The sequence below is a fragment of the Sphingopyxis sp. A083 genome, from assembly GCF_001468495.1.
GTDB lineage: Bacteria > Pseudomonadota > Alphaproteobacteria > Sphingomonadales > Sphingomonadaceae > Sphingopyxis > Sphingopyxis terrae.
Map to the genome: position 1 here is coordinate 54,634 of NZ_LNSK01000002.1, position 57,671 is coordinate 112,304.

The following is a 57,671-nucleotide window of genomic DNA, read 5'->3' on the forward strand; positions in this document are numbered from 1 at the left end:
ACGATCACCTCGGGACCGATGGTCCTGCGCCTCGAACTGCCCGAAACCTTGGCCGACAAGGTTCATGTCGGTAGCGCGGTGCTGGCAACGGGGCTTTCGGACGACAAGGGCGCGGCGCCGCCGCGCGCCAGCGTCGGCCGCGTCTATCCCGCGGTCAGCGGCGGGCAGATGTTGGCCGACGTTCCGATCCCCGGACTTGCCAGCACGATGGTCGGTCGCCGCGTCACGGCGCGCGTTGCGGTCGGCGAGCGGCAGGCGCTGGTCGTTCCGCGCCGCTTCGTCGAAACCAGCTATGGCATCGACTATGTGACAATCATCGTCGGCAAGGATGCGACGTCGCGAGTGCCCGTCCAGATCGCGCCGACCGACGATCCGGCGCGGGTCGAGATATTGTCGGGCGCGGGCAAGGGTGACACGCTGATCGCGGTGGCGCGCGGAGCGGCAGGCAAATGAGCCTGGGCCTGTCGGGGCGGCTGACGCGCGCGACGATCCGCAGTCCGCTGACGCCGCTGATGCTGCTCGCCGCCATAATGGTGGGGCTGCTCGCGATCATGACGATCCCGCGCGAGGAGGAGCCACAGATCAGCGTGCCGATGGTCGACCTGATGGTCGCGGCGCCCGGCCTGTCCGCAAGCGATGCGGTCGAGCTGATCGGCAAGCCGCTGGAGACCATCGTCAAGAGCGTCGACGGCGTCGAACATGTCTATACCCAGGCCGAAGACGATGGGGTGATGGTCACCGCGCGCTTCCTGGTCGGGTCCGACCCCGACGACGCCGCAATCCGCATCAACGAGCGGCTGTCGGCGAATATGGACAAGCTGCCGCAGGGCATCCAGCCGCCGCAGGTGACGGTGCGCGGGATCAGCGATGTGCCGATCGTCGTTCTGACACTGTCGCCCAAGGCCGGCGCGCGCGGCGACTGGAACGAGCAGGCGCTGCGGTCGCTCGCCGCCCGCTTGCGGACCGAGGTTGCGAAGGTCGACAATGTCGGCCTGACCTTCATCACCGGCGGGCAGGAGGAACAGCTTCGAGTCGTTCCCGATCCGGCAAAGCTCGCGGCGCATGGCGTCTCGCTCGGCGCGCTGATGGATGCGGTGGGGCAGGCAAACCGCAGCTTCCCGCTCGGGACGGTGCGCGAGGGCGGCGCGGCGACCGCCGTCGTTGCCGGACAGACGGTGCGCAGCGCCGAGCAATTGGCGACGATCACGGTGCGCGCCGCCAACGGCAATCCCGTCTATCTGCGCGATGTCGCGACGGTCACGCAGGGGCCGGGTGAGGATCAGGCGCGCGCATGGCGCTGGGCCAAGGGCGCGGGCGATCGCTGGTCGATGGCGCCCGCGGTCAGCCTGGCGATCGCGAAGCGTTCGGGGGCCAATGCCGTCAATGTTTCGGACGCTGTGGTCGCGCGGGTCGAGGCGCTGCGCGGCAGCCTGATCCCGCCGGGCGTCGAGGTCGCGGTGACGCGCAATTATGGCGAAAGCGCCAATGAAAAGGCGAACGAGCTGATCTTCCACCTCGGACTTGCCACGGTGTCGATCGTCATTCTGATCGGCTTCGCGATCGGCTGGCGCGAGGCGGGGGTGACGGCGGTGGTCATCCCGACCACGATCCTGCTCACCATGTTCGCGTCGAACATCATGGGCTTCACGATCAACCGCGTCAGCCTGTTCGCGCTGATCTTTTCGATCGGCATCCTGGTCGATGACGCGATCGTGATGATCGAGAATATCGCGCGCCACTGGGCGATGGCCGACGCGCGCAGCCGGATCGACGCGACGGTCGATGCGGTCGCCGAGGTCGGCAATCCGACGATCATCGCGACGCTGACCGTCGTCGCGGCGCTGCTTCCCATGCTGTTCGTATCGGGACTGATGGGCCCCTATATGGCGCCGATCCCGATCAACGCCTCGGCGGCGATGCTCTTTTCCTTCTTCGTCGCGGTGATCATCGCGCCGTGGCTGATGGTGCGCTTTGCGCGCGATACGCTGGCGCAGGGCGCGCACGACCATGCGGGCGGGGGCAAGCTCGGCGCGCTCTATGGCCGCGTCGCCATCCGCGTGATCCGCGATCGCAAGAGCGCGCGCAATTTCCTGATTGCCGTTGGCGCCGCGACGCTCGTCGCCTGCTCGATGTTCTATTTCAAGGCGGTGACGGTCAAGCTGCTGCCCTTCGACAACAAGTCGGAGGTGCAGCTTGTCCTCGACATGCCCGAGGGCACGTCGCTCGAGACGACGGGGCGCACGCTCGACGCCGCCGCGGCGGTGGTGCGGCAGATTCCCGAGGCGCGGTCGATGGAGGCCTATGCGGGCACCTCGGCGCCGTTCAATTTCAACGGCCTCGTGCGGCACTATTTCCTGCGCAATCGGCCCGAGATGGGCGATTTGATGGTGACGCTGGCGCCCAAGGGCGAGCGCGACCGGTCGAGCCACGCCATCGCGCTCGATCTGCGCCAGCGGCTGAAGAAAGCGCTGCCGCTGCCCGCCGGTGGGTCGATCAAGGTCGTCGAAACCCCGCCGGGGCCGCCGGTGCTCGCGACGCTGCTCGCCGAAATATACGGTCCCGACGAAGCGACGCGGCGCAAGACCGCCGAACAGGTCGAGGCGCTGTTCCGCACCGTCCCCTATGTGGTGGATGTCGACAACAGCTTCGGCGTCCCGCGCCCGCGGCTGCGGCTGATACCCGATCGGGCGCGGATGGACGCCTATGGCATTTCGGAGCGCCAGCTTTTCGACAGTATCGGCGCGCTGCTGGGCGGGCAGACCGTCGGCTATGCGCCGCGCGGCGACGGGCGCGATCCGCTGCCGATCCGCATCGCGCTCGATCAGTCGCAGCGCAGCTGGAGCGCCGACCTTGCCGCGACGCCGGTTGCGACGATGGGACCGGGCGGGCGGCTCGTCCAGCTCGGCGAGATCGTCGATGCGCGCGAGGAGGAGGGATCGCCCGCGCTGTTCCGCCGCAACGGCCGCGCCGCCGATATGGTCACCGCCGAACTGGCGGGGGAATATGAAGCCCCCATCTATGGCATCTTTGCGGTCGACGACGCGATCGAGGCGTTCGACTGGAAGGCGCACGGGATGGAAAAGCCGGTGGTCCGCTTCAATGGTCAGCCCGACGATGAACAGGTGCCGACCCTGTTGTGGGACGGCGAGTGGGAGATCACCTGGGTGACCTTCCGCGACATGGGCGCCGCCTTCATGGTTGCGCTCCTGGGCATCTATGTCCTGGTCGTCGGGCAGTTCCGCAATTTCAAGATTCCGCTCGTGATCCTGACGCCGATCCCGCTGACCCTCGTCGGTATCGTGCTGGGGCATATGCTGTTCGGCGCGCCCTTTACTGCGACGTCGATGATCGGCTTCATCGCGCTGGCCGGGATTATCGTGCGCAATTCGATCCTGCTGGTCGACTTCATCAACCATGCGAAGGGCGAGGGCAAACCGCTGCGCGATACGCTGCTCGAAGCGGGGATGATCCGCTTCAAGCCGATCGTGCTGACGGCGGCGGCGGCGATGATCGGGGCGGCGACGATCCTGACCGACCCGATCTTTCAGGGACTTGCGATTTCGCTGCTCTTCGGACTCGCCTCCTCGACACTGCTCACCGTGCTCGTTATTCCCGCGATTTACATCGTCCTGCGCGACGATGGCCGTGAAGGAACCCTCTCCCCATGACCAAGCCGACCGACCTTTCGATCCTGAAACGCGATGCGCGCGAGATGGCCGACTATTTGAAGCTGCTCGCGCATCCCGAGCGGCTGCTGATGCTGTGCCAGATGGACGAGCGCGAAGTGTCCGTCGGCGAACTCACCGAGCTCAGCGGGCTGTCGCAATCGGCGGTGTCGCAGCATCTGGCGCGCTTTCGCGACCAGGGTATCGTGTCGGCGCGCGGCGAGGCGCAGACGCGCTATTACAGCCTGTCCGACGCCAAGATGCAGCGCATCATCGCGGCGCTGTGCGAGGCATGTCACGGGGACGAAGCGGCTTAACACTTGACCCGGAGCCGCCGCCGCGCTTGGAGCGCCGACGTGTTCCGGATACGCAAAACCCGTCTGCTGATCGCCGCCGCGCGGCAGCGTCGGCGGCTGCGCGAGAGTGAGGCGGCGTTCATCCTGCTCGCCGCGCTGGCGGGGCTGGCGGCGGGGGTGCTGACGAACATCCAGCAATTTCTGGCGCATGGCATCCAGCAGCTTCTTTACGGCGTCACGATCAACCGGCTGAGCGCGCTCGGCGAGATCCATCATCCGTGGAAGCTGGTCGCGCTGCCCATCGGCGGCCTTCTGCTCGTCCTGCTCGCGCGCGGCCTGCGCAACCGCAAGCGCATGCCCGTCGACGTGGTCGAGGCGAACGCGCTGCATGGCGGACGCATTCCCTTTGCCGACAATCTGGTGATCGCGTCGCAGACGATCATCTCGAACGGTGCGGGCGCGTCGGTGGGGCTCGAGGCCGCCTATGCGCAGATGGGCGGCGGCTTCGCCTCGCAGCTCGGCCAGTGGTTCGCACTGCGCCGCAACGATCTGCGCACGCTGGTCGGCGCCGGGGCGGGCGGGGCGATCGGCGCGGCCTTCGGCGCCCCGCTGACCGGCGCCTTCTATGCGTTCGAGATCGTCATCGGCAATTATACCCCCGCCGCGATCGCCCCGGTGATGGTCGCGGCGCTGTCGGCCGTATTCGTCAGCCGCGCGCTCGGCGTCGATCCCTATCTGATCGCGACGACTGTCGACCGCGCTTTTTCGACCGCCGACTATCTTGCCTATGCGTTGCTCGGGCTGGTCGCCGCGCTGTTCGGCATCCTCATCATGCGGCTCGTCACCTTCGCCGAAATTCGCGTTCAGGGATGGCAAAGGATCGCAGGCTGGCGGCCACTCATCGGCGGCTTGCTGCTGATCCCCTTGGCGCTGGTGTCGCCGCAGACGCTGTCGGCGGGGCATGGCGCGCTGCACCTTGATCTGGTGCTCCGCCCGGCGCTGTCCTTCCTCGCCATCGTGCTGCTGCTCAAGATCGCGGCGTCGGTCGTGTCGCTCAGCTTCGGCTTTCGCGGCGGGCTGTTCTTTGCCTCGCTGTTCCTGGGGTCGCTGATCGGACAGATATTCGCGGGACTCGTCAACATGAGCCCCCTCGGCATCGCGCTCGATCCCAACGACGCGGCGCTGGTCGGCATGGCGGCGCTCAGCGTCTCGGTCGTCGGCGGGCCGATGACGCTCGCGGTGCTGATGCTCGAGACGACCCATGATTTCGCGCTGATGGGCGTGGTGCTGACCGCGACGCTGGTGTCGAGCGCGCTGACGCGCGAATGGTTCGGCTACAGCTTCTCGACCTGGCGCCTGCATTTGCGCGGTTCGAAGATCCGCAGTCCGCGCGACATCGGCCGGTTGCTGACGCTCACCGCCGGACGGATCATGCGCACCGACTGGACGGCCGTCCCCGCCGCCATGACCGTCGCCGATTTCCGCCTGCGCGTGCCGCTCGGTTCGACGGCCAAGGCGGTGCTGACCGATGGCGAGGGCCGCTATGGCGGAATCGTCGTCACAGCCGCGGCCTATCATCCCGACATTGCGGGTGATGCCCCGATCGCCAGCCTTGCGACGCTCACCGACGACACGCTGCACCCCGCAACCGGGGTCGAGGCGATGATCGCAGCCTTCGATGCCGCCTCGGCCGATGAACTGGCGGTGGTCGACGATGGCGGAAAGGTGATCGGCGTCGTCACCGAAAAACATGCACGGCGCCGCTATTTCGAAGCGCTCGAAGAGGCGCAGCGCGACCTGTTCGGCGAAAGCTGAAAAATTTGCGCCGGCGGATGGGGCCGCCGGCGCACCTCCCTAAGGGGGGAGGGAGAGGATAACGGAGTATCGTGCTTTGCCTTGCCGCTGTGGGCGTAATTGGCCGGCGGCGCGCCTGCGCTGCGCCGAAACGCGATTATCGCGCGACAAAGGTTGCGGGAGATAGGGCGGGAGGCCGGGGGCGCCGCGCCTGAGTTAGCGGGTGGCGCTCGCGGCCATCACCTGTCGTCCGTCGCTCGCGAAGGCACCAAGGACGATGGCATCATCGTCGCCGCGCAGCGCCAGATGCAATTCTTCGCCGCAGATCGCCGGAGACGTGCCGCGGAAATCGAAGCGGGTGAGGGCGTTGTCGCCGAAGTGCCGCGCCGCGAGGTCGAGAAGCAGCGTTGCGGTGAGCGGGCCGTGGACGACGAGGCCGCGGTATCCCTCTTCTTCGGTCGTATAAGGCAGGTCGTAGTGGATGCGGTGGCTGTTGAAAGTCAGCGCCGAGTAGCGGAACAGCAGCGCCTCCGACGGCACAAGCATCCGGTGCGCGTCCCAGCCCGCGGGATCGAAGCGGCCCTCGCCCGGCGGCGGGGCTGGTGGGGCGCCGGCGGGCGCGGGTTCGCGGAAAACGATGGTCTGGGTCTCGCGCACCGCGAGTTCGCCGTCGCCATGCGTTTCGTGCGCGACCTCGGCAAAGACGAGTGTGCCGGTGCCGCCCTGCTTTTCGGTGATCGCGGCGACGCGCGAGCTGCGCATTACCGTCTGGCCGGGGCGCAGGGGATTGAGGAATTCGACCTTGCTTGCGGCCCACATGCGGCGCGGGAGGGGGATGGGGGGCAGGAAGCTGTCGTCGCTGTCCTCGCGTACCGGATGGCCGTCGGCGCCGAGGATCGCGGTCGGCGCGTCGGGGAGGCAGAGGCACCAGTGATAGGCTTGCGGCACGCTGTCGTCGGCGGGCGCGGCGCGGTCGAGCGTCGCGAGCCAGCGTTTGACCGCGCCGGGCTCGACATGATCGTGGCGGATATCTTCGCGGCCGATCCAGGCGCTCCAATCCTTCATCAATTGCGTCCTCCGGTCAGCCCGCGCGCGATCACCTGCGCCTGAATCTCCGCCGCGCCCTCGAAGATGTTGAGGATGCGGGCATCGCAGAGCACCCGGCTGATCTCATATTCGAGCGCATAGCCGTTGCCGCCGTGGATTTGCAGCGCGGCGTCGGCGTTCGCCCAGGCGGCGCGCGCGCCGAGCAGCTTTGCCATACCGGCTTCGATGTCACAGCGTTTGCCGCTATCCTTGGCCCGCGCGGCGGCGTAGCTGAGTTCGCGCGCCATCACGAAGTCGACGAGGCTCATCGCCAGCTTGTCCGAAACACGCGGGAAATGGACGATCGCCTTGCCGAACTGCTTGCGGGTGCGCGCATAGTCGAGCCCGAGTTCGAGCGCGCGGCGCGCGACGCCGACCGCGCGCGCGGCGGTCTGGATGCGCGCGCCCTCGAAGGTGCGCATGAGCTGCTTGAAGCCTTGGCCTTCCTCGCCGCCGAGCAGCGCATCGGCAGGTGCGGTCATGGCGTCGAATTGCAGCGCATATTCGCGCATCCCGCGATAGCCGAGCACTTCGATCTCGCTGCCGGTCATGCCGGCGGCGGGGAAGGGATCGGCCTCGGTTCCGCGCGGCTTGGGGACAAGCAGCATCGAGAGGCCCGCATAGCCCTTGGCGTCGGGCAGGGTGCGCGCGAGCAACGTCATCAGGTCTGAGCGCGCGGCGTGGGTGATCCAGTTTTTGGCGCCGTCGATGACCCAATGGTCGCCCTCGCGGCGGGCCTTCGTTTGGAGTGCGCCGAGGTCGGAGCCGACGTCGGGCTCGGTGAACACCGCGGTCGGCAGGATTTCGCCGCTGGCGATCCGGGGCAGCCATTCGGCCTTTTGCGCATCGGTGCCGCCATGAACGATCAATTCGCCCGCGATCTCGGACCGGGTGCCGAGCGAACCGGTACCGATCCAGCCGCGCGATAGTTCCTCGGTGACGATGCACATGACGAGCTTGCCGAGGCCGAGGCCGCCAAATTCCTCGGGAATACAGACGCCAAAGGTGCCTAGCTCAGCCATCGCCTGAACCGTCGCATCGGGGATCAGCTCATTGGCAAGGTGCCAGCTATGCGCGTGCGGGATGATCGCGGCGTCGGTGAAGCGGCGATACTGGTCGCGGATCGCGTCGAGGTCGGCGTCGTGGAGCGTCTCGCTTGGCCATTGATTTTCGGCTAGCGCGGCGGCGACCTCAGCGCGGGTGGCGGCATGGTCGGCGTCGAGCAGGTTCGCGCAGGCGTCGGCGAGCACGCGCGCCGCAGCGCCGAGGCCAAGATCGGCGGGGCGGAAAATCTCGTTCTGTCCCATCGGCAGGCCGCCGGTGAGTTGGCCGATGCTTTCGGCGAAGGCGAGGGTGGCGATCTGCGCGTCGAGCGGGTTTGTACCGTTGCCGGCGTCGAGCCAGTCGAGCGTCGCTTCGAGCGCCGCGACCGTCGTTGCGACCCACGCGAAGCCATGCGCCGCGCGCTGCTCGCTGTCGATTGGGGTGGCCGCCAGCCGCTCGGCGAGCGCGGCTTTCGCGGCGCCGCTGTAGGCTTGAACTGCGATCAGCGCGTTGTTCAGATCGGAGCGCATCTTCAGAGCCTGACCCCTATGTCTTCGTCACCCCGGACTTGATCCGGGGTCCATGCCATCGGCGCTGCAATGGACCCCGGATCAAGTCCGGGGTGACGAGGAGGAGGAGCTTGGTTCACGCTGGCTGCCTGTTGTTCGTCAATCCCTGCCACATTCAAACCGCGCGCTCGAAGATCGCGGCGATACCTTGGCCGCCGCCGATGCACATGGTTTCAAGACCGTAGCGGCCATTCCTGCGGACGAGTTCACGCGTCAGATTGGCCAGAATGCGCCCGCCGGTCGCGCCGATCGGGTGGCCGAGCGAGATGCCCGAGCCGTTGACGTTGAGAATCTCATTCCGGCTGTCGTCCTCGCTCCAGCCCCAGCCCTTGAGCACGGCGAGCACCTGCGGCGCGAAGGCTTCGTTGAGTTCGACAAGGTCGATGTCGCCCCAGCCGAGGCCGTTACGCGCGAAGAGGCGTTCGACCGCGGGGACGGGGCCGATGCCCATGCGGCTGGGGTCGCAGCCCGCTGCGGCCGAGCTGTGATACCATGCGATGGGGGTCAGCCCGAGTTCGTCGAGCTTGTCCTCGGCGACGACGAGGCACGCGGCGGCGGCGTCATTCTGCTGGCTGGCGTTACCCGCGGTGACGACGCCGCCTTCGAGCGCCTTCAGTTTGCCGAGCGATTCCAGCGTCGCGTCGGCGCGGTAGCCCTCGTCGTGCGCGAAGACGACCGGATCGCCCTTTTTCTGCGGCACCGAGACGGGGACCAGTTCGTCGTCGAACAGACCGGTCGCCCAGGCTGCGGCGGCGCGCTGATGGCTGCGAACGGCATAGGCGTCGCACGCCTCGCGGCTGATGTCATAATCCTTGGCGAGATTTTCGGCGGTTTCGATCATCCCGGTGATGACGCCGAAGCGTTCGACGGGCTGCGACATCAGCCGCCCGCGCGTCAGCCGGTCGTGGAGGGTGAGGTTCCCCGCCCGCACGCCCTTGCGGATATCGGTCGAATAATGCTCGACGTTCGACATCGATTCGACGCCGCCCGCGACGACGACGTCGGACATGCCGGTCTGGACCATCATCGCGGCGTTGACGACCGCCTGCAGCCCCGAGCCGCAGCGGCGGTCGAGCTGATAGCCCGGCACGTCGAGCGGCAGGCCCGCGGCGAGCCACGACCAGTGGCCGATCGCTGGCGCCTCGCCATTGCCATAACCCTGCGAAAAGACGACGTCGTCGACCCGCGCGGGGTCGATCCCGGTGCGCTCCATGAGCGCCTTCAGGATGACCGCGCCGAGGGCGCCGGCGGTCATGGAGGACAGCGAGCCGCCGAACTTGCCGACGGCGGTGCGGATCGGGGCGACGATGGCGGCGCGGCGAAGGGTCATTTTCTAATCTCCAAACATAAATTGCGTGTGCCCCCGCGAAGGCGGGGGTCCATCACCTGCCCTCTCAGCCCTCAGCAACCGCTGGCCGGCATCGCAAGGATCGGATGATGGGCCCCCGCCTTCGCGGGGGCACAGGAAGGGGAAGTGGGGCAATTCAGCCGACACCGACGATACCGGCATCGATCAGACGGGCAATTTCGCCCGAGGAGAGCGAAAGGCGCGAGGTCAGCACTTCTTCGCTGTGCTGGCCGTTGAGCGGGGCAGGGCGCGGGGGTTGGCGTTCCGCCTGCGGGATGGTCGCGAAGGCGCCCGCGGCGGGGTAGGCGAAGCCGCTGGGGTTCTGCGCCGCGCCGAAGATCGGGTTGTTCGCGACGAGCGCCGGGTCCTGAACCGCATCGAGCATCGTGCGATAGGGCGAATGGACGATCCCGCCCGCGTCAAAGGCGGCGGCAAGGTCGGCATGGTCGCGACTTGCGATAGCTTTCTCGAACAAGGGGTAGAGCACGTCGCGGTGGTCGAAGCGGAGGCCGTCGTCCTTGGCGAAGGAGATGCGGCGTTCGCTTTCGATGCGCGCGATGGCGTCGCCGAGATTGAGCGCCGCAATCAGGTTCGCCCATTGGCGCGGCGTGACGACGACGATCATCGTCCGCTGGCCGTCGCGCGTCACGAAGTCGCGTCCGAAGAGGCCGTAGACCGCGTTGCCGAGCCGCGGGCGGTTCTCGCCCGAATAGATGACTTCGGCGATGCCGCCGAGGTTGGCGACCGTGCCAATCGCGACGTCCGACAGGGGGATGCGGACCTCGCCGCCTTCGCCGCTGACGCTGCGCCGCTGGATCGCCGCGAGCAATGCGAAGGCGGCATAGGCGCCGGTGAGCAGGTCCCAGGCGGGGAGCACATGGTTGACCGGCTCGGGCCCGGTGCCGGTCAGCATCGGATAGCCGACGCTGTTGTTCACCGTATAATCGAGCGCGGGCGAGCCGTCGGCCCAGCCCATCACGCGCACGGTGATGAGGTCCGGGCGGCCTTCGGCGAGCGTGTCGTGCGACACGAAGCCGCCCGCCGGAAAGTTGGTGATGAACTGGCCGGTCGCGCGGACCAGTTGCTGCAGCAACTCGCGCCCCTCTGGCCGGGACAGATCGAGCGCCACCGACTTTTTCGCGCGATTGAGATTCTCCCAATAGAGCGAGTTGTTCTCGGCCGTCACCGGCCAGCGGTGGAAATCGGGGCCGCCGCCGATCTGGTCGACGCGGATCACCTCGGCGCCGAACTGCGCGCAATAGAGCCCGGCCGTGGGCGAGGCGACGAAGGAGGACGCTTCGATCATCGAGAGGCCGGAGAGGAGGTTATACATGGCGTGTTCCGTCGCCCCCCACTCCCGTCATCCCGGCGAAGGCCGGGATCTCGCCGTAGCGTTTGAATGCACCGGCGAGATCCCGGCCTTCGCCGGGATGACGATGAGGTGTTTTGGGCAACACCACCCTCAATTCGCCGCCGCAAACTCGCGCAGCATATGCTTCGCGATCTGCAACTGCAGGATCTGCGTCGTGCCTTCGTAGATGCGATAGATGCGCGCATCGCGGAAGAAGCGCTCGGCGTCATATTCGGCGAGATAGCCCGCGCCGCCATAGACCTGAACGCAGGCGTCGACGACGCGGCCGCACATCTCGGAGGCGAAGACCTTGAACGCCGCGGCCTTGCGGAGAACATTCTCGCCCGCGTCGGCGCGGCGCGTGACGTCGTCCATCATGCATTCGGCGGCGTAGATGTCGATCTCGCTCTGTGCGAGCATCTGCTGGATAAGCTGGAAGTTCGCGATCGGCTCGCCGAACGCCTTGCGTTCGGTCGCATAGCGGACCGCACTGTCGAGTGCGCGGCGGGCGTAGGCGGTCGCCGCGGCGCCGACCGACATGCGGCCGTTGTCGAGGCTCATCATCGCATAGGCAAAGCCTTTGCCGAGTTCGCCGCCGAGCAACGCCTCGCCGCCGACGCGGACGTCCTCCATGATGACGTCGGCGATATGGCTGCCCGACTGGCCCATCTTCTTGTCCGATTTGCCGATGGTGATGCCGGGGGCGTCGAAGGGCACCACGAAGGCCGAAACATGCGCGTTCTTCGGCAGATTTTCCTTGCTCGTCCGCGCCATGATCAGGCCGACCTTGGCGAAGGGCGAGTTGGTGATGTAGCGTTTGGTGCCGTTCAAGACCCAGCCATTGTCGGTCTGCGTCGCGCTGGTTTGCAGCCCCGCCGAGTCCGAGCCCGATCCCGGCTCGGTCAGCCCGAAGCAGGCGATCTCGCCCGCCGCGACGCGCGGCAGCCATTCGGCCTTCTGCGCCTCGGTCCCGCCATTCTTCAATGCCGAGGCGAACATGCCGATGTTGATCGAGATGATCGATCGGAAGGCCGGCATCGCATAGCTGATCGTGTGGATCGTCTTGATATATTGGCTGACGTTCATCCCCGCGCCGCCATATTCTTCGGGGATCGTCAGGCCGAAGAGGCCCATGTCGCGCATCTCGGACAGGATATCGTCGGGGATCGCGTCGCTCTCGATGATCTCCTTCTCGGCGGGGAGAAGGCGATCGCGCACATAGCGCTGAAGCTGTTCGATGAACTGTTCGAAGACGTCCGCGTCCATGCCGGGGTTGCTCATGAAAGGCTCCTCAACGCATTTCCAATTTCCGTATCCCCGAGCGAAGTCGAGGGGGCCGTTCGAGCGAAGCGAGAGCCGGTGCCGTGATGGCCTCGGCTTCGCTCGGCAGAGCCCCTCGACTTCGCTCGGGGATACGGGTGGGTGGGAAGATTCATATTAGATCGGGTCGTAGGGGAAAACATGCGCCGACACTTCGTCGGCGCGCGCGAAGGCGGGGCGGAAGGCGGGGATCAGCTCGTCGGCGATTGCCTCGGCGGTCCAGCCTTCGAGCTTGGCCATCGAGCGCACGGGGCGCGGCTTCGAGAAAAGCAATATCTCGTTCTTGCGGACGCTGAAGATCTGGTTGGTCACATCCTTCGACAGGTCGGAGGCGAGATAGGCGACGAGCGGTGCGATCTTGTCGGGCGACATTTCCTGCAACCGCTTGACGCGCTCTTGCTCTGCCGGGGTCGTCGCCGGGATCGAACTGGTCATGCGGCTCCACGCGAAGGGCGCGATGCAGTTCGAGCGCACCCCGACGCGCGCCATGTCGAGCGCGATCGACTGCGACAGCGCGACGACGCCGAGCTTGGCGGCGGAATAATTGGCCTGTCCGATGTTACCGATAAGCCCGCTGGTCGAGGTGAAGTGGATAAAGCTGCCCGACTGCTGCTCGCGGAAGTATGGCGTCGCGGCCTTCGAGACGTTGAAGACGCCGGTGAGGTTGACCTCGATGACGCTCTTCCAATCCTCGTAGCTCATCTTGTGCCAGATGGTGTCGCGCAGGATGCCGGCGTTGTTCACGACGGCATCGATGCGGCCGAACTTTGCGACCGCATCCTCGATGATGCCGGCGGCGTCCTTGGGATCGGCGACATTGCCGAAATTGGCAGCAGCCTTGCCGCCCGCAGCGACGATGTCGTTCGCGGTGGTCTCCGCCGGGGCAGCGTCGCCGCCATCGCCCGCCTGCGCGACGCCGGGGTCGTTGACGATCACCGCTGCGCCTTGCGCGGCGCAGTGGAGCGCCAGTTCGCGCCCGATGCCGCGTCCCGCGCCGGTAATCGCGACCACTTTGCCGTCCAGACAACCGCTCATGCCACTCTCCCGTCGAATCAATCGATAGCGCGATAGAGCGGGCAATGCATCATTTCAACATTGGGAATTGTTCTTTCATATATATGAAAATATAGAAGAGCCATGACCGGCCCCGTGCGTTCCGTTTCTCTGGCTTTCGCGATTCTGCGCCTGCTCGCCGACGCGGGACCGCTGACGCTGTCCGACATCGGCCGTAGTCTCGGCCTCAGTCCGTCGAGCTGCCTCAACCTTCTCAAGACGCTGGCGAGTGAAGGCGCGATCGAGCGCGCCGAGCCGGGCAAGCGTTACCGGCTGACGGCGGCCTGGCAGATGGCTGAGGTGCTGCGCGACAATGGCGGCGCGGCAGCGCTCGCCGAACGCGCCCGCCCGCTGATGCTTCGCTTTGCGCAGCGTCGCGAGGCGGCGGTCGGCCTGTGGGCGGCGGTGTCGCGCGACCGGATGCAATTGCTTGCGCATGCCGAAAGCGATGCCGGAATGCGGCTGCGCCTCGCCGACGAACAGCGCCAGCCGCTCGGCGGGGGTGCGGCTGGCCGGGCGCTTGCGGCAGCGCAGGGCGTCGATGCCCGCGAACTTGCGCGGCGATTTGCGCCGGTGCGCTGGCAGGCGGCGCTCGATTTCGACACCTATGCCGCGCAGGTGCGCGAGGCGGCGGCGAAGGGCTTTGCCATCGACGAGGGCTTCGCGCATCGCGGCGTCGTGACGGTCGCGGCGGGGCTGGCCGAGCCGCGCCCCGGCTTTTGCCTGTCGGCGTCGATCGTCGCGGGATCGCGCAGCGCGGCGGAGATCGAAGCGCTGGGGGATGGCTTGCGCCAATTGGGCGATGCGCTCGGCGCGGGCGGGGTCGCCGACGCAGAGCGATAAGCTCTGGAATTGATGTGATAGCGGGACCATAGTGCGCGTCCAATCGCTCGGGATAGGATCATGGCCGAAGGCAAGCCCCGCTACACCCCCTACAAGCAGCCCGCGGGCGGATGGGGCGCCGCCGCGGCCACCGCAAAAGTGCTGCTCGAACAGAGCGTCGTTACCAAGGGATCGCGCGCGCTGCTGTCGATGAACCAACCGGGCGGTTTCAAATGTCCGAGCTGCGCCTTTCCCGATGCCAGTTGTACCAAGAAGCTGGAATTCTGCGAAAATGGCGCCAAGGCGCTCGCGCATGAGGCGACGAAATTCCGGGTGACGCGCGACTTCTTCGCGGCGTACAGCGTCACCGAGCTGATGGCGCAGTCGGACTATTGGCTCGAGATGCAGGGGCGGCTCACCGAGCCGATGCGCTATGACGCCGCGACCGACCATTATGTGCCGGTGAGCTGGGACGACGCCTTTGCGCTGATCGGCCGGCACCTGCGCGCGCTCGACGATCCCGACCAGGCCGAATTCTACACCTCCGGCCGCACTCCGAACGAGGCCGCTTTCCTCTATTCGATCTTCGTGCGCGAGTTCGGCACCAACAATTTTCCCGATTGTTCGAACATGTGCCATGAACCGACGAGCCGCGGCCTGCCGCCTGCGATCGGGGTGGGCAAAGGGACGGTGATCCTCGACGATTTCGACCATGCCGAGGCCATCTTCGTGATTGGCCAGAACCCTGGCACCAACGCGCCGCGCATGATGACCTGCCTCGTCGAAGCGCGGCGGCGCGGGGTTCCGATTGTCGCGGTCAATCCGATGCCCGAACGCGCGCTGATCCGCTTCACCGAGCCGCAGGACATCGCGCAGATGGCGACCTTCGGCTCGACGCCGATCGCCAGCGAATTCGTGCATGTGAAGATCGGCGGCGATCTTGCGCTGATCAAGGGCATGATGCGCACGATGTTCGAGCGCGAAGCGGCAGGCGAAACGGTCTTCGACCATGATTTCATCGCCGAACACACCGAAGGCTTCGAGGAACTGCGCGACGACATCATGGCGCAGGACTGGGCCGAGATGGTCGCGGTTTCGGGTATTTCGGAAGAGCAGATCCGCCGCTGCGCCGAGGTCTACATCCGCTCCAACGCCACGATCATCTGTTACGGCATGGGGCTGACCCAGCATCAACTGGGATCGCGGCTGCTGCAGCAAGTTGCGGCGCTGCTGCTGCTCAAGGGCAATTACGGCAAGCCCGGCGCCGGCATCTCCCCGATCCGCGGTCATTCGAACGTGCAGGGCGATCGCACCGTCGGCATCGACGAAAAGCCGACCGAGGCTTATCTCGATCGCGTGCGCGATGTCTTCGGCTTCGAGCCGCCGCGCGCGCACGGCCATCACACCGTCGAATCGGTCGAGGCGATGATGGCGGGGACGGCGAAGGTCTTTATCGGGCTGGGCGGCAATTTCGTGCGCGCGGTGCCCGATACCGACCGCGCCTATGATGCGATGCGCAAGCTGGACCTGACCGTCGGCATCGCGACCAAGCTTAACCGCGGGCATCTCGTGCATGGCAAGGATGCGCTCATCTTGCCGGTCATCGCGCGATCCGAACGCATCGAAACCGCGGCGGGCGAGCAATTCGTCACGATCGAGGATTCGATGTCGAACGTCACCGCCTCGCGCGGGGTGCTCGATCCGGCGAGCGCGCATCTGTTGCCGGAGGTCGAGATCGTCTGCCGCATGGCGATGTCGGCCTTGCCCGACAGCAAGGTCGATTGGGCGAGCTATATCGACGACTATGCCCGCATCCGCGACCGGATCGCCGACGTCTATCCCGCCATCTACGCCGATTTCGGGGAGCGTATCAAGGCGCCCAAAGGCTTTCATCTCGACATCGCGCCGCGGCGCCGCGCGTGGCTGACCCCGAACGGGAAAGCCAATTTCCTGCCGCTGCCCGGACTGCACGTCGATGCGCCGGTCGATGATCCCGGCATGCTGCGGCTCGCGACGGTGCGATCGCACGATCAGTTCAACACGACGATCTACAGCTATAATGATCGCTATCGCGGCGTGTACAACGACCGGATGGTGGTGTTCATGAATGCCGAGGACATGGCGGCGCACGGCTTGGCCGAAGGCGCGAAGATCACGCTGGAAACGATCAGCACTGACGGCATCGTGCGGCGGGTCGAGGGGCTGACCGCGATCGACTATCCGATGCCGGCAGGTTCCATCGCGGGCTATTATCCCGAACTCAACCCGCTGCTGCCGCTCGCCTATTATGACCCGATCAGCGGCTGCCCGGCGGCAAAGTCGATCCCCGTGCGGGTGGTCAGTATCTAAGCAAAGCGATCGAGATCGGACGGGTGGTTGATGTTCGGCAGGTCGACATCGCTCTCGACCGCACGCGCACCGATGCGGCGGGCGAAACTGCGCACCGACCGGTCGTCCTCTTCGCCGAGGAGCGCGTCGACCAGCGGAAGCGCCTGCACCGGCCACAGACCGATAACCGGCTGCGCGGCGAGAGATGCCGGCGGCGGGGCAAGCAGATCGCGCAGATTTGCGGGTAGCCGAACACAGTCGACCGGCACCGTCAGCACCGCATCGAAGCCTTCGCTCGCGGCATAAGCAAGCGCCCCGGCGATGCCGCCGAGCGGGCCGAGGCCGGGCTGCGGCCGGTCGGGTATCGCGGCGACGGGCCCGTTTTCGCGCCCGACGATGACGATCCGGTCGCATTGGGGGTTCAGCGCCGCGACGGCATGATCGAGGAGCGTCGTGCCGCCCAAGAGCGCCTGCGCCTTGTCGGAGCCGAAGCGGCGCGACTGCCCGCCGGCGAGTACCGCGCCGAGCAGCCTCATGCGATCATGCCCTGCGCGTCGCAGATGATAAGGGCATTGTCGGCGCGCGCCAGCGAGACGAGCGTCAGCCCGGCCGATGCGGCGCGCTCGGCGGCAAGGCTGGTGGGCGCCGAGATGGTGACGAGCATCGGGCAGCCCGCGCGTACCGTCTTTTCGACCAGTTCGTAGCTGCAGCGCGCCGACAGCAGGATGAAACCGCCCGCCGGATCGGTAGCGCCGCGCGCGAGCGCACCGACAAGCTTGTCGAGCGCATTGTGCCGTCCGACGTCTTCGCGAACGAGAAAAATTTCGCCATCGGGGTCGCAGAAAGCGGCGGCGTGGGCGGCGCCGGTCGCACGCCCGAGCGGTTGCCGCTCGGGGAGCGCCGCAAGCGCGCGCGCGATCGCCGCGCGCGGCACGGTGACGCGCGCGGTCACGGGTGGCAGCGGGCGCAGCACCGCGTCGATATTTTCGAGGCCGCACAGGCCGCAACTGCTCTCGCTCACGCGCGTCCGGGCGCGGTCGAGCGCGCGCGCAGCGCAAGCGGGGGAAAGCCAGAGCCGCAGCGCATGGCCGCCGGGAACCGGCTGCGCGTCGATCCGGTCGATCTGCGCTGCCGTATCAACGAACCCCTCGGCCAGTGCGAAGCCGACGCCGAAATCTTCGAGATCGGCGGGCGTCGCCATCATGACGGCATAGGCGAGCCCCTGAACCTCGATCGAGACCGGCATCTCGACCGCGATCATGCGCTCGATGTCGGCATCGCCCGCCACCCCCAGACCCATCCGGCGCACCGGGCGCGGAAGGAAGGGCGGGGTATCGGCCATCAATAGGACCGCGGCATGCCGAGGACATGCTCGGCGAGGAAGGAGAGGATGAGGTTCGTCGAGATCGGCGCGACCTGATAGAGGCGCGTCTCGCGGAACTTGCGCTCGACGTCATATTCCTCGGCAAAACCGAAGCCGCCGTGGGTCTGAATACAGACATTGCCGGCTTCCACCGATGCGTCGGCGGCGAGCATCTTGGCCATATTCGCCTCCGCGCCGTTGGGCTGCCCCGCTTCGTAGAGCCGGGCGGCTTCGTGAACCATCAACTCGGCGGCGCGCATATTGGCATAGGCGCGCGCGATCGGGAAGGAGATGCCCTGGTTCTGGCCGATCGCGCGGCCGAAAACATGGCGTTCGTTCGCATAGTCGGCGGACTTCCGGATGAACCATTTGGCGTCGCCGACACATTCGGCGGCGATCAACGTCCGTTCGGCGTTCATGCCCGAGAGGATGTAACGGAAGCCTTTTCCTTCCTCGCCCAACAGGTTGGCGGACGGAATGCGCATATTGTCGAAGAAGACCTCGGTCGTCGCATGATTCATCATCGTGCGGATCGGGCGGATGGTGAGCGACCCGTCGGCCAGCGCCTTTTTCATGTCGACGATGAAGGTCGAAAGGCCGTCGGTCTTTTTCGCCGCCTGATCTTTCGGCGTCGTGCGCGCGAGCAGCAGCATCAGGTCGCTATGCTCGGCGCGGCTCGTCCAGATTTTCTGGCCGTTCACGACATAATCGTCGCCATCGCGCACCGCGACGGTGCGCAGCGCGGTCGTGTCGGTGCCGCTCGTCGGCTCGGTGACGCCGAAGGCTTGGAGACGCAACTCGCCGGTTGCAATTTTGGGCAGATAGGCTTGCTTCTGTCCTTCCGACCCGTGGCGCAGGATCGAACCCATGATGTACATCTGCGCGTGGCAGGCGCCGCCGTTGCAGCCTTCGGCCTGAATCGTCTCGAGGATCGCCGCCGCCGCCGACAGGCCGAGCCCCGATCCGCCATATTCTTCGGGGATCAACACCGAGAGATAGCCCGCGTCGGTCAGCGCCTTGACGAATGCGGTGGGATATTCGCGCCTTACGTCGAGTTCGCGCCAATATTCGCCCGGAAACTCGGCGCACAGCCGCCGCACGCCCTCACGAATCTCGGGAAAATGCTCGCTGTCATAGGGGCTGAGCTGCATCGTCGCTGGTCCAATCCTCTCTTTGCTTCGCGCCGCTTAAGCCGAAGCGCCGCGCCGCCGCAACCGTCAAGCGTGAGAGCGCGGGCGGCCGATCACTCGGCCTCGGTGCTGAGTCCCAGCGCCGGGATGCCGATCGACCGGCGTCCGCCGAAATCCGACCGCACCACCACCGCGCCCTGCCGCTCCATATATTCGACGAGGCGGCGGACCCGGCCCGGCGAGCGCGTGCCATAAGCCGCGCCGAGCGCATCGTCGTCGGGGCAGGGCGATCCCTCCATCGCGGCGCGCCCGATCAGCAGGAAGGGCGCGAGCATGTCGTCGGGCAGGCGCGCCGCCGCGTCGAGCAGGTCGTGCCATTGCGGCTCGGCGGGATCGAAGATCCCCGCCTTGGCGAGTGCGAAGCGGCGCCGGAACTGCGCAAGGTCGAGCGGCACCTGCCGCAGCTTCTGCATCCGGCAGCGCACCGAAAAATCCTGATAGAGAAAGGATTCGGCATGGAAACCGCACGCCGGGTCGGCGAGCATGTCACGCAGCGCCGCGATGACCACGGGTTCGGGATCGATCGCCGGTGCCGGCTCCGACGGCGGGCCGTCGTCGATGGGCGATGTGGCGGCTTCGGCGGGGACGACGAAGCGCTCCATCAACTCCTGCGCCGCGACCGGGCGTGGGGCCGGGGCGGGGGACGGCGCGGGTTGGGCGTCGAGATTGGCGAAGAGCCTCGTCTGCATGTCGGCCGGCTCGGCGCTTGGCAGCGGCAACAGGCTGTGCGTGCCCGCGCGCGTCGCGGTGCGTGTCGAGCCGATACGGATCGATACGGGCCGCCGCGTGATCGCGGGACCAAGGCCGAGGAAGCAGCCGCGGTCGAGGTCGCGTATCTGCTCGGCCTGGCGGCGCTCCATGCCGAGCAGGTCGGCGGCGCGCGCCATGTCGATGTCGAGGAAGGTGCGCCCCATCAGGAAATTGCTCGCCTCCGCGGCGACATTCTTGGCGAGCTTTGCGAGCCGCTGCGTCGCGATGGCGCCGGCGAGGCCGCGCTTGCGGCCGCGGCACATCAAATTGGTCATCGCCGACAGCGAGGCGCGCCGAACCGCGTCGGACACTTCGCCCGCCGCGCTCGGTGCGAACATCTGGGCTTCGTCGACGACGACGAGCGCCGGGAACCAGTGCGCGCGCGGCGCATCGAACAGGGCGTTCAGGAAGACCGCGACGCAGCTCATCTGCGCCTCGATCTCCAGCGTGTCGAGGCTGAGGACGACCGAGGCGCGATGTTCGCGGATGCGCGCGCCCATCGCCGCGATTTCGGCCTCGCTATAATCGCCTGCGTTGACGACGATGTGCGAATATTGGTCGGCGAGGGTGACGAAATCGCCCTCGGGATCGATCACGATCTGTTGGACGAGCCCCGCGCTTTCTTCGAGCAGGCGGCGGAGCAGGTGCGATTTGCCCGATCCCGAATTGCCCTGGACCAACAGGCGCGTCGCCAGCAATTCCTGGACATTGACATGAACGGGCCGCTGCGCGCCGTCGATTCCGATTTCGATGCTGTTGTCCACTGCGCAGCCCCTAACGAGGCGTCCGCGCCGTGACAACCGGGCTCGGCGCTCGGCGACGGCGCGCGCCGCGTCAGCGGATGATCGTCCCGCCTTTCATCACATGATCGATCCGTTCGAGGACGCGGATATCGGTCAGCGGATCGGCCTTCACCGCGATCAGGTCGCCATAGCGGCCCGGTGCCACCGCGCCGACATCGCTACGGCCCATTTCTTCCGAAGCGCGGCCAGTCGCGGCCTGGATCGCCTGCATCGGCGTCATGCCATAACGGACCATATAGGCGAATTGCCGCGCGTTGAGCCCGTGCGGATAGACCCCCGCGTCGGTCGCGAAGCCGATCTTGACCCCCAGTTCGACGGCCCGCCTGAACGCCGCGCGCTGCGTGTCGGTGGTTTCGCGATTCTTGCGCAAATATTCCTCGGGCCAACCCTCTTTCGTCCCGATGTCGTTGATGTAATCGCCGTTGTAGATGTCCATCGCAAGCCAGGTGCCGTGCGCCTTCGCCATTTGCAGCGCTTCTTCGTCGGCGAGGCTTGCATGCTCGATGCTGTCGACCCCGGCACGGATCGCATTCTTGATCCCTTCGGCGCCATGCGCGTGAGCCGTGACGCGTTTGCCGCGTGCGTGGGCGATCGTCACGACGGCGCGAAGCTGATCCTCGGTGAGTTCGGGTGCACCGGGTTCGGTGCCGATCGCCAGCACCGCGCCGGTCGCAATCGTCTTGATGAAATCGGCGCCATGATCGAGCAGAAAGGCGGTCTTGGCCGCCGCCTCTTCGGGCGTCGCGGCGACCCCCAGCCGCATATCGGGCGGGAGCTGGTCATTGGGGACGACGCCGTTGAGTTCGCCGCCGCCGCCGGGGATGGTGATATAGGCGCCCGCGACCCACATGCGCGGCCCCGGTACATCGCCGCGGTCGATCGCATTGCGGAGTGCGACATCGGTCAGCCCGCGATAGGTGCCGACGTCGCGCACGCTGGTGAAGCCGGCGTCGAGCGTCACGCGTGCGTTGCGCGCGCCGACGAGCGCGGTTTCGGCGGGCGAGGCCTTCATCGGTGCGGCAAGATCGGCGCTCTGCCCCAGATCGGCGAGGTGCGTGTGCAGGTCGATCAGCCCGGGCAGCACGGTATAGGCCGACCAGTCGACGACCTGTGCGCCGTCGGGCGCCTTGCCGCACGGCGCGACCGCGACGATATGCTCGTCGGCGATGGTGATGCACTGGCCGGTGCGAACGGTGTCGGTCAGCCCGTCGATCAGGCGCCCGGCCTTTACATAGACGCTTGCCGCCGAAGCGGGCGCGGATGCCGCCGCCAGCGCGGCGATCAGCGCGAAGCGTTGAAGGTGTCGCACTGGCGCGGATCTCCGGTTTCCAGGCCGCGGCGCAGCCAGCTCATGCGCTGTTCGCTCGTGCCGTGGGTGAAACTTTCAGGAACGGGACGCTGCCCGGCCGAGCGCATCAGCGTATCGTCGCCGATCGCGTTGGCGGCGCGCATCGCTTCTTCCATATCGCCGGGTTCCATCACCGGCTGACCGTCCTTCGTCCGCGCCCGATTGGCCCAAACGCCGGCGTAGCAGTCGGCCTGCAGCTCCATGCGAACCTGCAGTGCATTGCCCTCGGCCTGCGACGATCGCGCCTGCATCTGGCGAACCTTGTCCGAAATGCCGGTCAGCGTCTGGATATGATGGCCGACCTCGTGCGCGACGACATAGGCCTGCGCCGCATCGCCGGCGGCGCCGAAGCGGCTGGCCAGTTCGTTGAAGAAGTTGGTGTCGAGGTAGACCCCTTGATCGGCAGGGCAGTAGAACGGGCCCATCGCGGCCTGTGCAGCGCCGCAGCCCGACCGGTTTTCGTCGGTGAAGAAATTAAGCGTCGGCTTGCGATAGCCGTCGACAAGCTGCCCCCAGACCTGATGCGTGGAGCCGAAGACGTTGCAGGCGAATTTCTCCGCCGCCGTGTCGCAGGCAACCCCCTGCGGTGCGCCGCGGCTTTGTGCCATCGGGTCGGCGCTTCCGCCCCCGGTGCTAAGCAGGCTGGCGCCGGGACCGAGAAAGACGAAGGCGAGCACGCCGAGCAGCAGGATGGTCCCGCAGCCCATCTTGCGTCCGAGCAGCATCGGCAGCAGGCCGACGAGCAATCCGCCCATGCCGCCGCCCCCGCCGCCGAATCCGCCCCCGCCGCGACCGAGATCGCGAATGTCGTCGCCGGGATCATAATCGTCGAGGCGCATGCCTGTCTCCGCCATCAAAGCCTTGTCGTAAAACGGTTGTGGCAGCAGCACCCCGCAATTGGAAGGGGATTCGCGCTGCACAGCGCCCTTGCATTGTTCGCTGTTGCGGCGCACAAAAGACGCGGGTGCCGACCCAGAAGAGGATCGTTTCCGAGTCCATGCCTCGCCGCGCTGCCCGAGCCGCCCTGCCGCTTCCCGACCTTGTCGTGCTCGTCCTGCAAGGGGGCGGCGCGCTTGGCGCCTTTCAGGCGGGCGTTTACGAAGCGCTGATCGATCTGGGGATCGAACTCGATTGGATCGCGGGCATTTCGATCGGGGCGGTCAACGCCGCCATCATCGCGGGCAATCCGCGCGACGAAGCGGTCGGAAAGATGCGCGCCTTTTGGGAGGGCGTGTCGTCGGCGCTGCCCTCGCTACCGGTGGTCGACAATGATGCGGTGCGTGAGTGGGTGCATCTGGGCGCTGCCGCACAGGTCGCGAGTTTCGGGGTGCCGGGATTTTTCGTTCCGCGCATCCCGCCGCCGCTTTTCGCCGAACGGCAAACGCCTGCCGCGGTCAGCTATTATGACACGACGCCGCTGATCGCGACGCTCGACCGGCTGATCGACTGGGATCGGCTCAACACGGGCAATGTCCGGCTTTCGGTCGGCGCGGTCGCGGTCGAGACGGGCAATTTCCGTTATTTCGATACCCGCACCGACCGGATCGACGCGCGGCATATCATGGCGTCGGGTGCCTTGCCGCCGGGACTGCCGCCGATCGAGATCGACGGGCATTGGTATTGGGATGGCGGGCTGGTGTCGAACACGCCGCTCGAGCATGTGGTCGAGGCGGCGCACGAGGATATGCTCGTCTTTCAGGTCGATCTTTTCCCGGCGCGCGGCGATCGTCCGCACGATCTGGAAGAGGCCTGGTCGCGCGAAAAGGATATCCGCTATTCGAGCCGTACGCGGCGCATTTCCGACGGGCTGGTACGGCGGCGCAAGGAGCATGCGTTGATCGACCGGATGCTGGCGAAGCTGCCGCCCGAGGCGCGCGATCTGCCCGAGGTCAAGGCGGTCCAGAAGATGGTCGATTGCAAGGCGCTGAACGTCGTGCAGCTCATTCATCAACCGCCCGCCTGGCAAACCGGTGCGCGCGATTTCGAATTCTCGCGCTCGACGATGGAGGCCAATTGGGCGCTCGGCCGCGCCGCGGTCGAAGCGGCGATGAAGGACGGACATCTTCTTGCCGAAAGCATCGCCGAAGGGCGATCGGACAGTTTCGCGGTGCAGGCCGACCTGCTGCGGCCCAAGGCCGGCTAACCGCCATCATTATCTCCCCCCGAAGAAAGGATTATTTATGCGACTGCAAGGCAAGACGGCTCTCGTCACGGGATCGACGTCGGGCATCGGCCTCGGCATTGCCAAGGCGCTCGCCGCCGAGGGCGCGAACATCATCATCAACGGCTTCGGCGAAGAGGCGGCGATCGAAGCCGAACGCGCGGCGCTGCAGGTGCTGAACGGCGGCAAGGCCGCCTATGATGGTGCCGACCTGACCAAGCCCGACGAGATCGAAGCGATGTTCAAGCGCGCCGACAAGGACATGGGCGGCGTCGACATCCTCGTGAACAATGCGGGCATGCAATATGTCGCGCCGGTCGAGGATTTCCCGGTCGAAAAATGGGACATGATCATCGCGCTCAACCTGACCGCGGCTTTCCACACCATCCGCCATGCGGTTCCGGGGATGCGCAAGAAAGGATGGGGGCGGATCATCGGGACCGCATCGGCGCACTCGCTCGTCGCCTCGCCGTTCAAATCGGCCTATGTCACCGCGAAGCACGGCCTTGCGGGCCTGACCAAGACGGTTGCGCTGGAAGTTGCCGAAGCCGGCATCACCGTCAATTGCATCAGCCCGGGCTATGTCTGGACGCCGCTCGTCGAGAACCAGATCCCCGATACGATGAAGGCGCGGCACATGACGCGCGAGCAGGTCATCAACGACGTGCTACTCGCTGGTCAGCCGACCAAGCAGTTCGTGACGGTCGAGCAAGTGGCCGCGATCGCCGCCTTCCTGACCCGCGACGAGGCCGCGAACATCACTGGCGCCAATCTGAGCGTCGATGGCGGCTGGACCGCCGCCTGAGGGCGCTTGCGCGCGTCCCGCCCTTGAGCATTCGTCCGTCGCCTCCTAAGGGTTAACCAAAGCCGATCAGGAGAGACGGAGAATGCGGGGTCGCACTACGCTTGTTTCCACCCTGGCGCTGGGGTTGACCCTTGGCGCCTGCCAGACCGTGCCTGCCATGCCGCCTTCGGCGGCCGACGCCCCTGCGTCCGCAGGAACGTGGCGCGCGACGGCGACCGATCAGGACAAGGAACGCATACGCAGCTGGTACAAGAGCTGGCAGGCGGCGCTGACCGATGCGCGCGCGAAAGGCTATGGCGCCGAAATCGAGCGCGAGGGCGTTTTGCTCGAGCCGATGGCGGCGCTGCCCAATCCGCACATTCCCGCCGGCGATTACCGGTGCCGGACGATCAAGCTCGGTACGCAGGGGCGCAGCACGCTCGCCTATATCGCTTATGACTGGTTCCGGTGCCGCATCGCCGACGAGCAGGGCATCGCGAGCTTCGTCAAGCTGACCGGATCGCAGCGTCCCGTGGGCCTGATCTTTCCCGACAGCCTGAACCGGCAGGTCTTTCTGGGCACGTTGCAGCTTGGCGACGAACGGCTGGCCATCGATTATGGTACCGACCGCATGCGCGATATGGCGGGGCTGGTCGAACGGATCGACGACAATCGCTGGCGGCTGGTGCTGCCGGCGCCGGCCTATGAATCCTTGCTCGACGTGATCGAGCTGGTTCCCGCAAACTGACGGAAAGATTTGACGGGCGAGATTGACGGACAAAGGGGGATTTATGCGGATTTTGTGGACGGGCGTTGCGGCACTGGCGCTGACGATGCCGGCGGCGGCGCAATCGCTGGGCGATCAGGTGCAGCAGCAGATGCCTTCGTTGATGGCGATCTACAAGGATCTGCACGCCAACCCCGAACTCAGCTTCATGGAGGTGCGCTCGGCCGGCATTCTCGCCACCGAAGCGCGCAAGCTCGGCTTCGATGTCACCGAAAAGGTTGGCGGAACCGGCGTCGTCGCCGTGATGAAGAACGGCCCCGGTCCGGTGGTGCTGGTGCGCGCGGACATGGACGGATTGCCGGTGACCGAACAGACGGGCCTGCCCGGTGCGTCAAAGGTTCGCGTGACCACCAAGGAAGGCGTCGAAACCGGCGTGATGCATGCGTGCGGCCACGATACGCACATGACGTCGTGGATCGGCACCGCGCGGCTGATGGCGGCGAACAAGGATAAATGGTCGGGAACGCTGGTGATGATCGGCCAACCCGCCGAGGAGCGCGGCGCGGGCGCGCGGATGATGCTCGAGGATGGGCTCTATACCCGCTTTCCGAAGCCGCAATATGCGCTCGCCTTCCACGACGCAGCGCAGTTTCCGGCCGGAGCGATCGGCTACACGCCGGGCTATGCGCTCGCCAATGTCGATAGCGTCGACATATTGGTAAAGGGCGTCGGCGGTCATGGCGCCTATCCGCAGGCAACCAAGGATCCGATCGTGCTGGCGAGCCGGATCGTCACCGCGCTGCAAACGCTCGTGTCGCGTGAAATCAGCCCGCTCGACAGCGCCGTCGTCACCGTCGGCAGTTTCCATGCCGGCGCGAAGCATAATATCATCCCCGACGAGGCGCGACTGCAGTTGACGGTTCGCAGCTATACCGACGAGGTGCGCAACCATCTGCTCGACGGCATTGCGCGCGTGGCCAAGGGCGAAGCGATCGCCGCAGGCCTCCCCGACGACAAATTGCCGGTGGTCAGCGTCGAAAAGGACGAATTCACGCCCTCGACCTTCAACACCCCCGATTTTACCGAGGATATGGCAGCGTTCCTGACGACGCGCTTTGGCGACAAGCGCGTCATCAAGATGCCGCCGGTCATGGGCGGCGAGGATTTCGGCCGCTTCTCGCGCGATGACAAGGACATCAAGAGCCTGATCATCTGGGTCGGCGGCGTGCCGCAGGCCGAACTCGATGCGGCGAAGAAGGAAGGGCGGACCCTGCCCAGCCTTCACTCGCCCTTCTGGGCGCCCGACGCGCCCGCGGTCATCTCGACCGCGACCGAGGCGCTGACGTCGATGGCGATGAAGCTGATGCCGAAGGGGTGATCGGCGGATTGGGGCCGACGCGCTGACCTGATTCGGGCGGCTCGGTCGCAGGCATGATCGGCCTGGCCCTAGCGCCATTTCCCAAATAAATTGGGATGGACCTGTCGGTGGCGCTGTGGTGAGCAAAATCCATGTCTGCGAATGACCCGTTTCCCGGCTTGTCTGCGCGTCTTACCGACCGGGAAGTGGAGGTTTTGCGCCTGTTGGTCGCCGGGCATACAGTCAAGACCATCGCGGCGCGCCTGGGGCGTTCGGAAACCTCGATCAATGAGCGCCTGCGCTCCGCCCGCCGCAAGACGGGGGTCGGCAGCAGCCGCGAATTGGCGCGCCTTCTCGACCTCCAAAAAACTTGTGACGAAAATATCGATCTTCCGAAACCGCCCTCCGATGTGGAGCCGTTGGCGCACACCGCAGCCATCGGGGTTCGCGGTTCGAAAGGATTGATCGCCATGCTCTCTGCAATATCCCTGGCCGCCGCCGGATTGATGTTTGCGGCCGCCCCGTCCGCCGACCAACCGGGTTCCTTGAACGCCGCCCATGATACGGCATCGCGTTCCTTGCCGCTGGTCGGAAGCTGGTCGCTGGACGCATCGCAGTTGCCCGAAAAAGAACGGCCCCGGCGGGTGACGATCAGCTTCCGGCCAGCGCAGGACGGCAAGTGGACGACGCGCGTCGAAATCGTTGCGCCCGATGGCTCGGTCAAATATTCGGAATCGACCGCCGCGCTCGATGGCGTCGCCGTGCCGATCACCGGCAATATGGGGTTCATCGACACCGTCGCCCTGCGTCAGCCGGCACCGGACACATTGGTAATGACTTTGGGCAAGGCAGGCACCCGGGTATCGACGCGGGTCTATACCGTCGCCAAGGATCTGAAATCGATGACCGAAACGATCGTCTGGTCGAGCGACAATAGCCAGAAGCTGGAAACCACGCATTTCAATCGCGTCGAGTGATCGACGCGTAGCGTCCCGTCGCCGGCAGGCGTTCTCCCAAATGTCCCCGGGAGGACTTGCAAGCGGCGGGGCGCTATCCTACATTTGAAAAGTGCGGGCCGGGCCCCTCTGGCGTCGGCGGGATATTTCCCGCCACGTGATGTCGGACCGCATCGGGTGACACCGATGCCTTGGCGGCCCATCCTCCCCCCTACCAAAGGGCCCGGCATCGGCGTCACCTGTTTTGAGCAATCTCAATCAGGAGGCGCCTTATGTCCATGAATACCCACATTTATCGATTGACCGTGCTGCACCGCAAGCTCGACGACGCCGTGCGTCGCGAGCGCGGACGGCGTGGCGGCGATCCGTTTCGCCTGTTGCGGCTGAAGAAGCTGAAGCTGGCGGTCAAGGATCGCCTTGCCATGCTCGCGCGGCGCCCGGCCTTCGGCCGCTAATCATCGATAATCCATGATATGGGCGCGTCGCTTGCGAGCGGCGCGTCCCTTCTTTTGGGACGGACGCATATGGAATTTCTGTTTTCCGACTGGCTCGGTACGCCGGTCTGGTTCTGGGCCGCCTTCATCGGCCTTGTCGTCGCGCTGACCGCATTCGACCTTGGCATCCTGCACAAGGAAAACAAGGAGATGGGGATCGGCGAGAGCCTGAAGCTCTCGGCGCTCTATATCGGTATCGCGCTGGCCTTCGGCGCCTGGATCTGGGCGGAGAAGGGCGGCGAGGCAGGCCTGCAATATTACACGGGCTTCTTCATCGAGAAGGCGCTGTCGATCGACAATATCTTCGTCATCTCGCTGATCTTCGCGACTTTTGCCATCCCCGCGCGCTATCAGTATCGCGCGCTGCTGTGGGGCATCGTCGCGGTGATCGTGCTGCGCGGGATCATGATCGCGGGCGGCGCGGCGCTGGTTACCGAATATGAATGGCTGCTCTACGTCTTCGCCGCCTTTCTGGTCTTCACCGGCGTCAAGATGCTGTTCGCGAGCGACAAGCCGATGGACGTTGCGGGCAATCCGGTCGTCAAATGGCTGTCACGGCACATTCCGATCACGCCCGATCTGCATGGCGAAAAATTCTTCGTCCGCACGATCGACAAGAAGAGCGGCAAGCTCGCGCTCGCCGCGACGCCGCTGTTCCTGGCGCTGGTGGTCATCAATCTGGCCGACCTCGTGTTCGCGGTCGATAGTGTGCCGGCGATCTTCGCGATCACGACCGACACCTTCATCGTCTATACGTCGAACATCATGGCGATCCTCGGCCTGCGCGCGCTCTATTTCGCGCTCGCCGCCATGGTGCACCGTTTCCACTATCTGAAATATGCGCTGGCGCTGGTGCTCGTCTTCATCGGATCGAAGATCTTCGTTGCCGACTTCCTGCTCGGCGGGGCCAAATTCCCGCCGCTGATCAGCCTGGGCGTCACGGTCGCGTTGATCGCGGGCGGCGTGCTCTGGTCGCTCGTCAAGACGAAGGACGGCGACGCATCGGCGTCGACATAGGAAGCGTGCGGGCCGCTTCTATCCCCAACGGGGGGTAGAGGCGGCCCGAATTGCAACCTGCATGGGAACTCCGGCAGAAAATGCCGGAGCAGCCAGCGGACCGGATCATATCGACAGGACGAGCGTGTCTTCGTCCTTTGGCGCCACGGGCTCAAAGGCCGGGAGCGGGTCGAAGCCCTCGTCGACCAGCTCGGTCTGCGCCAGTCCATCGAGCTTGAAATGGCCGAGCCGGCGCTCGTCGTCGGAGCGCCAATTCTTGTCGAGGTTGAGCGCGCTGACGAACAGCGCGCCGTGGCGTTCGAACATCAGATGCGGCGCGAGGCGCATCACATTGCCATTGTAGCGCGCGGTCACGGTTCGCTTGCGCGCGATGGCTTCCATCAGTTTCAGTCGGGTATCGTTCATGGGGAGATGCCGTTTGTGGGGGGAGGGATTTTTCTATTTCCCCCATAATGCACGCAAATCGGCGGGATACAAGGCCAATAGGGTAAGTCACCGTATCCAGACAAAAATGCCCGCCGGACATCGATCGACGTCCGGCGGGCAGGCTTTCCTCCCCAGGAAAGCTCGGAAGGCGCGGGGGGCAACGAAAACCCCCGCGCCAAACTGGGTCAGGCGGCGAACTGGTTCATCGTATTGTCCTTGCCCGCGGCCTTCAGCGCGGCTTCGCCGGCGAAATATTCCTTGTGGTCGTCGCCGATGTCGCTGCCTGACATGTTCTGATGCTTCACGCAGGCGATGCCCTGGCGGATTTCCTTGCGCTGGACGCCCTTGACGTAGCCGAGCATCGCTTCGTCGCCGAAATATTCCTTGGCGAGATTGTCGGTGCTGAGCGCCGCGGTGTGATAGGTTGGCAGCGTGATGAGGTGGTGGAAGATGCCCGCCCGCTTCGCCGCGTCGCGCTGGAAGGTGCGGATGCGGTTGTCGGCTTCGATCGACAGCTCCGTCTCATCATAATCGGCGCTCATCAGCTTGGCGCGATCATAGGCGCTGACGTCCTTGCCTTCGGCCTGCCAGCTGTCGAACACCTGCTGGCGGAAGTTGAGCGTCCAGTTGAAGCTCGGCGAATTATTATAGGCGAGCTTCGCATTGGGGACGACTTCGCGGATGCGATCGACCATGCCGGCAATCTGTTCGATGTGGGGCTTTTCGGTTTCGATCCACAGCAGGTCGGCGCCGTTCTGAAGGCTGGCGATGCAGTCCATAACGCAGCGATCCTCGCCGGTTCCGGGGCGGAACTGATAAAGGTTCGAGGGCAGGCGCTTCGGGCGCATCAGCTTGCCGTCGCGGTTGATCAGGACGTCGCCGGGGTTGCCCGCGCCTTCGACCTCTTCGCAGTCGAGGAAGCTGTTATACCGGTCGCCAAGGTCGCCCGGTTCCTTCGAGAAGGCGATCTGCTTGGTCAGGCCCGCGCCGAGGCTGTCGGTGCGCGTCACAATGATGCCATCCTCGACGCCGAGTTCCATGAAGGCGTAGCGGCAGGCGCGGATCTTCGCGATAAAGTCTTCGTGCGGCACGGTGACCTTTCCGTCCTGGTGACCGCACTGCTTTTCGTCCGAAACCTGATTTTCGATCTGCAGCGCGCAGGCGCCGGCTTCGATCATCTTCTTGGCGAGCAGGTAGGTCGCCTCGGCGTTGCCGAAGCCGGCATCGATGTCGGCAATGATCGGCACGACATGCGTTTCATGATTGTCGATTGCGGCCTGAACCTGCTTGGCCTTGAGTTCGTCGCCCTCGGCGCGCGCGGCGTCGAGATCGCGGAACAGCATGCCGAGTTCGCGGGCGTCGGCCTGACGCAGGAAGGTGTAGATTTCCTCGATCAGCGCCGGGACGCTGGTCTTTTCGTGCATCGACTGATCGGGCAGCGGACCGAATTCGCTGCGTAGCGCGGCAATCATCCAGCCCGACAGATAGATGTAGCGGCCCTTGGTGGTGCCGAAATGCTTCTTGACCGAGATCATCTTCTGCTGCGCGATGAAGCCGTGCCAGCAGCCGAGCGACTGGGTGTAGTTGGCGGGATCGGCGTCATAGGCGGCCATATCGGCGCGCATGATCCGCGCGGTGTAGCGGGCGATGTCGAGGCCGGTGCGGAACTTGTTCTGGGCGCGCATGCGCGCGACGCTCTCGCCGCTGATGCCGTCCCAAGTGCCATCATAGTCGCGGATGAGGCGGCCAGCCTGTGCCATGTCTTCCTGATAACCCATCGTCATATCCTTGTGAGAGGTGATGGTTGGATGGTGGCGAAAGTGCCGCCGAAAGTGAAAAGCTTTGTCAATAATATTTGTGAAATATGGCCATCAGGTGTAAATTAGCGTGTAAATCGGTAAAGAAAGTTACAATTATGGCGGAGCGGCGGGTGTTTGCAGGTCCGGCGGTGCGCAAGGTCCGGCGCGAAGCGGCAATGACGCAGGCGGCGATGGCCGAGGCGCTCGATATTTCGCCGAGCTATCTCAACCTGATCGAGCATGGTCAGCGGCCCCTGTCGGCGACGGTGATCGTGCGCCTGGCCGAGCGTTTCGGCTTCGATGCCGCGAAATTGGGCGCCGAGGACGTGCCCGGCGGGCTTGCAGGCCTGCGGCGGCGGCTTGCCGATCCGCGCTTCGCCGATCTCGGCATCGGCGCGCAGGAGGTCGATGAATGGCTGCAGACTGCGCCCGCGACCGCCGCGGCCTTTGCGCGGCTGTTCGACGCAGCGCCCGAGGGGCGCGCGGGAGTGGAGGGCGATGCCCCCGAAGTGGCCGCGGTGCGCCGCGCCATCGAGAAATGGCGCAACCATTTCCCCGACCTCGACGCCCGCGCCGAGGAACTGGCCGATGAACTGCGCCTTGCGGGCGGCGATCTTTACGGCACGATTTCGGAGCGGCTGCGCACGCGCCACCAGCTTGGCATCCGCATCCTGCCCGCCGATGTCATGCCCGACCGGCTCCGCTGGCTCGACTGGCATGCGCGGCAATTGATGCTGAACGAACTGCTGCGCCCTGCAAGCCGGACCTTTCAGGCGGCGGCGACGCTGGCGCAGATCGAGGCGAAGGACGAGATCGATGCGCTGATTGCCGGCGCGGAATTTGCCGAAGCGGCGGCGGCGCGGCTGTTCGAGCGGCACCTGATCCAATATTTCGCGAGCGCGCTGATGATGCCCTACGGCCGCTTCCTGCGCGCCTGTGATGCGACGGGTTACGATCTGCTGTTGCTCCAGCGCCGCTTCGGGGCAAGCTTCGAGCAGGTGGCGCATCGCTTGACGACGCTGCAGCGCGTGGGTGCGCGCGGGCTACCCTTCTTCATGCTGCGCATCGACCGCGCGGGGCAGGGGAGCAAGCGCTATGCCGGCGCGAGCCAGTCGCCGCTCGTCGACGGCGATGCGCGCTGTCCCTTGTGGGGCGTCCACGAAGCGTTCGCGCGCCCCGGCGAGGTGGTCGCCGATCTCGTCGAACTGGAAGACGGATCGCGCTGGTTCACGCAGAGCCGCAACGTGGCGGCGCCCGGCGCGACGGGGGGCGGGACGCCGGCGCGGTTCGCGGTGTGCGTCGGCGTCGATGCCAAGGTTGCGGCGCCGCTGATCGCCGCGCGCGGCCTGGACCTGATGCGCAGCGCCGCGACGCCGATCGGCCTTGGTTGTCGTCGCTGCACGCGGACCGGCTGCGTCCAGCGATCGGCGCCGCCGATCGGTCGCCCGCTGCGCTTTCGCGAGGGCGAACGCGGCGTGAGCGCCTTCGATTTTGCGGGCGATTGAGTTTCCGTCCCAAAACGGGGCAGCGCATATACGCGCTTTTAAGAAAGTCTTCCTACCGACGAAAGTTGGCATCGGGGGGATGCCAAGGACCTGTTGGGACCGCGCGTTATGTTGGTTCGGATAAAGCCCGAAGAGGCTCAGATCGGGATGTTCGTCCACGGCTTCGAAGGCTCGTGGTTCGATCACCCATTTTGGCGTCGGCATTTTCGCGTCGAAACGATGGAACAATTGCTGCGTATCCGCGCCTCCGCAATCGACGCGCTGATCATCGACAAGAGCCGCAGCGACATCGATGAAGCGACGGACGCGCCGTGGCCCGAGTCGGTCGCGGCGAAACTTCCTGCGCGTCCCCAGCCATCGCGCGCCGCGGCACGGCCGATCGCCTGGCCCGAGCCCATGGTGCCGCCGCCTCCGCCGCCGCGCGACGAACCGCGCCAGCGCAAGGGCTATGCCGCCGAATGCCGCCGCGCGCGCCGCGCCATCGAACGGTCGCGCGAAGCGGTCAGCGAAATGTTCGAGACGGCCCGGCTGGGCCGCGCGGTCGAGGCGCGGCGGATGGTGCCGCTCGCCAAATCGATCGGCGCCTCGATCGAACGCGATCCCAAGGCGTTGATCAATCTCGTCCGCCTGAAGGAAAAGGACCAATATACCTATCTCCATTCGGTGGCGGTGTGCGCGCTGATGATGAATTTCGCGCGGCATCTGGAACTCGATGAGCGCGTCGTGCAGGATCTGGGCGTCGCCGGACTGCTTCACGATGTCGGCAAGATTGCGATTTCGGACGACATTTTGACCAAGTCCGGGGCGCTGTCGGATCTTGAGCGCGATTCGGTGCGCGGGCATCCGGCGGCCGGCCACCGATTGCTCGCCAATTCGAAGGATGTTCCCGAGGCGGCGCTCGAAGTCTGCCTGCGGCACCATGAGAAGGTCGATGGCGCTGGCTATCCCGATGGCCTGTCGGGCGAGGCATTGTCGCTGTTCGCGCGGATGGGGGCCATCTGCGACGTCTATGACGCGGTGACGTCGAACCGGCCCTACAAGGACCCGTGGACGCCGTGCGAGGCGCTGACCGAAATGCAGCAATGGCACGGGCATTTCGATAGCCGTCTGCTCGAACAATTCGCCGACAGCCTGGGCATTTATCCGGTCGGGACGCTGGTGCGTCTGTCGTGCGGCGAACTGGGCGTCGTGACGGGCAGCGCGGGCGACTATGCTGAGGATGTCATGGTGCGCATCTTCTTCGATTGCGAGACGCTGACCGAAATCGCGTTCCACGACCGCGCTATCGGGCCATCGGCGGATAATCCGCGTATCGTCGGACGCGACAGCCCGACCTTCTGGCGCTTCGCCGACTGGGACGCGATGCGCCACCGGATATTGGCGGTGCAGGTCGATATCCTGCCCGCGGAGGGGGATGGCGCGCGCCTCGCGCCCTAACCGCGCGCCTTGGCGGCGGCGCGGACGTCTTGCGAGCGGTTGAGCGGCATGACGAGAATGTCGTCGCCGTCGACGATGACCGCGACGCCCTCCATCCCGACGAGCGACACGCGCTTGCCGCCGGCGCGGACAAGATTGCCGTGGCTGTCGTGCAGGAACGCGTCGCCGCTGACCGCGTTGCCGTCGGCATCCTTGCCGCCGGCGAGGGCGTGGACGGCCTGCCAGCTTCCGAGATCGGACCAGCCCATCGTCACGGGGACGACGGCGACGCGGTCGTCCTTTTCCATCACCGCATAGTCGATCGAATCGGAGGGCGCGGCGGCGAAGGCGTCGGCGTCGGCATAGAGCGCGTCGCCGTCATAACGGCCCGCAGCGACGGCGCGGTCGGCGGCTTCGAAGATCGCGCGGCAATGGGTGAGCATCGCATCGCGCATGCGGCCAGCGCGAAACAGGAAAATGCCCGCGTTCCAGCTATAGCCTCCTTCGGCAAGCATAAGTTCGGCCTCGGCCAGCGGCGGCTTTTCGACGAAGCGGGCGACCGCGAAACCATCGTCGCCGAGCGCGGCGCCGCTGGCGATATAGCCGAAGCCGGTTTCGGGGCGGTCCGGGGCGATGCCGAAGGTGACGAGCCAGTCCTGCTGCGCCAGATGCGCGCCCTTGGCGATGGCGGCGTGGAACGCGGGAACGTCGGCGATGATATGGTCGCTGGGCATGACGAGCAGCAAGCTGTCGGCGTCGGCGCGCGCCACCGCAAGCGCGATGGCGGCGGCGGTGTTGCGCGGCATCGGTTCGACGAGCAGCGCGGCCTCATGATCGCCCATCTGGTCGCGCACGGTCGCGACATGGCCTGTCCCGCACAAGATCACCGGCGGTGTGAAATGCGCCCCGGCGGGGGTGCGGGCGACGGTCTGCCGGAACAGGCTTTCGGAGCCGGTCAGCGGCAGGAACTGCTTGGCGCGATCACCGCGCGATTCGGGCCAGAGGCGGGTACCCGCGCCGCCGCACAGGATGATCGGTTGAATTTCGGTACTCATCCCTCGGCTCTATCCTCTGTCAGTCGCGCGGTCATCCCCGAATAGGGTCCGGCGCGAGTGTAAAATTAACCGACACTTCACGCCTCGACCTTAGGATGTCAGCCCGAAAGGGCCAGGCGCAACATGTTCCGTTTGTTCAAACATTATGTCCCGCACGCGGTCGTCTGGCTCGCATTGCTCGAATTTGTAGCGCTGTTTGCGTCTGCCAATGCGGCGTGGGCGCTTTATGCGCATATCGCCGGCTTCGATGCCGGTGACTTCGGCGATCGCTGGTTGCCGCTCACCACCTTTGCCGTCGCCAATTCGCTCGCGATGATGGCGACCGGCATGTATGGCGCCGAAGCGCTGCGATCGATGAAATTCGCGACGGCGCGCCTGCTCGCTGCGGTCTCGCTGGGCGTCATTTTCCTTTCGGTGGTCGGCTTTCTCTTGCCGACCGCGACGCTGTGGCGCGTCAACAGCTTTTACGCGATGGGATTGGCGATCGCGGCGCTGTTTCTCATCCGGCTGGCGCTGACGCAAAGTGCGGGCGCCGATGCGTTCAAGCGGCGCATCCTCGTGCTGGGCGCCGGCGCGCGTGCAGCGCGGCTGCGCGCGCTGGCCGAGGCGCCGGGAAGCGGCATCGACGTCGTCGGCTTCGTTGCGATGACCGGGAACGAGCGCACGATTGCCGAGGCGGTCCCACGCGAAGCGATCGCCAACCTGTCCGACCATGTCGTTGCGCTGCGCGCGGGAGAGGTCGTGCTCGCGATGGAGGAGCGGCGCAATGCGCTGCCGCTCGCCGATCTGCTGCGCGTCAAGACCACCGGCGTGCATGTCAACGACATCGCCAGCTTCATCGAACGCGAGACGGGCCGCGTCGATCTGGCGACGACAAACCCCAGCGTGCTGATCTTTTCCGACGGTTTTTCGGCGGGACAACGCATCTCCAAGGTCGGCAAACGGCTGTTCGATATCGTTGCCAGCCTGATCGTGCTGGTGATCGGCCTGCCGCTCGCGCTGATCGCGGCGCTTGCCGTGAAACTCGATAGCAAGGGGCCGGTCCTCTATCGCCAGCCGCGTGTCGGTTTGTTCGGCGAACCTTATAATATCTTGAAGATCCGTTCGATGCGCACCGACGCCGAAGCGGCGGGCAAGGCGGTGTGGGCGGCGGAAAACGACCCCCGAATCACGCGCGTCGGCCACATCATCCGCAAGCTGCGCATCGACGAACTGCCGCAGCTCTGGTGCGTGCTGAAAGGCGAGATGAGCTTCGTTGGCCCGCGCCCCGAACGGCCGAGCTTCGTCGACGAACTCGAACGCCAGCTGCCCTATTATGCCGAACGCCACATGGTGAAGCCCGGCCTGACCGGCTGGGCGCAGATCAACTACCCCTATGGCGCGTCGGTCGAAGATGCGCGGGTGAAGCTGGAATATGATCTTTATTATGCGAAGAATTATTCGCCCTTCCTCGATCTTCTGATCCTGCTCCAGACGGTGCGCGTCGTGCTGTGGCCGGAGGGCGCGCGCTGACGATGACGCTGCTCGCCGGCCTTACGCATTTGCTCGCCGGGCTTGGAACCTTCGGCTTTTCGGGTGCCGCGATCTGGCTGCTCGTGCGGCCGCGCGCGCGCATGGCGGCCTTGCTTACCGCGCCGCGCGCCACGATTGCGGCGGCGGCGGCGATGGCCGTGTGGTGCGGCGCCTTGTGGCTCGCGGGGCCGGACAGTGCGGCCGCGCTCGTCGTGCAACCGCTGCGCGATGCGGCGATCCTGCTATGGCTCGGCGCCAGTTTCTGGAGTGCGGCGGCGCCGATGGGGCGGCCGCTGCGGCTGGTTCAGCGACTGCTGCTGACCATCTGTTTCCTGATGTTCGGTATCGGCGCGTTGTCGATCTGGCAGGGCGGCGATGCGGCCGAATCCTGGGCGGCGCCGACGCTTGCGATTTCGGCGATGATCGTCGCGACCGGCGGCTTGATCGTCGTCGATGGCGGCGTGCGCCGCGCGAGCGCCGCGATCCGCACCCCGGTGCTGGCAATCGCCGGCGGCTTCGCGATGCTGTGGACCTATGAGCTCAATATCCAGTTCATCGGGGCGCTGACCGGTACCCGCGCGACGACGCTGATCGCGCTGCTTCCCGCGGTCGCGCTGTTGATCCTGCCGCTGTTCGTGCTCGCCGCGATGGACGTCGGGCGCGAGCGTATCCGCCTGTCGCGCAGCGTCGCGGCACGGGGGATGTTGCTGCTCGCGGCGGCCGCCTATCTGGTGCTGATCGGCGTCGTCGGGGCGGTCACGCGGCTGATTGGCGGCGATTATGGAGAGGCGGCGCAGGGGATCTTCCTGATCGCGGCGCTGGGAATCGGCGGCCTGCTGCTGCTATCGGCGCCGACGCGCGCCTGGCTGTCGGTGATGATCTCCAAGCATTTCTTCGAGCATCGCTATGACTATCGCGCCGAATGGCTGCGCTTCACCGCGACGTTGGGCCAGTTCGGTGAGCGGGCGGGCAATGGTGAGAATGGGGGCGAGGATGGGGGCGATCTCCACCGCCGCGTGGCCAAGGCGCTTGCCGAACTGACGGGCAGTCCCGGCGCGCTGCTGCTGGTGCCCGACGGGCAGGGCGGTTTTCGGGCCGCCGACCGGTGGCGCTGGGCCGACGCCGGCGAAGGTGAGGGGCAGGGCGATGCGTCGTTGTCGCCGCGATCGGCCTATATGCTTCAGGAAACGCGGCACATCGTCGATCTCGACGCTGAACGCGCGGGCAAGCGGCAGGGGGCAGAGGATCTGGCGATTCCCGACTGGCTGCTCTCCGATACGCGGGCGTGGGTGGTGGTGCCGGTGCTGCATTTTCAGCGGATGATCGCGGTAGTGGTGCTCCACCGCCCGCCAGTGTCGCGCGCGCTCGACTGGGAGGATCTCGACGTGCTGCGCATCGCGGGCCAGCAGGCGGCGAGCTATCTGGCCGAAGCGCAGGGACAGCAGGCGCTGTCGGAAGCCAAGCGCTTCGACGAATTCAACCGCCGCTTCGCCTTCATCATGCACGACATCAAGAATCTGGCGAGCCAATTGTCGCTGCTCGCGCGCAATGCCGAGCGCCATGCCGACAAGCCGGAGTTTCGTGCCGACATGATCGAGACGCTGCGCATTTCGGCCGGGCGCCTGTCCGACCTGCTCGAACGGCTGTCGCCGCGCGGGCGTGGACCCGCGGGCGAGCGCGGACGCGTCCTGATCGAGCCGGTGCTCAACGACGTCGCAGCCGAAGTGCGCGCGCGCCGCGCGCTGTTCGTCGGGTGTCAGGCGGGGCTGACGGCGTGGGGCGATGCGGCGTCGATCCGCCAGATCGTCCAGCATCTCGTCACCAATGCCATCGACGCCTCGCCGTCCGATACGCCGGTGCAACTGATCGCGGTCGCCGAACAGGGCCGGGTGCGGATCGATGTCATCGACCAGGGCAGCGGCATGACGCGCGCCTTCATTCGCGACGAACTGTTCAAACCCTTTGTTTCGACCAAGGATGGCGGCTTCGGGCTGGGGGCGTTCGAGGCGATGGGATTGGCGCAGGCGATGGGCGGACGGATCGAGGTGACGAGCGAGCCGGGCAAGGGCAGCGATTTCTCGCTGTGGCTGCCGCTCGCCGACGGGCGTGACGTGGTGAATGACGATCAGGACGACAGGAAAGCGGTAAATCAATGAGCGACACCGGCGCGCCCCGTCCGAAACTGCTGATCGTCGAGGACGATCCGGGGCTGCAGACGCAGCTCAAATGGGCCTATGAAGATTATGAGGTGCTGGTCGCGGGCGACCATGACAGCGCGATCGACCTGCTGCGCGCGGAAGAACCTTCGGTGGTCACACTCGACCTCGGCCTGCCGCCCGATCCAGACGGAACGCGCGAGGGCTTCCGCATCCTGCAGGCGATCCTGGAGCTGAAGCCCGATACCAAGGTGATCGTCGTGTCGGGGCATGGCGAGCGCGCCAGCGCCCTTGCCGCGATCGCGAACGGCGCCTGGGACTTTTATCAGAAGCCGATCGACATCGACGAACTGGGCCTGATCGTCCGCCGCGCTTTTCACGTCCGCGCGCTCGAGGTCGAAAATGCGCGGCTCGCGGAGGCGGGGACGGGCGATAATCGCGTGCTCGGCGGCATGATTACCGGCGCCCCCGAAATGCAGAAGGTCGCGCGCACGATCGAGCGCGTCGCCAACCTGGACGTGTCGGTGATGCTGCTCGGCGCCAGCGGCACCGGCAAGGAATTGCTCGCGCGCGGGCTGCACGAGGCGAGCGGGCGGCGCGACGGCGCTTTCGTCGCGATCAACTGCGCCGCCATCCCCGAAAATCTGCTCGAAAGCGAATTGTTCGGGCATGAAAAAGGCGCGTTTACCGGCGCGGTCAAAACCACCGAGGGCAAGATCGAGCTGGCGCACGGCGGCACGCTGTTCCTCGACGAAGTCGGCGACATCCCGCTCCCGCTGCAGGTGAAGCTGCTGCGCTTCCTGCAGGAACGCACGATCGAGCGCATCGGCGGTCGCAAGCCGATTGCAGTCGACACGCGGATCGTCTGTGCAACGCACCGCGACCTCGACGCGATGATCGCCCAAGGGGCCTTCCGCGATGACCTTTATTACCGGCTCGCCGAAATGGTGGTGAAGATCCCCGCGCTCGCCGAACGGCCAGGCGACGCGGTGCTGCTCGCGCGGCATTTCCTGCATAAATATGCGCCCGAAATGAACCCGGCGGTGCGCGGCTTTGCGCCCGATGCGTTGCAGGCGATCGATGCGGCGCGCTGGCCGGGCAATGTGCGCGAGCTGGAAAACCGGATCAAGCGCGCGGTCATCATGGCCGACGGCAAGCTGGTGACGAAGGACGATCTCGACATGGCGGGGCGCGGCGACGAGCCCGGGGAAAGCCACCTCAATCTGCGCAGCGCGCGCGAAGCCGCCGACCGCGTGGCGATCCGCCGCGCGATGACGCAAAGCGAGGGGAATATCTCGCTTGCCTCGAAATTGCTCGGGATCAGTCGCCCGACGCTTTACGACCTGCTCAAGCAATATCGGATTCAGGCCTGAATGGCATGGCGCGGGCCTTGGCTGGCCGTGCTGGTCGCGGCGTCGGCGCTCGCCGGCTGCGCCGCGCCGCAGCCGCCGGGTTCGCGCGCCGACCTGCAGGAACGCCGCGCCGAACTGCAACGGGCGGTCGCCGACGATCCGCAATCGTTCGAACCGCGCATCCGGCTGATCCGCATATTGTTCCGGCTTGGCGACGGAGTGGCGGCTGAGGCCGCGGTCAAGGCGACGATCGAGGCGGGCGGCAATCGCGCCGTGCTGCGCCCGCTGCTCGCGCGCGCCTATGCGATGCAGGGCGACGGCCGCCGCGCCTTCGACGAACTGGACAGCGGTCCGATCGCGCCCGAAATGATGGGGGAGGCGGCGTGGGTCGCGGGCAACGTCCATCTGGTCAATGGCGACCTTGCGTCGGCGCGCGACGCCTATGACCGCGCGGTGCGCGAATTACCGCGCGATTCGATGTTGTGGGTCGATGTCGCGCGCTTCCGCAATGCCAATGCCGATATCAAGGGCGCCCGCGATGCGGCCGACTATGCGATCGAACTTGATGGAACGAACAGCGCCGCGCTGGCGCTGAAGGCCAATCTCGTCCGCACCGAGGAGGGGCTGCGCGCATCGCTGCGCTGGTACGACGCGGCGCTCGCCGCCGATCCCGACAATGCCGGGGCGCTGATCGATCAGGCCGCGACGCTCGGCGACATCGGTCGCTATCGCGACATGCTGGTCGCGTTGCGCCACGCTGCGACGCTGATCCCCGGCGATCCGCGGATCTATTATCTGCAGGCGGTGCTCGCGGCGCGCGCCGACAATTATCAGCTCGCGCGCAGCCTGCTCCAGCGCACGCGCGGGCAGATGGACGACGAACCGGCCTTCATGCTGCTGAGCGCCATCGTCGAGTTGCAACTGGGCGGCGAGGCAGTCGGCGCGAGCTGGGCCGAGCGGCTGCTCGCCGAGCAGCCCGACAATTTCACCGCGCGGCGTGTGCTGGCTGCGGCGAACTGGGCCGATGGCGACGACGACGGCGCGATGGCGGCGCTGCAACCGATCGTCGATCGCGGCGACGCCGATAGCTGGTCGCTGCTGCTTGCTGCACGCGTCGCTGCCGAAGAAGGCCGAGGCGGCGTATCTGCGGATTATCAGGCGCGCGCCGCCAGTCTGGCGCGCGGCGAGGCGGGACCCTTTGCGGTCGATAACGACTATGGCCTGGTTGCGATGGCGGCCGATGCCGCCCCGCTCGATCCGGCAAAGGCGATCCCGGCGATCGCGGCCGACATGGCAAGCGGCCAATATGCCCGGGCCATCGCGCGCGCGACGCGGCTGCGCGACGCCAATCGCGGCGTCGCCGACGCGCATATCCTGCTCGGCGACGCGGCGCTGGCGGGCGAGCGCTATGATCTTGCCATCGCCGCCTATCGTGCCGCGCGCGATCTCGACGCGGGCGAGCGCACGACGCTGCGGCTCGCCAACGCGCTGTATCGCTCGGGCGATCCGGCGGGATCGGGCGCGGCGATCCTCGCGCTGCGCAATCGCCAGCCATCGAGCCTCGCCGCCGAACGGCTGGCGGGGCATCTGGCGATGGACTTGCGGCATTGGGATCAGGCGATCGCCCATTTCGAACGGGTGCGGCAACGGATCGGCAACCGCGACGTGGTCATCCTGCGCGAATTGGCGCGGGCCTGGGCCGCAAAGGGCGACGACGCCCGCGCGCTGCCGATGATCGCGCTCGCCTATCGCCTGCAACCGCTGAACGCCGACATCATGCGACTCTATGCCGATCTTCTCGAACGGCGCGGCAGGGATCAGGCGGCCGCCGACCTGCGCGACAAGGCCGATCAGATCGGACGGTGAGGGCGTAGCGTGTCCGCCCTTGGCACAGATGATTGTGACAGGCGAGCGCTTTGCGCTAAGGACGCCGAGGATTTCGGCCCAGGTGGGTGGGACGGCCGCAAGGAACAATGCAATGCAAAAGGAAGCGATGCCGCGCGTGAAGCGGCGCAAGCGGCTGGGCCCTGAAGTTCGCGAGGAGGGGCTGGCGGCGGCGCGGCGCTTGTTGCTTGAGGGCGGGCCCGGGGCGGTGACGCTGGCGAATATCGGTGACGACATCGGTATGTCGCATGCCAATGTCCTGCATCATTTCGGGTCGGCCGCCAGCCTTCAGTCTGCCCTGATGGGATCGATGATCAACGACCTGACGGTCGCACTTGGCCATGTGGTCGAATTGCTCAAGACCGACGCCGCGGCGCCGCGCGCGGTGACGGATCGGGTTTTCGACGCCTTCGACGAGGGCGGTGCCGGGCCGCTCGCGGCCTGGATCATCCTGTCGGGAGATGTGGCGCACCTTGAGCCCGTGCGCGAAGCGGTTTGCTCGCTCGTCGAAGCGATCGTTGGCCAATCGACGGACGAGGGCGCACAGAACCGGGTACGGGCAGCGGTGCTGATGATAGCGGTGAGTGCATTCGGCGACGCGGTGATTGGCCCTTATTTGCGAGACATGCTGGACCAGAAAGACGATGCGATGCGCGACCTGATGGCCCGTATCCTGCCCCTGTTCCTGCTTCCGGCGGGAATTCCGCCAGCCGCGTCCTGACCCTAGAATTGTTTTCGGATATTCAGGCGGATGGTTCGGCCCAATGGGTCGATTTCGTCGCGCGTCAAACCGCGGCGCCTGGTCGCGCCCAAAACCGTCACTTCTTGGTATCCGTTCAGAATATTCTGAACATCGAGAGATATTCTGAGATTGGATGCCCAATTGCGCGCGCGCGATATTCGGCGCCACCGTTCGGGCTCGACAAACAACCCAAGATTGAACTGAGCCCAGGATGGGTAGCGAAATTCCGTCGCGCCGGCGGCGGCGTCCGAGCGGACGCGCGCGGGGCCATTCCAGTTCGCGTTCAGCGACGCCCCCATTCCGCGGCGCCCAACGGCCAGATTAAGCGCAACATTATGCCGGGGCAGCCCGCTGTCGCTTAACCGGTCGAGTACCGGAAGGCCGGGCAGTATGACCATTTTACTCGCCTGACCCGCCGGAAGCTGGAAGATAGACCTCAGAATCGCTTCGCGATACTGAAGCCGAATATTCTTGGGTCCAGCGTAAATACGTTCGTGCTTAATCCCGTGTCGTCGCTGTTGGTGAAAAAGTCGGTGATGGGCGATTTGTTGAAGAAATTTTTAACGTAGAACTGAAATGTCAATTCATCATCGGGCCGCATCAGTGTTACCGCCAGGTTGACATTGTCCCATCCCTTCAAGCGGTCATAGGCGCTATTATATACGCGTGCGAAGCTTTTGGACTGACGGTAATAATCGCCTCTCAGGGTCAGTTCCCAATCACCATTGTCGATGGGAATAGTATATTGGGCACCGATATTGAATGTCAGGCGCGGAGCGTTGGGCAGCTCATTGCCTTCCAGATCGGCAAAAAATCCGCGTCCGCCGTTGGGTGCATCGGTGATCGGATTATATTCGAACCCGTAAAACTGATAGAGCGGCAAGCCGTCGGTGATGGACGGGTCGAAGGTTCCCATTTCCTTGGACCCACCGCACAACGCCTGCAGGGCATTCAGGCCCACGCCGAACTGGGTCACGGGATTGCTGAGGATATTCTCGACGATCTCTCGCGGCGCGATGCAGTTCGATGGCAGCTGGATCCACGGGCGCAGCAACACCCAGTCCGGATTGCCCTGTGTGCGGTTCATCACGTCGATTGATCGGGCACCCTTCTTGAGGCGGGTTCGCAGATATCCCAGATTGGCGTCGACCCGGAAAGCGCGCGACGGCTGCCATGCGGTTTCGAGTTCGAGGCCCCAGCTCGTCGCGTCGAAATTTTCATTGAGCGAAATGCGATCGACGATCTGCGAGATCTGGTAGTCTTCGTAATCATAATAGAATGCCGTCGCGTTCAGCGTGACCCGCCCCCCGTCGAAGCTGTTCTTCGTCCCGATTTCAAAGGCGGTCACATATTCGGGCTTGAAGGTCGCCGGCAGTGGCTGGAACTGGACGATACGCGGGTTCAGATTTGGGCGCGGCGGGTTGGTGCCGCCGCCTTTGTAACCGCGCGAGGCAGACGCATAGATCAGAGTCTGGTCGGCAAAGCCCAGATCGGGCTTCCAGTCGATCACGATGCGGCCCGTCGGTTCCGACCATTTCTGGACGACATCGGGATCGGTCGGATATCCGAAGCTTACATTGCCGCCGCTCGTCCCGATGGTCCCGCCGCCGCCGCCAAGCAGCAACTGGCTTTGCACCGGCGTGGTGGTTTTCTTGTCCTTGGTCCAGCGCAGGCCTGCGGTGATCTTCAGATTTTCGGTGACGTTCCAATAAGCCTCACCAAAAATCGCCCAGGATTTCGTCCGCACCAGATTGCGGCTGAGAAAATAATTATGGCCCTTTCATCGAGGGAATCGATTGGATTGGGGTCGACGTAAACGCAATCGCTTCCCGTCGTTCCGATCGGGCAGGGGTCGTAATTGGTCGTGCCATAGGGGGGCGAACGATTGTACAGATTATATGCGATGTAGGTGAAGGCGTTGTTGAAAACGAAATAGTCGTCCTGCGTTTTGAAATCGAGATAATTGACGCCAAGGTTGAAATTGAACGGTCCGTCGAAGGAGGATTGCAGACGAAACTCCTGCGACCATTGGCGATTGCGCGACCGGCTGAGATCGACCGCCAGCAGCCGGTTGGAACAGCCCAGCTGCGGGTCGCAGAAAATGCCACCCGGCGCGGCATGAGCCTGGCTTATCGGAACCCCTGTTTGCGGGTCGAGCAGCCCGGTCGTATCGCTGAACAACGGTCCGGATACGAAGCGATTATAGTCCTGCGACGAATAGTAGCGATCGCGGGCATAGGCGGTCTGCGACACGAAGGTCAGGGCATCGGTGACGTCGAATTCCACATTACCCTGGAAGATATCGTTCTTGGCGCGAAAAACCGGATCATAGCCGGTCGCGATTTCCCTGAGGTTGCGCGACTGGGTTGCATCGACAAAAGGATCGGTCGGAAGGAAGGCATAGACCTGCTGAAAGGAATTGCCCGGCGGAAGGCCCATCGGAATGACCACCTGACCGGCGACGACAAAGGCAAGGCCCGATCCGTTCGGCGTGCCATAGGCGGCATCGTCATAAAGCGACGCGGATTGGCAACCCTGGCTGAAGCGCCCCCGAAGATTCTCTTCAAGCGGCGTGACGACGCCCGGCTGCGTCCCATCGGGAATCCGGATGCCATTGATCTCTGCCGGGCCGGGATCGCGCGTGCACAATTGTTTGCCGGTGCGCGACCGATCGTCATCTTCATCGAAATGCTGCCAGATCGCATTTATTTTCAGGCGATCGCTGGGTTTCCACTGCATCGACAGGCGGGTCGACCAGAGCTGGCGGCCGTTGACGCGTCGCTGGGTAAATGTGTTGTAGTCGAACCCGTCGCGGCTTGTCAGTGCGCCGGCAGCGCGGATCGCGAGCGTGTCGGTGATGGGGACGTTGATCATCCCGCTGGCCCGCATGGTCTTGTAGTTGCCGACCTCGACCTTGGTATCGAGCCCGAACATGTCATCGGGCAACGCGGGAATCAGGTTCACCACCCCCGCCGTGGCGTTGCGGCCATAAAGCGTTCCCTGCGGGCCGCGTAGCACCTCGACCCGCTGCATGTCGAAGAGTTCGGATTCGAACAAGCGGTTGCGGATCAGCGGCGTGTTGTTGAAACTCACCGCGACCGCGGGATCGCTGGACGCCGAAATCGCCTTGGTCCCGATCCCGCGGATCGAGAAGTTGTACATGCTGAAATTGCTCTTGGAGAAATTCACGTTCGGGACCGCGCGCAGCAACTCCGAGCCGCTTTCGATCTTGTAATTGTCGAGCGCCTCGGCGGAGAAGGCCGATATCGCGATCGGCACATCCTGAATGGCTTCTTCGCGCTTCTGCGCCGTCACGATGATCAGATTGCCGTCCGTTGCTTCCTCGGCCTGTGGCCCCTGCTGAGCGGCCGCGGGAGTCGCGATGGCGATTCCCAACGCGAGAAGGCTGACCGTGCGCGAAATGCGAGCGGGCCGGATGTGTAGCATATTCTCTCCCCTGATTTTGTGCCGGTAGCCGGCTGGAGCTTTCTCCTGCCAAGAAGCTGAGCCATGTTGATATTGATGTCAATATACATTAAAACCAATGTATATATGAATAAAGGCTTGGCGTCTTTTTAGTGACTTAGCGCGCCTCTATGCCATGCTCCGCCCGCTCTCGGTCGCGCCCGCGCGCCCGAACGGAAGGCCGCCCCCCTGCGTGATACGCCCTGCGATCTTTGCCATCGCATCATGGGCGGGGCGCAAGAGGATCGCTATCGTCGTTGCAGCCGATATGAACGGTATCGGCTACGCCCTTTCGCGTCTCCCGGTCCACGCTCGCGGCGGCCGTCGCGCAGATCACAGGGCTGGGTTCCGCCGACGATGCGGCAGGATCGAGTCCCGTTCCATCCATTACGTGCGGGTATCGGCGATCGCGTGGCGTCCCAGCGGCGACCCAATCGATCGACGCCCCTCACTCGCCGCGTTGCGGCCCCGCGGCGGGATCGGTGTCGAGCAGGTCTTCCAGAAACAGCGACATCAGCATGGCCTGGCTGCCGACGCCCGCCTTGGCATAGACCTGACTGAGTTGCGCGCGCACGGTGCCCGGCGCAGCGCCGCGAAGCCGGGAGATTTCGGCTACGTCGCAGCCCTTGAGCGCGAAGAGCGCGACGTCGCTTTCTCCGCGCGTCAGCGACCAGGTATCGAAGCGATGGGCAATATGGTCGGCGAGCGCGCCGCGCGCGCGGGCGAGCGCATCGTCGGCGCGCGCGAGGTCGCCTGCGATCCGGCGCAGATGGCGCGCGCCGAGCACGACGCCGGCGAGCAGGGCGAGGGCGACGAGGCATTCCATCATCACCTCGACGCTGAAGCCGCGTCCGGCCTGTTCGATCAGATCGTCGATGCCGTCGACGACGAAATAGCTCGCAGCGACGGCCTGAAGCGCCACCACGGCGATCGGGCCGATCAGACGGGGCGAAAAGCGGCTTCTACCGGGCGCAGACTGGATAGATGGCATGGCACTTCCGCTTATCGGGACGGGAATAAGCGCCTGCTTATAGGGCGAAACGCTCCGCCGCGCTAATCGTGCGCCACAAAAGGAGATGCAAATGACCGATAGGGAAAAGCAGGTGCTGACCAAGGTGCCGGCGGTGACGCTGGGTTTCTGGATCATCAAGATATTGGCGACCACCTTTGGCGAGACCGCGGGTGACACGGTGAGCATGTCGATGAATCTGGGCTATCTGGTCGGCACCGCGATTTTTGCGGCGGTGCTGGCGATGCTGATCGTCTGGCAGATTCGCGCGCGCGCCTTTCATCCCTTCCTCTATTGGGCGACGATCATCGCCTCGACGACGGCGGGCACGACAATGGCCGACTTTGCCACGCGCTCGCTCGGTATCGGCTATCCCGGCGGTTCGCTGCTCTTGCTCGGCGCGGTGCTGGCATCGCTCGCGGTCTGGCACCGGATGCTCGGCAGCATCTCGATCCAGTCGGTGCACGAGCCGCGGGCCGAGCTCTATTACTGGCTGACGATTACCTTTTCGCAGACGCTGGGCACCGCGCTCGGCGACTGGATTGCCGACGGCCCGCTCGGCTACCTGGGGTCGGCGATCATCTTCGGTGCGCTGCTCGCGCTGCTCGCCATCGCTTATTATCGCACCGCGATCAGCCATGTCGCGCTGTTCTGGGCCGCCTTCATCCTGACCCGTCCGCTCGGCGCCGTGGTCGGTGATTTTCTGGACAAGCCGGTCGACCATGGCGGGCTGGCGCTGAGCCGCGCCGGTGCCTCGGCGGTGCTTGCCATCGCGATCGTCACGCTGATCCTCGCGCTGCCGCAGCGCGCTGCCGCGGCGCACAGCGATGGTACGAACTGAGCGACCGGCTATTTCCGCTCAACCAGTTCGCGCAGCAGGAAGGCGTGGAGCATGGCCGCGCGCACGGCGTCCTCGGCATGGTCGGCGCCGACCGAGTGGCCGCCCTCCAGATATTCGTGATAATAGACGCGGTTGCCGTAATCCTGCAGCTTTGCGGCCAATTTGCGGGCGTGGCCGGGATGGACGCGATCGTCCTTCGTCGAGAGGTACAGAAAGATCGGCGGATATTTCACGCCTTTGCGGACATTTTGATAGGGCGAATATTTCGACAGGAAGGCCCAGTCGGCGGGATCGTCGGGATTGCCATATTCGGCAACCCACGAAGCGCCCGCGAGCAGCTTGTTATAGCGCTTCATATCCTCGAGCGGCGAGCCCGCAATGACCGCGCCATAAAGATCGGGGCGCTGCGTCATCGCGGCGCCGACCAGCACCCCGCCGTTCGAGCGGCCCGAAATGGCAATCCTGCCCTTGCTGCTGATACCGGTCTTGACCAGATCTTCCGCGACGGCGTGGAGGTCGTCGAAGCTGTTCTGGCGCTTTTCGCGCAGCGCCGCCTGATGCCAGGCGGGGCCATATTCGCCGCCGCCGCGAATATTGGCGAGGACGTAAGCGTTGCCGTCCTCGACCCAGAACAGGCCGAGCGGGCCGGCGCGATAGGGTTGGCCAGTCAGATAGCCCGGCGTCTGCGCGGCGCGGAAGCCGCCATAAGCGTGGATCAAGGCGGGGACGGGGCCTTTGGCGCCGGCTTTGCGGACGAGGAAATAGGGGATTTTGGTGCCATCCTTCGATGTCGCGAAGCGCTTTTCCACGGTCATGCCCTTGGCTTCGAAGGTCGCGGGGAGGCTTTGCACGACGCGCGGTGCGGCGCCGTCGGTGACGGCATAGAGCGTCGGCGGGTCGAGCATCGTTTCGGCGGTTGCGAAGATCGTGTCGCGCTTGGCGATCGCGCCCGCGAGATGGACCGTTGCATTGGCCGCCAGCGGCACCTCGCGCTGCGTCCAGGTGCCGCTCGCGGGATCGCGGCGCAGTGCGAACAGCTTGCCTTCGACATCGTCGAGCGCCTTAACCCAGAGAATATTGTCGGTCGCGCTGACCTCCTCGATCGCCTGCGCCTTGGTCGGCGCCATCACGGCCTCCATTTTCGAGGGGCGTCCGGTCGCTGCGTCGGCGAGCGACAGCGCGACGAGCGAGCCTTCGCCGAAGCCGTCGGCGGGCTTGTTGAGGAAGATGATCGCCTGACCGCCGATGACATCGCGCAGGTCGGCGGTGTCGGGGATCGGCGCCGGGACGAAGCCGGAGCCGTTGGCGGCGCGGATACTATAGTCGCTGGTATAGAAGCTCTTGTTGCGGGCAATGAGAACCCAGCGCGTCTTGCCGTCGTCGATCGCGATCGGGTTGATCCCGACGTCGCTCGCTTCGCCTTCGGCGACGACCGCTGCGCTGGCGAGCGGCGTGCCGCGCCTCCAGCGTTTGACGATGCGCGGATAGCCCGACGCGGTCATGCTACCTTCGCCATAGTCGGTGGCGACGAGCAGCGTGTCGGCGTCTTCCCATGCCACCGCGCTCTTCGCCTGCGGCAACGCAAAGCCGTCGGCCACGAAGCGACCGGTGGTGCGGTCCCATTCGCGCACCACGTCCGAATCGGTGCCGCCGGGGCTGAGCGAGACGAGGCAGCGTGCATAGGTCGGGGCAAGGCAGTCGGCGCCGTGCCAGACCCAGCTTTGCCCCTCCGCCTTGCCGAGCGCGTCGACGTCGATCAGCGTCGTCCATTCGGGCGTTCCGGCGAGATAGGCACTCAGCGGACTTTGCCGCCAGATGCCGCGCGGATGGTCCGCATCGCGCCAGAAGTTGGTGATGGTATCGCCCATTACCTGACCGGGGTCGGCAATCTGGCGGTCGTCGTCGAGGATCGCTTTCGCGCGCGCCCGATCCTGTTCGAAACCGGGGCGGTTCAAGATCAGCTTGTCGGTCGCGGCATTTTCCGCCTTCACCCACGCCAGCGCCTTCGCCCCCTCGATATCCTCCAGCCACAGCCAGGGGTCGGTATCGGTCGCGGCAAAGGCCGCCGCGGACAGCGAACAGGCAAGGGCGAGCGCGGCAAGGCGGGCGCGGGTCATCTCGGTCTCCATGAGCAGGGTCTGAAGCTGCTGTGCTAGCACTATCGGACACCCGATGGGAACCGCCTACTGGTCGATGACGATCGTTCCGGGGTGATGCTTGTCGAGATGCTTCCGGATGATGCGCAGGTTGCGCGTGTTCGACCGGAACAGAAAGTCGAAGGCGTCGCCGACAAGCGGGATGGCCCCAAGCGCGGTATCGACGCCGAGATTGCCCATCATCCGCCACAGCTTCCATTTGGGCATGCCCAGATTGCGCGCTTCCCAGATGATATAGGCCCCCATGACGGCGGTCACGACATCACCGACGACGGGCACCAGCCCGACGATCGCGTCGAGCCCGACCGGCCGATTGATGCCGGGAATGGTGAAGCTGCGTTCGAGGAGAAACTCCAGCGTTTCGATGCGCTTGCGCAGCGCCGCGGGATTGTTGCGATCGGCAACCAGGGCTTCGAAAATCGCGTCCGTATTGGGCGTCGAGGGGGGCATCGGCGTCCTTTCCAACCGCGCACGACGATGTGCGCCTATTATTAGTTGGGTTTGGCGAGCAGGCGATTCAATGGGTGGGCCGCTCGCGCATTGGGTTTGAACCCTGTAAGCCGCTGCGACGCGACCGACCAGCGCAGCGGCGTGGCGATCGGAATGAAGGGGGTGTAGCGCCCCAGCATCGTTTCGATCTCGCCGATCTGGCGCGCGCGCTGGCCACTGTCGATATTGAGCACGGCCTGATCGATCTTCGCCTGTGCCTCGCGGTTGCACAGCGTGTCGCGCTGGCATGACAGCCGGCGGAGCGCCCAGAGCGCATCGTCGTTCGGCGCCACCTCGTCGATCAGGCGCAGGTCCGATGCCGCATCCATCGCGACGCGGCGGCTTTCGATACCGATACGGGCAAAGTCGGCGGCGACATAGGCAAAGAGAATGCGGCCGCCTGGTGTCTGGGGGACCGCGATACGGAGCGGCGAAATCTTTCGCCCGGCGGCGCGCCAGCTATCGACCACCCGCTTCGACTGGGCGAAGCGCGAATCATTGTCGAAGTCGGTCCAGGCGGGCTGCAAGGGTTCGGGGCCGCCATCGCGGCGGTAGACTGCCGGCCGAAGTGCGCGCTGCGGCTGCCATTCGGCGAGGCCGAAGGCGTCGATCAGGCGCTGTCGCCGCACGACGCGCGACAGGGCGTCGCGGTTGATGTCGGAGGCGAGGAACCCTTCGGCGCTGGTGAAGGAGAGTCCGAAGAGCCCCGGCACCGGATCGACGATCAGGCGTGAACGGCCGATGCTGGAGACGAGGAAATAGGGGAGGGTCGAGAAGCGGCCGCCGATCACGCCGTCTGCATAGCCATTATTGTAGCGTGCAAGCGCTCCGGCGGGCGTCGTACCGACAAGTTCGACCGATGCGGCGGGATCGTTCGCGGCGGCTTCGGCGGCCTCGGGATCGTCGGCGAGCGGGTCGGGCGCGGGCGTCAGCAGCAGCGCGCGTCCGGCCTTGCGCGATCGCATCGGGCCCCAGCCCATCCCCTTGTAGACGATCGTCATCGAAGGCTGCGCGAGCAGTTCGAGCATATTGGGCTGCGGCACCGCGAGCCGGATTTCGATGACCTGATCGGTCATCGCACGGATCGTCTCGACCTCCGGGAAATCGTCCTTCAGCAGGTTACGGCTGTTCGTGCCAAGATAGCCGCGCAGGACCGAAACCACGTCGTCGGCCGTGACTTCGCGACCGTTCGACCATTTTGCCTCGCGCAGCCGGAAAATATAGCTGCGCCCGTCGCCCGTCACCGTCCAGCGTTCGGCAAGACCGGTGTCGATCTGGCCGTCGGCGTCATAGCCGACAAGCCCCTGCGCCGTCATTTCGAGCAGCGCCGCATTGGGGGCGGACAGTTCGCCGTTGAGCGGGCTCGCTGCGGCGTTGAGCGGCCCCATCGCGGCGATCCGCACCGGACCCCCGCCACCGCCGAACAGGCCGCATCCGGCGAGCGCGGCGACCAGCAGCACGGTGCCCGCGAACCGCGCGCCGCGGCGCGAACGGAGGCTGCGGCGCGTCATATTCCTGTGCTTCCCCTGTGCCAGCGGTTGGTGCGGACGGCGGGACTCGAACCCGCACACCCGTTCGGATAGCAGATTTTAAGTCTGCTGCGTCTACCGATTCCGCCACGTCCGCGCACCGCGGCCTGTCATGCCGATGGGTGAGGGGAGGTCAAGTCATCTTTGCCGCTTTGTCCCGGCGCGCTCCTCGGCTAGACCGGCGCGCATGACAGCGGTTCTGGAAATTTCCGGTCTGGGAAAGACTTACAAGAGCGGGCATCGCGCTTTGGCGGGTGTCGACCTCAGCATCGAGAAGGGCGAGATATTTGCGTTGCTCGGCCCCAATGGGGCAGGCAAGACGACGCTGATCAGCATCGTCTGCGGTATCGTGACGCCGAGCGAAGGCACGGTGACGGTCGGCGGTCACGATCATGCCCGCGACTATCGCGCGGCGCGATCGATGATCGGGCTGGTGCCGCAGGAACTGCATACGGATTCGTTCGAAACGGTGATGGCCACCGTCACTTTTTCGCGCGGGCTGTTCGGCAAACCGCGCGATCCGGCGTTCATCGAGCAATTGCTGAAGGATCTGTCGCTGTGGGACAAGCGCGGCAGCAAGATCATGGAATTGTCGGGTGGAATGAAACGCCGCGTGATGATCGCCAAGGCGCTGAGCCACGAACCCGAAATCCTCTTCCTCGACGAACCGACCGCGGGGGTCGACGTCGAGCTGCGCCGCGACATGTGGAATATGGTGAGGGGCCTGCGCGAACGCGGGGTGACGATCATTCTGACCACCCATTATATCGAAGAGGCCGAAGAAATGGCCGACCGCGTCGGCGTCATCACGCGCGGCAAGCTGATCCTCGTCGAAGAGAAGAACGCGCTGATCAAGAAGCTGGGGCGCAAGACGCTGACGCTCAATCTTGCCGAACCGCTCGATGCCATTCCGGCCGAACTCGGCGACTGGACGCTCGAACTGGCGGGGGAGGGGCATGAGCTTGTCTATGAATTCGACAGCCAGGCGGAGGCGACCGGCGTGCCTTCGCTGCTGCGGCGGATGACCGATATCGGCATCGCCTTCAAGGATCTGCACACGCGGCAAAGCTCGCTCGAGGATATTTTCGTCGGGCTGGTACACGAACCCCGGGACGGCGAAGGAGCGGCGGCATGATCGGCAACGTCCGCGGTATCCGCGCGATCTACATGTTCGAGATGGCGCGCTTCGGGCGCACGGTGTGGACCAGCCTGATGCTGCCCGTTATCACCACCACGCTCTATTTCGTCGTCTTCGGATCGGCGATCGGCAGCCGGATGAGCGACGTCAGCTCGGTGCCCTATGGTGCGTTCATCGTGCCGGGGCTGATGATGCTGACGATGTTCACCGAAAGCATCAGCAACGCGAGCTTCGGCATCTACATGCCCAAATGGACGGGGACGATCTATGAGATGCTGTCCTCACCGATGTCGCCGCTTGAATTGCTGATCGCCTATGTCGGCGCGGCGGCGACCAAATCGGTGATCATAGGCGCGATCATTTTCGCGACCGCACATCTTTTTGTCGACATTCAGGTCGCGCATCCGGTGCTGATGGTCGGCTTCATGGTGCTGATGGCGGTGACCTTCTGCCTCTTCGGCTTCATCATCGGCATCTGGGCGCAGAGCTTTGAACAGCTGCAGGTGATCCCGCTGCTCGTCGTCTATCCGCTGACCTTCCTGGGCGGCGCCTTCTATTCGCTCGACATGCTGCCCGCCGCGTGGCGCGCGGTGACGCTGTTCAATCCCGTCGTCTATCTGATCAGCGGCTTTCGCTGGACCTTTTTCGGACAGGGCGACGTGGCGATCGAGGTCAGCATGGGCGCGGTGGCGCTGTTTCTGGCGCTGTGCCTCGGCCTGATCTTCTGGATGTTCCGCACGGGCTACCGGCTCAAGAACTGAGGCTGAAATTTGTCATTGCGAGCGTAGCGAAGCAATCCAGAGCGGTTTACGCCGGCTCTGGATTGCTTCGCTACGCTCGCAATGACGAGGTGTGAACCTTCAGCCGTTCAGCCGCTCGCGCATTTCCTTGCCCGGCTTGAAATAGGGCACGCTCTTGGCGCTTACCGCGACCGGCGCGCCGGTGCGCGGATTGCGCCCGGTGCGCGACTCGCGTTCGCGGGTCGAGAAGGCGCCGAAGCCGCGCAGCTCGACGCGGCCCCCCGCCGCAAGCTGCTCGACGATGGCGTCGAAGAATTCATCGATGATGCGTTCCACCTCTTCGAGGCGCAAATCGCTGTTTTCACTCGCGATCATTTGAACCAGTTCCGACCGGATCATCAGCTTCCCCTAGTTATCACGCGCGCCCCACGGGCGCAGGCCATCCGGTCTTTGCCGGTTCCACAGCGTGAGGACCCCTCCCAACGCGGCATGGAACCTATCATGATTCAGGGTTCTTTCAAAACATATCGCTGAAAGAAAAAGGCCCGCAGAGGGACACTCTGCGGGCCTTTTGTTTCACCGCAAAAGCGGGGAAGGATTAATCCTTCTTGCCGGCCTTCAGCGCTTCGCCGAGGATGTCGCCGAGCGACGCACCCGAATCCGACGAACCATATTGTGCGACGGCTTCCTTTTCTTCGGCGATCTGCATCGCCTTGACCGAGAAGCTGGGCTTCTTCGAACGATCGAAGCCGGTGACCATCGCGTCGAACTTCTGACCGACCTGATAGCGCTCGGGGCGCTGTTCGTCGCGGTCGCGGCCAAGGTCGGCGCGCTTGATGAAGCCGGTGGCGCCATCTTCGCCGGCCTGAACTTCGAGGCCGTTGTCGCGGACTTCGAGGACCGAGACGGTGACGACATCGTTCTTCTTCAGCGAGCCCGAAGCGGCGACGCCGCCGCCGACGGCCGGAGCACCCTTTTCAAGCTGCTTGATGCCGAGGCTGATGCGTTCCTTCTCGACGTCGACGTCGAGAACGACGACCTGCACATTCTCGCCCTTGCGGTGGAGGTGGAGCGCTTCTTCGCCCGAGATGCCCCACGCGATGTCCGACATGTGAACCATGCCGTCGACGTCGCCCGGAAGGCCGACGAACAGACCGAATTCGGTCGCGTTCTTGACTTCGCCTTCGACGACCGAGCCAACCGGATGCGCTTCGGCGAAGGCACCCCAGGGGTTCGACTGGGCCTGCTTGAGGCCGAGCGAGATGCGGCGCTTGTCGCTGTCGACTTCGAGGACGATGACGTCGACTTCCTGGCTCGTCGAAACGATCTTGCCGGGGTGGACGTTCTTCTTGACCCACGACATTTCGCTGACGTGGACCAGGCCTTCGATGCCGGGTTCGAGTTCGACGAACGCGCCATAGTCGGTGATGTTCGTGACCGTACCAGTGAGCTTCGCACCGACCGGATACTTGGCGGCGACGCCTTCCCACGGATCGCTTTCGAGCTGCTTCATGCCGAGGCTGATGCGCTGCGTGTCGCGATTGATGCGGATGATCTGCACCTTAACCGTGTCACCGATGTTGATGACTTCGCTCGGGTGGTTGACGCGCTTGTAGCTCATGTCGGTGACATGGAGCAGGCCGTCGATGCCGCCGAGGTCGACGAACGCACCATAATCGGTGATGTTCTTGACCGCGCCTTCGATGATCTGGCCTTCTTCCAGGTTCTGGATCAGGCCCGAACGCTGTTCGGCGCGCGTTTCTTCAAGGATGGCGCGGCGCGACACGACGATATTGCCGCGGCGGCGATCCATCTTGAGGATCTGGAACGGCTGCGGCAGATCCATGAGCGGGCCGACGTCGCGCACGGGGCGGATGTCGACCTGGCTGCCGGGAAGGAACGCCACGGCGCCGCCAAGGTCGACGGTGAAGCCGCCCTTGACGCGGCCGAAGATAACGCCTTCGACGCGGGCTTCCTTGTTGAATTCTTCTTCCAGGCGGTCCCAGGCGGCTTCGCGGCGAGCGCGGTCGCGCGACAGCATGGTTTCGCCATTGGCGTTTTCGACGCGGTCGACATAGACTTCGACTTCGTCGCCGACGTTGAGGTCGGCCTTCTGGCCGGGCATCGCGAATTCGCGAAGCGGCACGCGGCCTTCGCTCTTCAGACCGATGTCGATCACTGCCAAGTCATTTTCGATCGCGGTCACGGTGCCCTTGACGACGCGGCCTTCAAAGCCGCCATCAGCACCACCCAGCGATTCGTCGAGCATCGCGGCGAAATCGTCGCGCGACGGAAAAGCCGTAGAGGCCATATGGGTTCTTCCTTACTTCATTTGTTCCGGCCAAGCGGTTGGTTCCGCTGGTCTTGTGGCCGATCCGTCCTGCCCGCCGGATGCAAAGCAGAACATCCTCGGGACCGGTTGGCGGCAGAAGCACGGGCAAAGCAAAAAGGGCGCGACGGGAATAACCCATCACGCCCGACGCTCGATATGGAGCGGCGGTTCGTCCGTGCCTCGACCGGCCACAAGGCCCGTCGGACGGCGCGCGTATAGTCGCGAACGCGGCTTTCGGCAAGGCGAAAAGCCCTATCGGCCGCGGGCTCCTGTCAGCCGCGCGCCTTTGTCCGTTCCGTGACGAAGGCGATGGCGGCGGCGATCGCGGCATCGCGGTCCATCGCCGAGGTGTCGAGCAGCATCGCATCGTCGGCACGGAGCAGGGGGGCGTCGGCACGGCCCGTATCGCGGGCATCGCGAGCGCGAACATCGGCGAGCACCGCATCATAGCCGATCTCGACCGCGCGCCCCAGCATCTCGGCATGCCGGCGGCGGGCGC

Annotated in this window: 48 protein-coding genes, 1 tRNA gene and 1 pseudogene (2 of these 50 only partly in view); 24 read left to right on the forward strand and 26 right to left on the reverse strand. The window is 65.3% G+C overall.

The window, feature by feature from the left end; genetic code table 11:
* The 4 genes in view from ATE59_RS04445 to ATE59_RS04460 are tightly spaced (at most 39 nt apart) and all read left to right on the forward strand, a layout consistent with a single transcriptional unit that may run on beyond the window.
* Positions 1-453: the 3' end of an efflux RND transporter periplasmic adaptor subunit gene (locus ATE59_RS04445; RefSeq protein ID WP_058811344.1), read on the forward strand. Its footprint begins 612 nt before the window's first position; only the last 453 of its 1,065 coding nucleotides appear in the window; the start codon falls outside the window, past its left edge; the stop codon is at positions 451-453.
* The gene (locus ATE59_RS04450; RefSeq protein ID WP_058811345.1) at positions 450-3,668 is read left to right on the forward strand and encodes an efflux RND transporter permease subunit; all 3,219 of its coding nucleotides are present in this window, start codon (positions 450-452) and stop codon (positions 3,666-3,668) included. Before ATE59_RS04445 ends, ATE59_RS04450 begins: the two co-directional genes overlap by 4 nt.
* Positions 3,665-3,982 (forward strand): ArsR/SmtB family transcription factor, encoded by a 318-nt coding sequence (locus ATE59_RS04455; protein ID WP_058811346.1) that lies wholly within the window; start codon positions 3,665-3,667, stop codon positions 3,980-3,982. Before ATE59_RS04450 ends, ATE59_RS04455 begins: the two co-directional genes overlap by 4 nt.
* Before the next feature lie 39 nt (positions 3,983-4,021).
* On the forward strand, positions 4,022-5,776 hold the full coding sequence (locus ATE59_RS04460; protein ID WP_051066403.1) for a chloride channel protein: 1,755 nt from the start codon (positions 4,022-4,024) through the stop codon (positions 5,774-5,776).
* A gap of 195 nt (positions 5,777-5,971) precedes the next feature.
* On the opposite strand, the gene ATE59_RS04465 is transcribed toward ATE59_RS04460, so the two are convergent.
* The 6 genes from ATE59_RS04465 to ATE59_RS04490 all read right to left on the reverse strand — a co-directional run bounded on the left by ATE59_RS04465 (position 5,972) and on the right by ATE59_RS04490 (position 13,508).
* Positions 5,972-6,820: an FAS1-like dehydratase domain-containing protein gene (locus ATE59_RS04465; RefSeq protein WP_058811347.1), complete on the reverse strand. Its 849-nt coding sequence runs from the start codon at positions 6,818-6,820 to the stop codon at positions 5,972-5,974.
* On the reverse strand, positions 6,820-8,415 hold the full coding sequence (locus tag ATE59_RS04470) for an acyl-CoA dehydrogenase family protein (protein WP_058811348.1): 1,596 nt from the start codon (positions 8,413-8,415) through the stop codon (positions 6,820-6,822). Before ATE59_RS04470 ends, ATE59_RS04465 begins: the two co-directional genes overlap by 1 nt.
* Positions 8,416-8,569: 154 nt before the next feature.
* Positions 8,570-9,784 carry an acetyl-CoA C-acetyltransferase gene (locus ATE59_RS04475; RefSeq protein ID WP_058811349.1) on the reverse strand — a complete coding sequence of 405 codons (1,215 nt, stop codon included), beginning with the start codon at positions 9,782-9,784 and terminating at the stop codon, positions 8,570-8,572.
* Positions 9,785-9,938: 154 nt separating this feature from the next.
* Complete coding sequence (locus ATE59_RS04480; RefSeq protein ID WP_058811350.1) at positions 9,939-11,135, reverse strand: CoA transferase; 1,197 nt, start codon at positions 11,133-11,135, stop codon at positions 9,939-9,941.
* A 129-nt stretch (positions 11,136-11,264) separates the two neighbouring features.
* Positions 11,265-12,434 (reverse strand): acyl-CoA dehydrogenase family protein, encoded by a 1,170-nt coding sequence (locus ATE59_RS04485; protein WP_058811351.1) that lies wholly within the window; start codon positions 12,432-12,434, stop codon positions 11,265-11,267.
* Between the two features lie 156 nt (positions 12,435-12,590).
* Complete coding sequence (locus ATE59_RS04490; protein WP_058811352.1) at positions 12,591-13,508, reverse strand: SDR family NAD(P)-dependent oxidoreductase; 918 nt, start codon at positions 13,506-13,508, stop codon at positions 12,591-12,593.
* Positions 13,509-13,610: 102 nt separating this feature from the next.
* On the opposite strand from ATE59_RS04490, the gene ATE59_RS04495 reads away from it, so the two are divergent.
* Both ATE59_RS04495 and ATE59_RS04500 read left to right on the forward strand, forming a co-directional pair.
* Positions 13,611-14,369: a helix-turn-helix domain-containing protein gene (locus ATE59_RS04495; RefSeq protein ID WP_058811353.1), complete on the forward strand. Its 759-nt coding sequence runs from the start codon at positions 13,611-13,613 to the stop codon at positions 14,367-14,369.
* Positions 14,370-14,429: 60 nt separating this feature from the next.
* Positions 14,430-16,697 (forward strand): FdhF/YdeP family oxidoreductase, encoded by a 2,268-nt coding sequence (locus ATE59_RS04500; RefSeq protein WP_058811354.1) that lies wholly within the window; start codon positions 14,430-14,432, stop codon positions 16,695-16,697.
* Here ATE59_RS04500 and mobA read toward each other — a convergent pair.
* The 6 genes from mobA to ypfJ form a co-directional block, all read right to left on the reverse strand.
* Positions 16,694-17,212, reverse strand: a complete 519-nt coding sequence (gene mobA, locus ATE59_RS04505; protein WP_058811355.1) for a molybdenum cofactor guanylyltransferase — start codon at positions 17,210-17,212, stop codon at positions 16,694-16,696. The genes ATE59_RS04500 and mobA overlap by 4 nt on opposite strands.
* Complete coding sequence (fdhD, locus tag ATE59_RS04510; RefSeq protein ID WP_058811356.1) at positions 17,209-18,018, reverse strand: formate dehydrogenase accessory sulfurtransferase FdhD; 810 nt, start codon at positions 18,016-18,018, stop codon at positions 17,209-17,211. The genes mobA and fdhD overlap by 4 nt, the downstream gene beginning before the upstream one ends.
* Positions 18,018-19,190 (reverse strand): acyl-CoA dehydrogenase family protein, encoded by a 1,173-nt coding sequence (locus tag ATE59_RS04515; RefSeq protein WP_058811357.1) that lies wholly within the window; start codon positions 19,188-19,190, stop codon positions 18,018-18,020. The genes fdhD and ATE59_RS04515 overlap by 1 nt, the downstream gene beginning before the upstream one ends.
* A gap of 92 nt (positions 19,191-19,282) precedes the next feature.
* Entirely contained in the window at positions 19,283-20,743 is a 1,461-nt protein-coding gene (locus ATE59_RS04520; RefSeq protein WP_058811358.1) for a helicase HerA domain-containing protein, read from the reverse strand.
* A gap of 70 nt (positions 20,744-20,813) precedes the next feature.
* Positions 20,814-22,091 carry a Xaa-Pro dipeptidase gene (locus tag ATE59_RS04525; RefSeq protein WP_003044296.1) on the reverse strand — a complete coding sequence of 426 codons (1,278 nt, stop codon included), beginning with the start codon at positions 22,089-22,091 and terminating at the stop codon, positions 20,814-20,816.
* Positions 22,064-22,969 (reverse strand): KPN_02809 family neutral zinc metallopeptidase, encoded by a 906-nt coding sequence (gene ypfJ, locus ATE59_RS04530; protein WP_003044292.1) that lies wholly within the window; start codon positions 22,967-22,969, stop codon positions 22,064-22,066. The genes ATE59_RS04525 and ypfJ overlap by 28 nt, the downstream gene beginning before the upstream one ends.
* Before the next feature lie 158 nt (positions 22,970-23,127).
* On the opposite strand from ypfJ, the gene ATE59_RS04535 reads away from it, so the two are divergent.
* The 8 genes and pseudogenes from ATE59_RS04535 to ATE59_RS04560 all read left to right on the forward strand — a co-directional run bounded on the left by ATE59_RS04535 (position 23,128) and on the right by ATE59_RS04560 (position 29,626).
* Positions 23,128-24,273 carry a patatin-like phospholipase family protein gene (locus ATE59_RS04535; RefSeq protein ID WP_058811359.1) on the forward strand — a complete coding sequence of 382 codons (1,146 nt, stop codon included), beginning with the start codon at positions 23,128-23,130 and terminating at the stop codon, positions 24,271-24,273.
* A 37-nt stretch (positions 24,274-24,310) separates the two neighbouring features.
* Positions 24,311-25,096: a 3-hydroxybutyrate dehydrogenase gene (locus tag ATE59_RS04540; protein WP_003044284.1), complete on the forward strand. Its 786-nt coding sequence runs from the start codon at positions 24,311-24,313 to the stop codon at positions 25,094-25,096.
* Between the two features lie 82 nt (positions 25,097-25,178).
* Positions 25,179-25,823 carry a DUF4893 domain-containing protein gene (locus ATE59_RS04545; RefSeq protein ID WP_058811360.1) on the forward strand — a complete coding sequence of 215 codons (645 nt, stop codon included), beginning with the start codon at positions 25,179-25,181 and terminating at the stop codon, positions 25,821-25,823.
* Between the two features lie 43 nt (positions 25,824-25,866).
* On the forward strand, positions 25,867-27,180 hold the full coding sequence (locus ATE59_RS04550) for an amidohydrolase (RefSeq protein ID WP_058811361.1): 1,314 nt from the start codon (positions 25,867-25,869) through the stop codon (positions 27,178-27,180).
* Positions 27,181-27,311: 131 nt separating this feature from the next.
* Positions 27,312-27,500, forward strand: a pseudogene (locus tag ATE59_RS18165) (helix-turn-helix domain-containing protein); the annotation flags it as partial.
* A 204-nt stretch (positions 27,501-27,704) separates the two neighbouring features.
* Entirely contained in the window at positions 27,705-28,136 is a 432-nt protein-coding gene (locus tag ATE59_RS18170; RefSeq protein ID WP_231292900.1) for a hypothetical protein, read from the forward strand.
* A 257-nt stretch (positions 28,137-28,393) separates the two neighbouring features.
* Positions 28,394-28,570: a DUF465 domain-containing protein gene (locus tag ATE59_RS17505; protein WP_003044272.1), complete on the forward strand. Its 177-nt coding sequence runs from the start codon at positions 28,394-28,396 to the stop codon at positions 28,568-28,570.
* A 69-nt stretch (positions 28,571-28,639) separates the two neighbouring features.
* Positions 28,640-29,626, forward strand: a complete 987-nt coding sequence (locus tag ATE59_RS04560) for a TerC family protein (protein WP_058811362.1) — start codon at positions 28,640-28,642, stop codon at positions 29,624-29,626.
* Positions 29,627-29,731: 105 nt separating this feature from the next.
* Here the strand turns inward: ATE59_RS04560 and ATE59_RS04565 are convergent, their stop codons facing one another.
* A complete protein-coding gene (locus ATE59_RS04565) occupies positions 29,732-30,031 on the reverse strand; it encodes a hypothetical protein (RefSeq protein WP_003044268.1) in 300 nt (99 codons plus the stop codon).
* A 206-nt stretch (positions 30,032-30,237) separates the two neighbouring features.
* Positions 30,238-31,830 carry an isocitrate lyase gene (locus ATE59_RS04570; protein ID WP_003044264.1) on the reverse strand — a complete coding sequence of 531 codons (1,593 nt, stop codon included), beginning with the start codon at positions 31,828-31,830 and terminating at the stop codon, positions 30,238-30,240.
* A gap of 137 nt (positions 31,831-31,967) precedes the next feature.
* Between ATE59_RS04570 and ATE59_RS04575 the strand changes: the two genes are divergently transcribed.
* A complete protein-coding gene (locus tag ATE59_RS04575) occupies positions 31,968-33,356 on the forward strand; it encodes a helix-turn-helix domain-containing protein (protein WP_058811363.1) in 1,389 nt (462 codons plus the stop codon).
* Between the two features lie 108 nt (positions 33,357-33,464).
* Positions 33,465-34,793 carry an HD-GYP domain-containing protein gene (locus tag ATE59_RS04580; RefSeq protein WP_058811364.1) on the forward strand — a complete coding sequence of 443 codons (1,329 nt, stop codon included), beginning with the start codon at positions 33,465-33,467 and terminating at the stop codon, positions 34,791-34,793.
* On the opposite strand, the gene ATE59_RS04585 is transcribed toward ATE59_RS04580, so the two are convergent.
* Positions 34,790-35,827 carry a mannose-1-phosphate guanylyltransferase gene (locus tag ATE59_RS04585; RefSeq protein WP_058811365.1) on the reverse strand — a complete coding sequence of 346 codons (1,038 nt, stop codon included), beginning with the start codon at positions 35,825-35,827 and terminating at the stop codon, positions 34,790-34,792. The two genes, ATE59_RS04580 and ATE59_RS04585, sit on opposite strands and share 4 nt — an antisense overlap.
* A 123-nt stretch (positions 35,828-35,950) precedes the next feature.
* Between ATE59_RS04585 and ATE59_RS04590 the strand changes: the two genes are divergently transcribed.
* Genes ATE59_RS04590 through ATE59_RS04610 form a run of 5 tightly spaced genes read left to right on the forward strand, consistent with a single transcriptional unit; the run spans position 35,951 to position 43,452 of the window.
* Positions 35,951-37,339: a TIGR03013 family XrtA/PEP-CTERM system glycosyltransferase gene (locus tag ATE59_RS04590; protein WP_058811366.1), complete on the forward strand. Its 1,389-nt coding sequence runs from the start codon at positions 35,951-35,953 to the stop codon at positions 37,337-37,339.
* A 2-nt stretch (positions 37,340-37,341) separates the two neighbouring features.
* On the forward strand, positions 37,342-39,495 hold the full coding sequence (gene prsK, locus ATE59_RS04595; RefSeq protein ID WP_058811846.1) for an XrtA/PEP-CTERM system histidine kinase PrsK: 2,154 nt from the start codon (positions 37,342-37,344) through the stop codon (positions 39,493-39,495).
* Complete coding sequence (gene prsR / locus ATE59_RS04600) at positions 39,492-40,868, forward strand: PEP-CTERM-box response regulator transcription factor (protein WP_058811367.1); 1,377 nt, start codon at positions 39,492-39,494, stop codon at positions 40,866-40,868. The genes prsK and prsR overlap by 4 nt, the downstream gene beginning before the upstream one ends.
* Entirely contained in the window at positions 40,869-42,713 is a 1,845-nt protein-coding gene (locus ATE59_RS04605; protein WP_058811368.1) for a tetratricopeptide repeat protein, read from the forward strand.
* 34 nt (positions 42,714-42,747) lie between these two features.
* A complete protein-coding gene (locus ATE59_RS04610) occupies positions 42,748-43,452 on the forward strand; it encodes a TetR/AcrR family transcriptional regulator (RefSeq protein ID WP_231737179.1) in 705 nt (234 codons plus the stop codon).
* A 2-nt stretch (positions 43,453-43,454) separates the two neighbouring features.
* Here ATE59_RS04610 and ATE59_RS04615 read toward each other — a convergent pair whose 3' ends face one another.
* From ATE59_RS04615 to ATE59_RS04625, 4 genes are all read right to left on the reverse strand, one after another.
* Positions 43,455-43,871: a TonB-dependent receptor gene (locus ATE59_RS04615; protein ID WP_156416710.1), complete on the reverse strand. Its 417-nt coding sequence runs from the start codon at positions 43,869-43,871 to the stop codon at positions 43,455-43,457.
* A gap of 38 nt (positions 43,872-43,909) precedes the next feature.
* Positions 43,910-45,220 carry a TonB-dependent receptor domain-containing protein gene (locus tag ATE59_RS18175; RefSeq protein WP_231737180.1) on the reverse strand — a complete coding sequence of 437 codons (1,311 nt, stop codon included), beginning with the start codon at positions 45,218-45,220 and terminating at the stop codon, positions 43,910-43,912.
* Positions 45,160-46,920 (reverse strand): TonB-dependent receptor plug domain-containing protein, encoded by a 1,761-nt coding sequence (locus ATE59_RS18180; RefSeq protein WP_231737181.1) that lies wholly within the window; start codon positions 46,918-46,920, stop codon positions 45,160-45,162. The genes ATE59_RS18175 and ATE59_RS18180 overlap by 61 nt, the downstream gene beginning before the upstream one ends.
* Positions 46,921-47,386: 466 nt before the next feature.
* On the reverse strand, positions 47,387-47,929 hold the full coding sequence (locus tag ATE59_RS04625) for a helix-turn-helix transcriptional regulator (RefSeq protein WP_058811371.1): 543 nt from the start codon (positions 47,927-47,929) through the stop codon (positions 47,387-47,389).
* A gap of 91 nt (positions 47,930-48,020) precedes the next feature.
* Between ATE59_RS04625 and ATE59_RS04630 the strand changes: the two genes are divergently transcribed.
* Positions 48,021-48,788, forward strand: coding sequence for a COG4705 family protein (locus tag ATE59_RS04630; protein ID WP_058811848.1), 768 nt, complete (start codon positions 48,021-48,023; stop codon positions 48,786-48,788).
* An 8-nt stretch (positions 48,789-48,796) separates the two neighbouring features.
* Here the strand turns inward: ATE59_RS04630 and ATE59_RS04635 are convergent, their stop codons facing one another.
* From ATE59_RS04635 to ATE59_RS04650, 4 genes are all read right to left on the reverse strand, one after another.
* Positions 48,797-50,905, reverse strand: coding sequence for a prolyl oligopeptidase family serine peptidase (locus tag ATE59_RS04635; RefSeq protein WP_231737182.1), 2,109 nt, complete (start codon positions 50,903-50,905; stop codon positions 48,797-48,799).
* Between the two features lie 66 nt (positions 50,906-50,971).
* A complete protein-coding gene (locus ATE59_RS04640; protein ID WP_058811373.1) occupies positions 50,972-51,394 on the reverse strand; it encodes a DUF4112 domain-containing protein in 423 nt (140 codons plus the stop codon).
* 41 nt (positions 51,395-51,435) lie between these two features.
* Positions 51,436-52,944, reverse strand: coding sequence for an ABC transporter substrate-binding protein (locus ATE59_RS04645; RefSeq protein ID WP_058811374.1), 1,509 nt, complete (start codon positions 52,942-52,944; stop codon positions 51,436-51,438).
* A 28-nt stretch (positions 52,945-52,972) separates the two neighbouring features.
* Positions 52,973-53,059 (reverse strand) — tRNA-Leu (locus ATE59_RS04650).
* A 90-nt stretch (positions 53,060-53,149) separates the two neighbouring features.
* On the opposite strand from ATE59_RS04650, the gene ATE59_RS04655 reads away from it, so the two are divergent.
* Together ATE59_RS04655 and ATE59_RS04660 are read left to right on the forward strand one after the other, a co-directional pair.
* Positions 53,150-54,097, forward strand: a complete 948-nt coding sequence (locus ATE59_RS04655) for an ABC transporter ATP-binding protein (protein WP_058811375.1) — start codon at positions 53,150-53,152, stop codon at positions 54,095-54,097.
* A complete protein-coding gene (locus tag ATE59_RS04660; RefSeq protein ID WP_058811376.1) occupies positions 54,094-54,861 on the forward strand; it encodes an ABC transporter permease in 768 nt (255 codons plus the stop codon). Before ATE59_RS04655 ends, ATE59_RS04660 begins: the two co-directional genes overlap by 4 nt.
* Before the next feature lie 99 nt (positions 54,862-54,960).
* Here ATE59_RS04660 and ATE59_RS04665 read toward each other — a convergent pair whose 3' ends face one another.
* From ATE59_RS04665 to ATE59_RS04675, 3 genes are all read right to left on the reverse strand, one after another.
* On the reverse strand, positions 54,961-55,239 hold the full coding sequence (locus ATE59_RS04665) for an integration host factor subunit beta (protein ID WP_003044209.1): 279 nt from the start codon (positions 55,237-55,239) through the stop codon (positions 54,961-54,963).
* Positions 55,240-55,438: 199 nt separating this feature from the next.
* Entirely contained in the window at positions 55,439-57,151 is a 1,713-nt protein-coding gene (rpsA, locus tag ATE59_RS04670) for a 30S ribosomal protein S1 (protein ID WP_003044206.1), read from the reverse strand.
* 293 nt (positions 57,152-57,444) lie between these two features.
* Positions 57,445-57,671: the 3' portion of a (d)CMP kinase gene (locus ATE59_RS04675; RefSeq protein WP_058811377.1), read on the reverse strand. Its footprint extends 403 nt past the window's final position; only the last 227 of its 630 coding nucleotides appear in the window; its start codon lies beyond the right edge, outside the window — the gene reads right to left on this strand; the stop codon is at positions 57,445-57,447.

Coding starts and splice junctions, on each gene's coding strand:
- ATE59_RS04450 (WP_058811345.1), top strand. CDS start 450: ATGAGCCTGGGCCTGTCGGGGCGGCTGACGCGCGCGACGATCCGCAGT.
- ATE59_RS04455 (WP_058811346.1), top strand. CDS start 3,665: ATGACCAAGCCGACCGACCTTTCGATCCTGAAACGCGATGCGCGCGAG.
- ATE59_RS04465 (WP_058811347.1), bottom strand. CDS start 6,820: ATGAAGGATTGGAGCGCCTGGATCGGCCGCGAAGATATCCGCCACGAT.
- ATE59_RS04470 (WP_058811348.1), bottom strand. CDS start 8,415: ATGCGCTCCGATCTGAACAACGCGCTGATCGCAGTTCAAGCCTACAGC.
- ATE59_RS04475 (WP_058811349.1), bottom strand. CDS start 9,784: ATGACCCTTCGCCGCGCCGCCATCGTCGCCCCGATCCGCACCGCCGTC.
- ATE59_RS04480 (WP_058811350.1), bottom strand. CDS start 11,135: ATGTATAACCTCCTCTCCGGCCTCTCGATGATCGAAGCGTCCTCCTTC.
- ATE59_RS04485 (WP_058811351.1), bottom strand. CDS start 12,434: ATGAGCAACCCCGGCATGGACGCGGACGTCTTCGAACAGTTCATCGAA.
- ATE59_RS04490 (WP_058811352.1), bottom strand. CDS start 13,508: ATGAGCGGTTGTCTGGACGGCAAAGTGGTCGCGATTACCGGCGCGGGA.
- ATE59_RS04495 (WP_058811353.1), top strand. CDS start 13,611: ATGACCGGCCCCGTGCGTTCCGTTTCTCTGGCTTTCGCGATTCTGCGC.
- ATE59_RS04500 (WP_058811354.1), top strand. CDS start 14,430: ATGGCCGAAGGCAAGCCCCGCTACACCCCCTACAAGCAGCCCGCGGGC.
- mobA (WP_058811355.1), bottom strand. CDS start 17,212: ATGAGGCTGCTCGGCGCGGTACTCGCCGGCGGGCAGTCGCGCCGCTTC.
- fdhD (WP_058811356.1), bottom strand. CDS start 18,018: ATGGCCGATACCCCGCCCTTCCTTCCGCGCCCGGTGCGCCGGATGGGT.
- ATE59_RS04515 (WP_058811357.1), bottom strand. CDS start 19,190: ATGCAGCTCAGCCCCTATGACAGCGAGCATTTTCCCGAGATTCGTGAG.
- ypfJ (WP_003044292.1), bottom strand. CDS start 22,969: ATGCGCCTCGACGATTATGATCCCGGCGACGACATTCGCGATCTCGGT.
- ATE59_RS04535 (WP_058811359.1), top strand. CDS start 23,128: ATGCCTCGCCGCGCTGCCCGAGCCGCCCTGCCGCTTCCCGACCTTGTC.
- ATE59_RS04540 (WP_003044284.1), top strand. CDS start 24,311: ATGCGACTGCAAGGCAAGACGGCTCTCGTCACGGGATCGACGTCGGGC.
- ATE59_RS04545 (WP_058811360.1), top strand. CDS start 25,179: ATGCGGGGTCGCACTACGCTTGTTTCCACCCTGGCGCTGGGGTTGACC.
- ATE59_RS04550 (WP_058811361.1), top strand. CDS start 25,867: ATGCGGATTTTGTGGACGGGCGTTGCGGCACTGGCGCTGACGATGCCG.
- ATE59_RS17505 (WP_003044272.1), top strand. CDS start 28,394: ATGAATACCCACATTTATCGATTGACCGTGCTGCACCGCAAGCTCGAC.
- ATE59_RS04560 (WP_058811362.1), top strand. CDS start 28,640: ATGGAATTTCTGTTTTCCGACTGGCTCGGTACGCCGGTCTGGTTCTGG.
- ATE59_RS04565 (WP_003044268.1), bottom strand. CDS start 30,031: ATGAACGATACCCGACTGAAACTGATGGAAGCCATCGCGCGCAAGCGA.
- ATE59_RS04570 (WP_003044264.1), bottom strand. CDS start 31,830: ATGGGTTATCAGGAAGACATGGCACAGGCTGGCCGCCTCATCCGCGAC.
- ATE59_RS04575 (WP_058811363.1), top strand. CDS start 31,968: ATGGCGGAGCGGCGGGTGTTTGCAGGTCCGGCGGTGCGCAAGGTCCGG.
- ATE59_RS04580 (WP_058811364.1), top strand. CDS start 33,465: ATGTTGGTTCGGATAAAGCCCGAAGAGGCTCAGATCGGGATGTTCGTC.
- ATE59_RS04585 (WP_058811365.1), bottom strand. CDS start 35,827: ATGAGTACCGAAATTCAACCGATCATCCTGTGCGGCGGCGCGGGTACC.
- ATE59_RS04590 (WP_058811366.1), top strand. CDS start 35,951: ATGTTCCGTTTGTTCAAACATTATGTCCCGCACGCGGTCGTCTGGCTC.
- prsK (WP_058811846.1), top strand. CDS start 37,342: ATGACGCTGCTCGCCGGCCTTACGCATTTGCTCGCCGGGCTTGGAACC.
- prsR (WP_058811367.1), top strand. CDS start 39,492: ATGAGCGACACCGGCGCGCCCCGTCCGAAACTGCTGATCGTCGAGGAC.
- ATE59_RS04605 (WP_058811368.1), top strand. CDS start 40,869: ATGGCATGGCGCGGGCCTTGGCTGGCCGTGCTGGTCGCGGCGTCGGCG.
- ATE59_RS04615 (WP_156416710.1), bottom strand. CDS start 43,871: ATGGTCATACTGCCCGGCCTTCCGGTACTCGACCGGTTAAGCGACAGC.
- ATE59_RS18180 (WP_231737181.1), bottom strand. CDS start 46,920: ATGCTACACATCCGGCCCGCTCGCATTTCGCGCACGGTCAGCCTTCTC.
- ATE59_RS04625 (WP_058811371.1), bottom strand. CDS start 47,929: ATGCCATCTATCCAGTCTGCGCCCGGTAGAAGCCGCTTTTCGCCCCGT.
- ATE59_RS04630 (WP_058811848.1), top strand. CDS start 48,021: ATGACCGATAGGGAAAAGCAGGTGCTGACCAAGGTGCCGGCGGTGACG.
- ATE59_RS04635 (WP_231737182.1), bottom strand. CDS start 50,905: ATGACCCGCGCCCGCCTTGCCGCGCTCGCCCTTGCCTGTTCGCTGTCC.
- ATE59_RS04640 (WP_058811373.1), bottom strand. CDS start 51,394: ATGCCCCCCTCGACGCCCAATACGGACGCGATTTTCGAAGCCCTGGTT.
- ATE59_RS04645 (WP_058811374.1), bottom strand. CDS start 52,944: ATGACGCGCCGCAGCCTCCGTTCGCGCCGCGGCGCGCGGTTCGCGGGC.
- ATE59_RS04655 (WP_058811375.1), top strand. CDS start 53,150: ATGACAGCGGTTCTGGAAATTTCCGGTCTGGGAAAGACTTACAAGAGC.
- ATE59_RS04660 (WP_058811376.1), top strand. CDS start 54,094: ATGATCGGCAACGTCCGCGGTATCCGCGCGATCTACATGTTCGAGATG.
- ATE59_RS04665 (WP_003044209.1), bottom strand. CDS start 55,239: ATGATCCGGTCGGAACTGGTTCAAATGATCGCGAGTGAAAACAGCGAT.
- rpsA (WP_003044206.1), bottom strand. CDS start 57,151: ATGGCCTCTACGGCTTTTCCGTCGCGCGACGATTTCGCCGCGATGCTC.